Annotated in this window: 64 protein-coding genes and 1 riboswitch (1 of these 65 running past the window's edge); of the genes, 36 read left to right on the forward strand and 28 right to left on the reverse strand. The window is 65.0% G+C overall.

All coding sequences use genetic code 11. From position 1 onward, the window contains the following. Positions 1-123: 123 nt before the first annotated feature. The 3 genes from RAD04_RS34560 to RAD04_RS34570 all read right to left on the reverse strand — a co-directional run bounded on the left by RAD04_RS34560 (position 124) and on the right by RAD04_RS34570 (position 4,481). Positions 124-2,172, reverse strand: a complete 2,049-nt coding sequence (locus RAD04_RS34560; RefSeq protein ID WP_091958426.1) for an elongation factor G — start codon at positions 2,170-2,172, stop codon at positions 124-126. Between the two features lie 190 nt (positions 2,173-2,362). After that, positions 2,363-2,842, reverse strand: coding sequence for a DUF992 domain-containing protein (locus RAD04_RS34565; RefSeq protein WP_018318295.1), 480 nt, complete (start codon positions 2,840-2,842; stop codon positions 2,363-2,365). Between the two features lie 436 nt (positions 2,843-3,278). Continuing rightward, positions 3,279-4,481, reverse strand: a complete 1,203-nt coding sequence (locus RAD04_RS34570) for a pyridoxal phosphate-dependent aminotransferase (RefSeq protein ID WP_026201996.1) — start codon at positions 4,479-4,481, stop codon at positions 3,279-3,281. A 632-nt stretch (positions 4,482-5,113) separates the two neighbouring features. Between RAD04_RS34570 and RAD04_RS34575 the strand changes: the two genes are divergently transcribed. The 6 genes from RAD04_RS34575 to RAD04_RS34600 all read left to right on the forward strand — a co-directional run bounded on the left by RAD04_RS34575 (position 5,114) and on the right by RAD04_RS34600 (position 8,989). Further along, positions 5,114-5,764: a glutathione S-transferase family protein gene (locus tag RAD04_RS34575; RefSeq protein WP_461627360.1), complete on the forward strand. Its 651-nt coding sequence runs from the start codon at positions 5,114-5,116 to the stop codon at positions 5,762-5,764. A 157-nt stretch (positions 5,765-5,921) separates the two neighbouring features. Further along, a complete protein-coding gene (locus RAD04_RS34580; protein WP_212248370.1) occupies positions 5,922-6,098 on the forward strand; it encodes a hypothetical protein in 177 nt (58 codons plus the stop codon). 73 nt (positions 6,099-6,171) lie between these two features. Then, a complete protein-coding gene (locus RAD04_RS34585) occupies positions 6,172-6,327 on the forward strand; it encodes a hypothetical protein (protein WP_165637429.1) in 156 nt (51 codons plus the stop codon). Between the two features lie 128 nt (positions 6,328-6,455). Continuing rightward, positions 6,456-7,268, forward strand: a complete 813-nt coding sequence (locus RAD04_RS34590; RefSeq protein ID WP_461627361.1) for a PAS-domain containing protein — start codon at positions 6,456-6,458, stop codon at positions 7,266-7,268. 71 nt (positions 7,269-7,339) lie between these two features. Then, positions 7,340-7,795, forward strand: coding sequence for a GNAT family N-acetyltransferase (locus RAD04_RS34595; protein WP_461627362.1), 456 nt, complete (start codon positions 7,340-7,342; stop codon positions 7,793-7,795). Positions 7,796-8,047: 252 nt separating this feature from the next. Continuing rightward, positions 8,048-8,989, forward strand: coding sequence for an aldo/keto reductase (locus tag RAD04_RS34600; RefSeq protein WP_028140531.1), 942 nt, complete (start codon positions 8,048-8,050; stop codon positions 8,987-8,989). Positions 8,990-9,007: 18 nt separating this feature from the next. Here the strand turns inward: RAD04_RS34600 and RAD04_RS34605 are convergent, their stop codons facing one another. From RAD04_RS34605 to RAD04_RS34615, 3 genes are all read right to left on the reverse strand, one after another. Next, complete coding sequence (locus tag RAD04_RS34605) at positions 9,008-9,331, reverse strand: antibiotic biosynthesis monooxygenase family protein (RefSeq protein ID WP_461627363.1); 324 nt, start codon at positions 9,329-9,331, stop codon at positions 9,008-9,010. Between the two features lie 86 nt (positions 9,332-9,417). Then, a complete protein-coding gene (locus RAD04_RS34610; protein ID WP_461627364.1) occupies positions 9,418-10,632 on the reverse strand; it encodes a DUF1501 domain-containing protein in 1,215 nt (404 codons plus the stop codon). Between the two features lie 2 nt (positions 10,633-10,634). Continuing rightward, positions 10,635-12,206: a DUF1800 domain-containing protein gene (locus RAD04_RS34615; protein WP_461627365.1), complete on the reverse strand. Its 1,572-nt coding sequence runs from the start codon at positions 12,204-12,206 to the stop codon at positions 10,635-10,637. Between the two features lie 114 nt (positions 12,207-12,320). Here RAD04_RS34615 and RAD04_RS34620 point away from each other — a divergent pair, with 114 nt between their 5' ends. Beyond that, positions 12,321-12,527, forward strand: coding sequence for a cysteine-rich CWC family protein (locus RAD04_RS34620; RefSeq protein ID WP_461627366.1), 207 nt, complete (start codon positions 12,321-12,323; stop codon positions 12,525-12,527). Between the two features lie 172 nt (positions 12,528-12,699). On the opposite strand, the gene RAD04_RS34625 is transcribed toward RAD04_RS34620, so the two are convergent. The 3 genes from RAD04_RS34625 to RAD04_RS34635 form a co-directional block, all read right to left on the reverse strand. Further along, complete coding sequence (locus tag RAD04_RS34625; RefSeq protein WP_461627367.1) at positions 12,700-13,398, reverse strand: glutathione S-transferase family protein; 699 nt, start codon at positions 13,396-13,398, stop codon at positions 12,700-12,702. Between the two features lie 116 nt (positions 13,399-13,514). Further along, positions 13,515-13,745: a hypothetical protein gene (locus tag RAD04_RS34630; RefSeq protein WP_091958459.1), complete on the reverse strand. Its 231-nt coding sequence runs from the start codon at positions 13,743-13,745 to the stop codon at positions 13,515-13,517. Then, positions 13,742-14,521 carry a sulfite exporter TauE/SafE family protein gene (locus RAD04_RS34635; protein WP_038947451.1) on the reverse strand — a complete coding sequence of 260 codons (780 nt, stop codon included), beginning with the start codon at positions 14,519-14,521 and terminating at the stop codon, positions 13,742-13,744. The genes RAD04_RS34630 and RAD04_RS34635 overlap by 4 nt, the downstream gene beginning before the upstream one ends. A gap of 225 nt (positions 14,522-14,746) precedes the next feature. On the opposite strand from RAD04_RS34635, the gene RAD04_RS34640 reads away from it, so the two are divergent. From RAD04_RS34640 to uvrB, 4 genes are all read left to right on the forward strand, one after another. Continuing rightward, a complete protein-coding gene (locus RAD04_RS34640; protein ID WP_461627368.1) occupies positions 14,747-15,664 on the forward strand; it encodes a LysR substrate-binding domain-containing protein in 918 nt (305 codons plus the stop codon). 103 nt (positions 15,665-15,767) lie between these two features. After that, positions 15,768-15,992, forward strand: a complete 225-nt coding sequence (locus tag RAD04_RS34645) for a hypothetical protein (RefSeq protein ID WP_018318312.1) — start codon at positions 15,768-15,770, stop codon at positions 15,990-15,992. A 54-nt stretch (positions 15,993-16,046) separates the two neighbouring features. Further along, positions 16,047-16,277, forward strand: coding sequence for a hypothetical protein (locus RAD04_RS34650; RefSeq protein WP_461627369.1), 231 nt, complete (start codon positions 16,047-16,049; stop codon positions 16,275-16,277). Positions 16,278-16,369: 92 nt separating this feature from the next. After that, positions 16,370-19,345, forward strand: a complete 2,976-nt coding sequence (gene uvrB, locus RAD04_RS34655; protein WP_461627370.1) for an excinuclease ABC subunit UvrB — start codon at positions 16,370-16,372, stop codon at positions 19,343-19,345. A gap of 122 nt (positions 19,346-19,467) precedes the next feature. Here uvrB and RAD04_RS34660 read toward each other — a convergent pair whose 3' ends face one another. The 3 genes from RAD04_RS34660 to RAD04_RS34670 form a co-directional block, all read right to left on the reverse strand. Further along, positions 19,468-19,854, reverse strand: a complete 387-nt coding sequence (locus tag RAD04_RS34660; RefSeq protein ID WP_461627371.1) for a hypothetical protein — start codon at positions 19,852-19,854, stop codon at positions 19,468-19,470. A gap of 114 nt (positions 19,855-19,968) precedes the next feature. Next, complete coding sequence (locus RAD04_RS34665) at positions 19,969-20,148, reverse strand: hypothetical protein (protein ID WP_461627372.1); 180 nt, start codon at positions 20,146-20,148, stop codon at positions 19,969-19,971. Between the two features lie 96 nt (positions 20,149-20,244). Then, positions 20,245-20,481 carry a hypothetical protein gene (locus tag RAD04_RS34670; RefSeq protein WP_461627373.1) on the reverse strand — a complete coding sequence of 79 codons (237 nt, stop codon included), beginning with the start codon at positions 20,479-20,481 and terminating at the stop codon, positions 20,245-20,247. Positions 20,482-20,777: 296 nt separating this feature from the next. On the opposite strand from RAD04_RS34670, the gene RAD04_RS34675 reads away from it, so the two are divergent. From RAD04_RS34675 to RAD04_RS34695, 5 genes are all read left to right on the forward strand, one after another. After that, a complete protein-coding gene (locus RAD04_RS34675) occupies positions 20,778-21,224 on the forward strand; it encodes a nuclear transport factor 2 family protein (RefSeq protein WP_461627374.1) in 447 nt (148 codons plus the stop codon). Between the two features lie 232 nt (positions 21,225-21,456). Then, on the forward strand, positions 21,457-21,897 hold the full coding sequence (locus RAD04_RS34680; protein WP_461627375.1) for a nuclear transport factor 2 family protein: 441 nt from the start codon (positions 21,457-21,459) through the stop codon (positions 21,895-21,897). Positions 21,898-22,169: 272 nt separating this feature from the next. Beyond that, the gene (locus tag RAD04_RS34685) at positions 22,170-23,087 is read left to right on the forward strand and encodes a hypothetical protein (protein WP_461627376.1); all 918 of its coding nucleotides are present in this window, start codon (positions 22,170-22,172) and stop codon (positions 23,085-23,087) included. Positions 23,088-23,410: 323 nt separating this feature from the next. Continuing rightward, the gene (locus tag RAD04_RS34690) at positions 23,411-23,833 is read left to right on the forward strand and encodes a hypothetical protein (protein WP_091958487.1); all 423 of its coding nucleotides are present in this window, start codon (positions 23,411-23,413) and stop codon (positions 23,831-23,833) included. Between the two features lie 301 nt (positions 23,834-24,134). Beyond that, positions 24,135-24,272, forward strand: coding sequence for a hypothetical protein (locus RAD04_RS34695; protein ID WP_461627377.1), 138 nt, complete (start codon positions 24,135-24,137; stop codon positions 24,270-24,272). 39 nt (positions 24,273-24,311) lie between these two features. On the opposite strand, the gene RAD04_RS34700 is transcribed toward RAD04_RS34695, so the two are convergent. From RAD04_RS34700 to RAD04_RS34710, 3 genes are all read right to left on the reverse strand, one after another. Continuing rightward, on the reverse strand, positions 24,312-24,458 hold the full coding sequence (locus tag RAD04_RS34700; protein ID WP_018318322.1) for a hypothetical protein: 147 nt from the start codon (positions 24,456-24,458) through the stop codon (positions 24,312-24,314). Between the two features lie 195 nt (positions 24,459-24,653). Next, positions 24,654-25,133 carry a MaoC family dehydratase gene (locus RAD04_RS34705; protein WP_461627378.1) on the reverse strand — a complete coding sequence of 160 codons (480 nt, stop codon included), beginning with the start codon at positions 25,131-25,133 and terminating at the stop codon, positions 24,654-24,656. Continuing rightward, positions 25,133-25,585, reverse strand: a complete 453-nt coding sequence (locus RAD04_RS34710) for a MaoC family dehydratase (protein ID WP_461627379.1) — start codon at positions 25,583-25,585, stop codon at positions 25,133-25,135. The genes RAD04_RS34705 and RAD04_RS34710 overlap by 1 nt, the downstream gene beginning before the upstream one ends. A 167-nt stretch (positions 25,586-25,752) precedes the next feature. Between RAD04_RS34710 and RAD04_RS34715 the strand changes: the two genes are divergently transcribed. Further along, positions 25,753-26,049, forward strand: a complete 297-nt coding sequence (locus RAD04_RS34715) for a DUF4282 domain-containing protein (RefSeq protein WP_018318325.1) — start codon at positions 25,753-25,755, stop codon at positions 26,047-26,049. 141 nt (positions 26,050-26,190) lie between these two features. Here the strand turns inward: RAD04_RS34715 and ychF are convergent, their stop codons facing one another. From ychF to RAD04_RS34735, 4 genes are all read right to left on the reverse strand, one after another. Beyond that, positions 26,191-27,288, reverse strand: a complete 1,098-nt coding sequence (ychF, locus tag RAD04_RS34720; RefSeq protein WP_018318326.1) for a redox-regulated ATPase YchF — start codon at positions 27,286-27,288, stop codon at positions 26,191-26,193. A gap of 5 nt (positions 27,289-27,293) precedes the next feature. After that, positions 27,294-27,899, reverse strand: a complete 606-nt coding sequence (gene pth, locus RAD04_RS34725) for an aminoacyl-tRNA hydrolase (protein ID WP_461627380.1) — start codon at positions 27,897-27,899, stop codon at positions 27,294-27,296. Between the two features lie 58 nt (positions 27,900-27,957). Beyond that, on the reverse strand, positions 27,958-28,668 hold the full coding sequence (locus RAD04_RS34730) for a 50S ribosomal protein L25/general stress protein Ctc (RefSeq protein WP_461627381.1): 711 nt from the start codon (positions 28,666-28,668) through the stop codon (positions 27,958-27,960). A 315-nt stretch (positions 28,669-28,983) separates the two neighbouring features. Continuing rightward, the gene (locus RAD04_RS34735) at positions 28,984-29,235 is read right to left on the reverse strand and encodes an accessory factor UbiK family protein (protein ID WP_157328420.1); all 252 of its coding nucleotides are present in this window, start codon (positions 29,233-29,235) and stop codon (positions 28,984-28,986) included. 162 nt (positions 29,236-29,397) lie between these two features. Here RAD04_RS34735 and RAD04_RS34740 point away from each other — a divergent pair, with 162 nt between their 5' ends. From RAD04_RS34740 to RAD04_RS34775, 8 genes are all read left to right on the forward strand, one after another. Then, positions 29,398-30,135 (forward strand): dienelactone hydrolase family protein, encoded by a 738-nt coding sequence (locus RAD04_RS34740; protein WP_461627382.1) that lies wholly within the window; start codon positions 29,398-29,400, stop codon positions 30,133-30,135. Between the two features lie 8 nt (positions 30,136-30,143). Beyond that, positions 30,144-30,989: a prolipoprotein diacylglyceryl transferase gene (gene lgt, locus RAD04_RS34745; protein WP_461627383.1), complete on the forward strand. Its 846-nt coding sequence runs from the start codon at positions 30,144-30,146 to the stop codon at positions 30,987-30,989. A 20-nt stretch (positions 30,990-31,009) separates the two neighbouring features. Further along, entirely contained in the window at positions 31,010-32,128 is a 1,119-nt protein-coding gene (locus tag RAD04_RS34750) for a class I SAM-dependent methyltransferase (protein WP_461627384.1), read from the forward strand. Continuing rightward, positions 32,125-32,892 carry a peptidoglycan editing factor PgeF gene (pgeF, locus tag RAD04_RS34755; RefSeq protein WP_461627385.1) on the forward strand — a complete coding sequence of 256 codons (768 nt, stop codon included), beginning with the start codon at positions 32,125-32,127 and terminating at the stop codon, positions 32,890-32,892. Before RAD04_RS34750 ends, pgeF begins: the two co-directional genes overlap by 4 nt. A 113-nt stretch (positions 32,893-33,005) precedes the next feature. Next, entirely contained in the window at positions 33,006-33,620 is a 615-nt protein-coding gene (locus RAD04_RS34760) for a hypothetical protein (RefSeq protein WP_461627386.1), read from the forward strand. A gap of 191 nt (positions 33,621-33,811) precedes the next feature. Beyond that, positions 33,812-34,765: a ribose-phosphate pyrophosphokinase gene (locus tag RAD04_RS34765; RefSeq protein ID WP_026202002.1), complete on the forward strand. Its 954-nt coding sequence runs from the start codon at positions 33,812-33,814 to the stop codon at positions 34,763-34,765. 253 nt (positions 34,766-35,018) lie between these two features. Then, a complete protein-coding gene (locus RAD04_RS34770; protein ID WP_091958531.1) occupies positions 35,019-36,047 on the forward strand; it encodes a putative zinc-binding metallopeptidase in 1,029 nt (342 codons plus the stop codon). Then, a complete protein-coding gene (locus RAD04_RS34775) occupies positions 36,044-37,078 on the forward strand; it encodes a D-alanine--D-alanine ligase family protein (RefSeq protein WP_165637434.1) in 1,035 nt (344 codons plus the stop codon). Before RAD04_RS34770 ends, RAD04_RS34775 begins: the two co-directional genes overlap by 4 nt. A 91-nt stretch (positions 37,079-37,169) precedes the next feature. On the opposite strand, the gene RAD04_RS34780 is transcribed toward RAD04_RS34775, so the two are convergent. Further along, positions 37,170-38,270 carry a serine hydrolase domain-containing protein gene (locus RAD04_RS34780; protein WP_461627387.1) on the reverse strand — a complete coding sequence of 367 codons (1,101 nt, stop codon included), beginning with the start codon at positions 38,268-38,270 and terminating at the stop codon, positions 37,170-37,172. Between the two features lie 97 nt (positions 38,271-38,367). Here RAD04_RS34780 and RAD04_RS34785 point away from each other — a divergent pair, with 97 nt between their 5' ends. Both RAD04_RS34785 and RAD04_RS34790 read left to right on the forward strand, forming a co-directional pair. After that, the gene (locus RAD04_RS34785) at positions 38,368-38,697 is read left to right on the forward strand and encodes a PadR family transcriptional regulator (RefSeq protein ID WP_091958542.1); all 330 of its coding nucleotides are present in this window, start codon (positions 38,368-38,370) and stop codon (positions 38,695-38,697) included. Further along, entirely contained in the window at positions 38,694-39,266 is a 573-nt protein-coding gene (locus RAD04_RS34790; RefSeq protein WP_461627388.1) for a DUF1700 domain-containing protein, read from the forward strand. The genes RAD04_RS34785 and RAD04_RS34790 overlap by 4 nt, the downstream gene beginning before the upstream one ends. Positions 39,267-39,332: 66 nt before the next feature. Here RAD04_RS34790 and RAD04_RS34795 read toward each other — a convergent pair whose 3' ends face one another. Continuing rightward, a complete protein-coding gene (locus RAD04_RS34795; RefSeq protein WP_461627389.1) occupies positions 39,333-39,893 on the reverse strand; it encodes a 6,7-dimethyl-8-ribityllumazine synthase in 561 nt (186 codons plus the stop codon). Positions 39,894-39,968: 75 nt separating this feature from the next. Then, positions 39,969-40,143, reverse strand: a riboswitch (FMN riboswitch). Positions 40,144-40,580: 437 nt separating this feature from the next. Here RAD04_RS34795 and RAD04_RS34800 point away from each other — a divergent pair. Next, positions 40,581-41,081 carry a type III secretion system chaperone family protein gene (locus RAD04_RS34800; RefSeq protein WP_461616654.1) on the forward strand — a complete coding sequence of 167 codons (501 nt, stop codon included), beginning with the start codon at positions 40,581-40,583 and terminating at the stop codon, positions 41,079-41,081. A gap of 219 nt (positions 41,082-41,300) precedes the next feature. Continuing rightward, positions 41,301-42,128 (forward strand): pyrroline-5-carboxylate reductase, encoded by an 828-nt coding sequence (proC, locus tag RAD04_RS34805; RefSeq protein WP_461627390.1) that lies wholly within the window; start codon positions 41,301-41,303, stop codon positions 42,126-42,128. Positions 42,129-42,249: 121 nt separating this feature from the next. Here proC and RAD04_RS34810 read toward each other — a convergent pair whose 3' ends face one another. The 5 genes from RAD04_RS34810 to RAD04_RS34830 all read right to left on the reverse strand — a co-directional run bounded on the left by RAD04_RS34810 (position 42,250) and on the right by RAD04_RS34830 (position 46,558). Then, entirely contained in the window at positions 42,250-42,654 is a 405-nt protein-coding gene (locus RAD04_RS34810; protein ID WP_018318339.1) for a thioesterase family protein, read from the reverse strand. Between the two features lie 112 nt (positions 42,655-42,766). Next, entirely contained in the window at positions 42,767-43,033 is a 267-nt protein-coding gene (locus RAD04_RS34815; RefSeq protein WP_109866587.1) for a tautomerase family protein, read from the reverse strand. A 55-nt stretch (positions 43,034-43,088) separates the two neighbouring features. Continuing rightward, positions 43,089-44,609 carry a histidine--tRNA ligase gene (hisS, locus tag RAD04_RS34820; protein WP_461627391.1) on the reverse strand — a complete coding sequence of 507 codons (1,521 nt, stop codon included), beginning with the start codon at positions 44,607-44,609 and terminating at the stop codon, positions 43,089-43,091. Between the two features lie 206 nt (positions 44,610-44,815). After that, the gene (locus RAD04_RS34825; protein WP_461627392.1) at positions 44,816-45,340 is read right to left on the reverse strand and encodes a YegJ family protein; all 525 of its coding nucleotides are present in this window, start codon (positions 45,338-45,340) and stop codon (positions 44,816-44,818) included. Positions 45,341-45,475: 135 nt separating this feature from the next. Further along, a complete protein-coding gene (locus RAD04_RS34830) occupies positions 45,476-46,558 on the reverse strand; it encodes a branched-chain amino acid aminotransferase (RefSeq protein ID WP_461627393.1) in 1,083 nt (360 codons plus the stop codon). Positions 46,559-46,894: 336 nt separating this feature from the next. On the opposite strand from RAD04_RS34830, the gene RAD04_RS34835 reads away from it, so the two are divergent. The 3 genes from RAD04_RS34835 to RAD04_RS34845 are packed head-to-tail and all read left to right on the forward strand — an operon-like array spanning position 46,895 to position 49,572. Then, positions 46,895-47,437: a MarR family winged helix-turn-helix transcriptional regulator gene (locus RAD04_RS34835; RefSeq protein ID WP_028140157.1), complete on the forward strand. Its 543-nt coding sequence runs from the start codon at positions 46,895-46,897 to the stop codon at positions 47,435-47,437. Continuing rightward, the gene (locus tag RAD04_RS34840) at positions 47,434-48,165 is read left to right on the forward strand and encodes a response regulator (RefSeq protein WP_461627394.1); all 732 of its coding nucleotides are present in this window, start codon (positions 47,434-47,436) and stop codon (positions 48,163-48,165) included. Before RAD04_RS34835 ends, RAD04_RS34840 begins: the two co-directional genes overlap by 4 nt. An 18-nt stretch (positions 48,166-48,183) precedes the next feature. Then, entirely contained in the window at positions 48,184-49,572 is a 1,389-nt protein-coding gene (locus RAD04_RS34845) for an ATP-binding protein (protein ID WP_461627395.1), read from the forward strand. 49 nt (positions 49,573-49,621) lie between these two features. On the opposite strand, the gene RAD04_RS34850 is transcribed toward RAD04_RS34845, so the two are convergent. Both RAD04_RS34850 and RAD04_RS34855 read right to left on the reverse strand, forming a co-directional pair. Further along, positions 49,622-50,152, reverse strand: coding sequence for a DUF3617 domain-containing protein (locus RAD04_RS34850; RefSeq protein ID WP_461627396.1), 531 nt, complete (start codon positions 50,150-50,152; stop codon positions 49,622-49,624). Positions 50,153-50,196: 44 nt separating this feature from the next. Continuing rightward, on the reverse strand, positions 50,197-50,496 hold the full coding sequence (locus RAD04_RS34855) for a hypothetical protein (RefSeq protein ID WP_091958585.1): 300 nt from the start codon (positions 50,494-50,496) through the stop codon (positions 50,197-50,199). A gap of 185 nt (positions 50,497-50,681) precedes the next feature. Here RAD04_RS34855 and RAD04_RS34860 point away from each other — a divergent pair, with 185 nt between their 5' ends. From RAD04_RS34860 to RAD04_RS34875, 4 genes are all read left to right on the forward strand, one after another. Beyond that, complete coding sequence (locus tag RAD04_RS34860; RefSeq protein WP_091958589.1) at positions 50,682-51,143, forward strand: hypothetical protein; 462 nt, start codon at positions 50,682-50,684, stop codon at positions 51,141-51,143. Positions 51,144-51,274: 131 nt separating this feature from the next. Further along, on the forward strand, positions 51,275-51,967 hold the full coding sequence (locus RAD04_RS34865; protein ID WP_461627397.1) for a ribonuclease T2 family protein: 693 nt from the start codon (positions 51,275-51,277) through the stop codon (positions 51,965-51,967). 179 nt (positions 51,968-52,146) lie between these two features. Then, positions 52,147-53,007 (forward strand): 23S rRNA (adenine(2030)-N(6))-methyltransferase RlmJ, encoded by an 861-nt coding sequence (locus RAD04_RS34870; protein ID WP_461627398.1) that lies wholly within the window; start codon positions 52,147-52,149, stop codon positions 53,005-53,007. A gap of 264 nt (positions 53,008-53,271) precedes the next feature. Beyond that, a protein-coding gene (locus RAD04_RS34875; RefSeq protein WP_008544396.1) for a cold-shock protein crosses the window boundary here: on the forward strand, positions 53,272-53,450 show its 5' portion. It continues 37 nt past the right edge of the window; only the first 179 of its 216 coding nucleotides appear in the window; its start codon is at positions 53,272-53,274; its stop codon lies beyond the right edge, outside the window.

A 53,450-nucleotide genomic window follows, 5' to 3' on the forward strand; every position in this document is an offset into this window, starting at 1 on the left:
CCGCGCGCCGCCCTCTCACCCGACCAACCTCACTCAAGCCAGTCGACAGGCCTTGACTCACAAATCCCCATATGAGGATGGGGAGAGGGTGTGAGAGTGCCGTCCCTGACTAAGCCAGCTTGATCACGCCGCGTGTTGATGCGCGGCGATGATCTGGTCGGCGGCGCGGCCTGTGACTTCGGCCATGTGGTCGAACGTGCGGGTGAAGCTGCCGGCGCCGGCGGTGGCGGAGCGCAGCTCCACGATCAGTTCGCCGATCTCGGCTTCCGGCATCATGGCACGGACGCTGTCCCAGCCGCTCCAGCCGTCACGTGTGTCGAAGCCGAGGATCTGGCCGCGCCGCGCCGACAGGATCGCGTTGATCTTGGCGGTGGCGTCGGTCGGACAGACGATCTCGACCACGTGGATCGGCTCCAGCAACACTGACTGACAATGCGGCAGGCCCTCGTTGAGTCCGATCCGCGCCGCCGTGCGGAAGGCGAGATCGGAAGAGTCGACGCTGTGATAGGAGCCGTCGGTCAGCGTCACCTGCAAATCGGTGACGGGGAAACCGAGCGGGCCGCGCGTCAATCCGTCGACGACACCTTCTTCCACCGCGCCGATGTAGTTGCGCGGCACGGCGCCACCAACGACCTTCTCGGCGAACTTGAAGCCCTCGCCGCGCGGCAGCGGCCTGATGTCGAGCACGACGTCGCCGAACTGGCCGTGGCCGCCGGACTGCTTCTTGTGGCGGCCGCGCTGGACGATCGGCTTGCGGATGGTCTCCTGATAGCCGATGGCCGGTGGATGCGAGGTGATCTTGACGCCGAAGCGGTCGCGCAGCCGCTCGCTGGCGACGCGCAAGTGCATCTCGCCCTGTCCCCACAGCACGGTGTCGTGGGTCTGGGCGTTCATCACGATGACGAGCGAGGGATCCTCCTCGTGCAGCCGCGTCAGCGCCTGGCCGAGCTTGACGTCGTCCTTGCGATCGGTGGCCGCAACCGAGATCGCGAGCACCGGCGACGTCGGCTCCGAGACCGCGAGCGCCGCAGGCGGTGTCTTGCCGCTCGAGACCGTGTCGCCGGTCTTGATCGGATCGAGCTTGGCGAGCGCCACCGTGTCGCCGGCTTCGGCTGTGGCACGCTTGGTGTCGTAGGCGCCGTTGACGGCGAGGATGCCTGAGATGCGGCCCGCTCCTCCGGAAGCGGATTGCAGCGTGGCGCCGTCGTCGAGATGGCCGGCGAGCAGCCGCGTCAATGACAGTTTGCCGCCATGCTGCGAATGCAGCGTCTTGAACACGAAGCCGAGCGCGTCCCTGGTCTCGGTAACGCCGAGACGCTTTGCGGTCTCCGCTATTCCCGGCGCCTCGTGACGCAGCGCTTTCATCAGACGCAATACGCCGTTTTCGCGCGCGGCTGCCCCTAACAGCACAGGGCAGATCACCCCTTCGCGCAATTCGCGGGCGAGATCGTCGAACACGGCATCACGCGGCGGCTGGATGTCTTCGAGCAGCTGCTCCATCAGCGCGTCGTCGTGATCGGCGAGCTTCTCCAGCATCGAGAAGCGGGCCTCCTTCTCGCGATCGAGATTGCCGCCTTCGAGCGCGACCACCTCGGAAGCCTTGTGCTCGCGATAGATGAAGGCGCGTTCCAGCGCGAGATCGACGAAGCCCTCGATCAGTTCGTCCTTCCAGATCGGGATCTGGCGCAGCACCAGTGGCACGCGGGAGGCGGGCTGCAGCATTGCGAGCGACTCGCGGATGCGCTGGCTCGCGCGGTCGATCTTGTTGAGGAACAGGAAACGCGGGATCTTCAGCTCCTCCAGCTCGCGCAGGATGATCTGAAGCTGCGGCAGCTTCTTCTCGTCGGCCTCGCAGACCACGATCGCGGCATCGACCGCGGGCAACGCGGCGCGCATGTCGTGGGCAAACTCGACGGAACCGGGACAATCGAGGAAAGTGTAGCTGTCGCCCATGAAACTCGTGGTGGCGGCAGTGAGCCCGACGGTCATCTTGTGATGACGGGCCTCTGGCGCGGCGTCGCCGACGGAAGTTCCGGCGTCGACACTGCCGGCGCGCGGGATTGCGCCCGTTCGCGCCAAGATAGCTTCGAGAAGTGTGGTTTTACCGCTTTGGAAAGGGCCCACCAGCGCGATGCACCGTGGACCTCGGGGACTTCTGACGTCTTGTCCCATTCGCCGCCTCCTTGGTGTGGAGCTCGGCCCATGATTGGGTCGGCAATCGCCGATGCTCTGCCCGTCCCCGAGATTTGGCAAGCGTCAAACGTCGCTGCGGTGCGTCGTCGGTTAGATCAAGTCTTAACGGTGGTGTTCCACCTCTTCCCGCTGGGAAGAGGTGGAGCAGCACCACCCGCCCGGCGCGCGATCAACGGCCCGGACGAAGTTCCAGGCTCTCGAGGCCGGCGGCAATGTTGAGGCCAACCTGGCCCTGCACGCTGAGCGGTTGGAGCGCGATCGAATTGTTGGAGCCGCCGACCAGCACGTTACCCCCCAAGCCGACGCCGACCGAGGCGCTGCCCTGCGCACCGGCATAATTGCCCGAGAGGTCGCCGGGGCCGAGCCGGTCAACCGGCGCGAACACGCCCCACGCCAAAGCGGTCTCCTGGGTGATGCCGATGTCGAGACCGACTTTGCGGATGGTTGCGACGTAACGATCGTCGGGCAGACCGTCGGCGCGCAGCACGCAGCCGAGATGGGTCACCGATCCCACGATGAAGCCGACGCTGGCGCCGCCGCGGCATTCGAGCACGCCCACCCGCGCCATCCGCTGCTGCGCACTGCCGCCCACGCTGGAGGCAACGAGGCTGGCGGCGGCGAGCCCGGCAAAGATGAACGAACGGCGCATGAAATGTCTCCGGCGATGAAGTGATGCGAGCAGAGAAGGCGCACTGCACGCTGCGCGATGGTCTATGCCACAAGTGCGTTGTGGGTGCCAGATCGCAGGCGGTTGGAATCGAACTTGTGGGGAGAGCCCCTCACCCCACCCTCTCAGGGCGAGCTTTGCTCGTCCCGCCCCCGTAAGAACGGGGCGAGGGAGTGCAAGAGCAGTGCGCCCCTGACGCAGCAAACGAACAATGAGCACCGAGCTCTTCAACCTCTCCCCGCTCTTCAGCGGGGAGAGGTCGGATCGCCCCGGCGATGCGAAGCATCGTCCGGCGTGATCCGGGTGAGGGGCAAGGCACAATGCTGCCCCAAGCAATAGTCCATCCGACTCCACTTATCGAACACGCATAAAAAAGGCCCGCACGAAGCGGGCCTTTCCTAGTCTCGTTGCGACAGTCTCAGCGCAAATTACCGCAGAAGCGCTGGATGCGCTTGCAGGCGTCTTCGAGGTCCGAGGTCTTGGTGGCGTAGGAGATGCGGAACGCCGGGCCGAGGCCGAAGGCCGAACCCTGCACCACCGCGACGCCTTCGGTCTCAAGGAGCTCGGTGACGAAGGTCTCGTCATTGTCGATCACCTTGCCCGACGGCGCGGTCTTGCCGATCGTGCCCGCGCAGGACGGATAGACGTAGAAGGCGCCCTCGGGACGCGGGCATTCGATGCCCTTGGCCTGGTTGAGCATGGAGACGACGAGGTCGCGCCGCTCCTTGAACACCTTGTTGTTGGCGGGGATGAAGTCCTGCGGACCGTTCAGAGCTTCCACCGCGGCCCATTGCGCAATCGAGGACGGGTTCGAGGTCGACTGCGACTGGATGGTCGACATCGCCTTGATCAGCTGCGCGGGACCGCCGGCATAGCCGATGCGCCAGCCGGTCATGCAATAGGCCTTCGACACGCCGTTCACGGTGAGCGTGCGGTCGTAGAGTTTCGGTTCGACCTGCGCGACCGTGGTGAACTGGAAGTCGTCATAGACGAGATGCTCGTACATATCGTCGGTCATCACCCACACGTGGGGATGCTTCACCAGCACGTCGGTGAGCGCCTTCAGTTCCGAACGCGTGTAGGCGGCTCCCGTCGGGTTCGACGGCGAGCACAGGATCACCCATTTGGTCTTCGGCGTGATCGCGCGCTCGAGCGCCTCGGCCTGGAGCTTGAAGCCGGTCGCGGCGGTGCAGACCACCGGCACCGGCTCGCCGCCGGCGAGCGCCACCATCTCGGGGTAGCTGACCCAGTACGGCGCGGGAATGATCACCTCGTCGCCCGGATTGATGGTCGCCATCAGCGCGTTGTACAGCACCTGCTTGCCGCCGGTGCCGACGATGATCTGGTTCGGCTTGTAGGCAACGCCGTTCTCGCGCTGGAATTTGGCGATGATCGCGTCCTTCAGCTCGGGAATGCCGTCGACCGCGGTGTACTTGGTCTTGCCGGCCTCGATAGCGCGGATCGCCGCCAGCTTGATGTTGGCGGGCGTGTCGAAGTCGGGCTCGCCGGCACCGAGACCGATGACGTTGCGGCCCGCCGCTTTCAGCGCGCGTGCTTTATCCGTGACCGCGATGGTCGCGGACGGCTTCACACGGTCGAGCGCAGCGGCAAGGAAGGACATCGTCATCTCCTGACAAGCGTCGAAAAGCCCTGGGCCTCACGACTCTGATTGTGGGAATGAGATACCCTAAAACGTGTGCCGCTGCGCCGCAAGAAACTTCGGCCCGATCTCGGAAAAACTTACCGATCTGGAGCGGTTCAAGCAGCGATTTCCAGCAATTTTCCGCAACTTTACCGCGCGAATCGCTCATATCCCGGAAGGCTTGTCCTCGGAGCAATTTTGCGTGTGGCGTGCTGAAGCTCCGTCATGGCCGGGCATAGGCGTCCGAACGACGGCGTCGCTCTCCGCTCGCCTATGTCCCGGCCATCCACGCCTCGCCCGCGCGGCACGAAGAACGTGGACGCCCGGGGACAAGCCCGGGCATGACGGCGCACTGGATTGATGACAGCGCTCTTCCCCAATCGCTCACCCTGCGCACGATCGCGCGAGCCAAGCGCTCGCATGCTGACGCAAGCGTGATCTAATTTTGCATCGTCGCGCGGAAATGATCTTCCGCGGCGCTGCAGTGCGGTAGGGATTTCGAGTTTTTCTATTGGCCGGCCCTTGCGGCGGATTCGCATCGGCATCATTGTTTAGCCGCTTCGCGCGGCAACGAGCGACGCGCGTCCCCGTCTTCCGGAATCATTCTCAGAATGTACAAGCTCTATTCGATGCAACGCTCGGGCAACAGCTACAAGGTCCGCCTTGCGCTGGCGCTGCTCAACGTGCCTTACGAAGCGATCGAGGTGGACATTCTGCGCGGCGAGAGCCGCACGCCGGACTTTCTGACCAAGAACCCGTCGGGACAGGTGCCGCTGCTCGAGGTCGGCGACGACCGCTTTCTCGCCGAGTCCAACGCCATCCTCTGGTACGTCGCCGTCGGCACACCGCTCGCGCCCGAGAACCGCATCGACCGCGCCGAGGCGCTGCAATGGATGTTCTTCGAGCAGCACGCGCTGGAGCCGAACATCGGCGCCGCCTATTTCTGGCTATCATTGGTCAAGGGCGGCCGCGACCTCCAGACCCACTCGCTGGAAGATTGGATGGAGCGCGGCTATGGCGCGCTCCAGGTGATGGAGAACCACCTCAAGACCAACGCCTATTTCGCCGCGCGCCAGCTCACGGTCGCCGACATCGCGTTGTACGGCTACACCCACCTCGCCGACCGCTGCGACTTCGACCTCCAGGCCTTCCCGGCGATCCGCGACTGGCTGAAGCGGGTGGAAGCTGCGCCGGGCTTCGTGTCGATGGACTGGCGGCCGGCCGACGTCGAGGACCCCGCCAGCATTGCCGCCGGGGCCTGAGCGCGCGCCCTGCGCTCCGGCGAATAGCGGGTACAAAGGTAACATTCGCCGCAATCCCGCCATTTTCCGCGCGATAGCCGCCGCAATATTGCCGGTTGAAACTGGGAAATTGTGGAAAGTCGCGGGTGATTCGCTCGCGTGTTGAAGGATTTAGACCATGATACGGGCGTCCGGCACGGCAGGCTTTCAGGGCCATCCCGCTACCGTCGCGTCTTCCCGGCTGACCAACGCGGTCGTGGCCTCGCTCGCCGTCGCCGCGCTCTCGCTGTGCCTGATCGTCACCCTGACGGTGCTGTCGACCAAGGCGACCATGGCGATGGGCCTGCCGGTCTGATTCCCGTTTCATCCTGGTCCAGCCTTCAAGGCGCCGCGTGGCCCGTGCCTTCAGGCATCGCGACAGGACGTCGATGAAATCACCCGTGGTAGTCGTTGCAATCGCACTGACTGCGGCCATTTTGGTCGCGGCGTCGCTGTTGATTGTCGTCACGCGCAAGGGCCCGGGGATTTCGACGCTGAATGCGCCTGCGCTGCAACAGCCCCTCAAGCACGCCCACTTGGTCTAAAATCATCCGAAAACCTGAAGCTTGCACGCAAGCGGGCCTTAAACACACGGCGGGAAAACGTATCGCGGTGGCGCAACGATCAGTCAGTGTTGCGACGTTACCTCGTTCGGGAGGAGCGAGACGGGTCCATGCGGTTCGGATGGCGTGCGATCTCCGGTCCGGTGCTGACGGCAGCAACCCTGCTGCTGGCGATGCACTTCGATCGCTTCATCCCCACGGCCTCGCCCGCGCCGCTGCTCGTCGGCATCGTGGCGCTCGCCGGCGCACTGTCGGGTCTCGCCTCCGCCGTCACCAGCGCGGCCGTCGCGGTGATCGGCGCGGCGCTGCTCCTCCTCGGCCGCCACGGCGTTTCCGGCTTGACCACCACCGATCTGGTCCAGTTCGGCCTGCTGGCGATCACGACTGCCGCCACCGCCGGCATCACCGGCCTGATGCGCGAGCGGCTGCTCGGCACGGTCGCGGCCGAGCGCCGGAGCCACGCCACGGCGGCACGGCTGTCGGCCGCGCTCGACCAGGTCGATATCGGCATCGTGCTGCTCGATGCCGAGACGCGGGCCGAGTTCATCAACCGCGCCTTCCGCGATTATTTTGCGGTGCCGGACGAGATCGCCGACGGCAAGCCGCCCTTCATCGCCCTGATGTATCACGGCCGCGACACCGGCGCGTTCGAGCTGCCCGAAGACGAGCTCGGCACCTTCATCGCGCAGCGCATGGAGATGGTGCGCATCGGCGATGCCACGCCGATCAACATCGCCTTGCGCAACGGCGAGGTGCTGCGCTTCGTCTGCGCCGCGCTGCCCGACGGCGGACGCATGCTCAGCTACACGCCGGTGACCGACCTCGTCCGCCACACCGACGCGCCCTCGCGCGCCGACTACTACCGCTCGCTGCGCGATCCCACGGGCCGCAGGCTGATCCGGCATCTGCGCGCCGCGGAGTGATGCGACTGGCGATTGATCGGCACGCCCGTCATCACGTATGAAGGACGTCCCATCGATCGCAGGAATTCCACATGTCGCTCACCATTCGCGCCGTCACCAGGCAGGACTACGATCAATGGCTGCCGCTGTGGGACGGCTATAACGCCTTCTACGGCCGCTCCGGCCCGACCGCGCTGGCGGGCGAGATCACTGCGATGACGTGGCAGCGTTTCTTCGATGCCTATGAGCCGGTACATGGGTTGGTCGCCGAGAGCGGCGGCAAGCTGCTCGGCATGACGAACTACCTGTTTCATCGCAGCACCACCGCGATCGAGCCGTCCTGCTATTTGCAGGATCTGTTCACGCTGGAGGCCGCGCGCGGCAAGGGTGTCGCCTCGGCGCTGATCCACGGCGTGTATGAGCGAGCGAAACTGGCGGGATCGCCGCGCGTCTATTGGCAGACGCACGAGACCAATCTCACGGCACAGCGCCTGTATGACAAGGTCGCGGAGCGGTCCGGTTTCATCGTCTATCGCAAGCTGTTCTGATCCCCGCCCGCACCCTGTGGATAACTCCCGCTGTCACCGGCGCGTAACATAGCGGGACTACGCTGCACCTGCGTCTGATCAGGCCCCCCGTCACCGATCAAGCGCCCCAAGCGGTCCCCGTCAGTCGCCGCGTCTGACAGGGGCCGCATTTTTTTGTCCGCCTTGTCAGCATGGCAGCAGCGCGGCGCGCGCCTTGCTGCTGCGGCGCACGATGGTCACAATGAGTGGCCGCTCTCTCTGACAGGATCTCCCATGGAAATTCGCAATCTCGGCGCCTCCGGTCTTCGCGTGTCCGCGGTCGGGCTCGGCTGCAACAATTTCGGCCAGCGCACGGATCTGGAGACCTCGCGCAAGGTGATCCATCGCGCGCTCGATCTCGGCATCACGCTGTTCGACACGGCCGACATCTATTCGAACATGGGCGGCTCGGAGAACGTGCTTGGCGCCGTGCTGGGCGACCGCCGCAAGGACATCGTGCTGGCGACGAAATATTCCAAGCCGATGGCGGAGGACGGAACCAAGCAGGGCGCCTCGCGCCGCTATATCATGGACGCGGTCGAAGCGAGCCTGAAGCGGCTCAAGACCGACTACATCGATCTCTACCAGCAACATGACTATGACCCGCTGACGCCGATCGAGGAGAGCCTGCGCGCGCTCGACGATCTCGTCCGCCAGGGCAAGGTCCGCTACATCGGCAATTCGAACTTTCCGGCCTGGCGCGTCGCTGAAGCCGAGTACGTCGCGCGCGCGATGAATGTCAGCCGTTTCGTGTCGTGCCAGGACGAATACAGCCTCCTGGTGCGCGACATCGAAAAGGACCTGCTGCCGGCGGCGCAGGAGTACAAGCTCGGCCTTCTGCCGTTCTTCCCGCTCGCCAGCGGACTTCTGACCGGCAAGTACCGGAAGGGCGAGGCCGCGCCCGATGATACCCGCTTCGGCAAGGTTGAGCGGCTGCGCGACCGCTACGTCACGCCGCGCAACGAGGACATCGTCGAAAAGCTCCAGGCCTTCGCCAAGGCCCGTGGTCACAGCATGCTCGAGCTCGCCTTCTCCTGGCTCGCCGCCCGCCCGCAGGTGTCCAGCGTGATCGCCGGCGCCACCCGTGTCGAGCAGATCGAGCAGAACGTCAAGGCGATCGCCTGGAAGCTCAGCGCGGATGAGATGGCGGAGATCGACAAGATCACGCTGGGCTGACGTTCGAGGCGCGGCGTGTTATTTCGTGCCGCGTCCCACGGTCTGCATCACCTCAAAGCCTTCGAACTGGGGATGGCCGAGATAAAGCGGCTTGTTGTCGCCTGCCTTGTGGTGCGCGGCCCGAAACGCTTCGGACTTGGTCCAGGCGTCGAACGCGGCATGGTTCGCCCATACGGTGTGCGAGGCATAGAGCGTGTGGTCCTCGAGCTCGGGTCCACGCAGCAGATGGAATTCGACGAAGCCCGGCACCTTGTCCAGATGCGTATCGCGGCCGAGCCAGACCTGCTCGAAAGCGGCCTCGGAGCCCTTGGCGACACGGAAGCGGTTCATGGCGATGTACATGGGGATGGTTCTCCTGATGCTGCACCATTATCTCGTCATTCCGGGATGCGCCGCAAGGCGCAGGCCCGGAATGACGGCGCGTGGGGTTAGGCGACCAATCCCTTCATCGGCCGTACTCCCGCACTATCCGGGAACACCGTCTCGGCCAGCACGCGATCGGACAGGCCGAACTGGCCCTGCAGCACGCCCTTGATCACGGAGCGCAGATCGGTGGTCGGCTTGAGATCGCGAGCTTCATACAAGTTCGCGAGCTTGAGCCCCGGCCAGTCGGAGATGACGCGGCCGCCTTTCACGGCGCCGCCGGCGAGCAGCGCGATCGTGCCGGTGCCGTGATCGGTGCCGTCGGTGCCATTGATGCGCGCGGTGCGGCCGAATTCAGTGGCGACGACGACGACGGTGTCGCGCCAGCGCTCCCCCAAACCGCTTTGGAATTCGGCGAGTGCGCCATCGAGCCCGCCGAGCAAGAAGGCGAGACGACCGACCGGGCCGCCTTCATTGGCATGCGTGTCCCAGCCATCGAAGGCGAGCGCGGCGATGCGCGGGCCGTCGTCCGCCGCCATCAGCTTGGCCGCGCCGCGCGCGACCTGGCGCATCTGCGCCACCGCATTGCCCGGTTTCGGCTTCATGTCGTCCCCGCTCGCGGCCTTGTCGAGCTGAAGGCCTTGCGACAAGGCCATCGCCAGCGCGGGATCGCGATGACGGTAGAGATCGACGAGGCGCATCGCAGTGTCGTCATCGGCCTGCGGCAGCGCCACCGGGGCCCAGCCGACGGTCGGCGCGTTGCCGCGCAGCACCAGCGGCGTGGTGGGCCCGACTGCAAGAGCGCTCGATACGCGCTCGCCGCGCGGCAGCGCTTCGAGGGCGCGGTTGAGCCAGCCGGACTGCACGCGGCCCGGTCCGGCATAGCCGCTTTCGAGCACGTCCTGGCCGTCGAAATGCGAGCGGTCGCGATAGGGCGTCGCCACTGCGTGAATCACCGAGGCATGCTTGTCGCGATACATGCGCGCAAACTCCGGCATTGCGGGATGCAGCGCGAAGAAGGAATCCAGCATGATCGCGGGATGCGCGCCGTCAGAACTGAGCGCGATCGAGCCGTGCAGGCCGGCATAATCGGGATCGCCGATCGGCGCAACGGTCGAGAGACCGTCGAGCGCGCCGCGCAGGATCACCACGATCAGCCTGGGATCGCGCCCATCGGCGGCGCGCGCGAATTTCGGCAGGTAGGCCCAGGCTGCGAACGAGGCGCCGCCAAGCAGGAGACCGCGGCGCGAGGTGAGCAGCCGGTTCTCGGTGCAGTCCATCGTCACCTCCTCTGCATTTCCGGCGACATCAGCAGCAGCGCCAGCGCCTGCTGGCGCGACTCCGCGCGCTCGATGGTCCGGCGCGTTTCGATCGAGGCCGCATCCGCCGCTGCGAACTCCAGCAGATCCAGCGGATCGATGTTGGGCCCGAGCCGTGCGCCCATCTGCGCGGCGATATCGAGCCTCAGCTTCATGCCCTCGGGCGCGGCCCACGCGGCGCTGGTATCGGGGAAACCATTGGGGCCGGCCGGCGACCACAGCGGCTGTCCCAGCAAATTGAGATTGTTCAGATAGGCGCCGGGATCCTCCGGCACGCGCGCAAGCAGCCGGCCGCTCGCCACCAGGAAATCATAGGGCGAGCGCATCTTGGTCAGCGGCGCCTTCCACGCCTCGTCGGAATCGACCAGTGCCGCGGCAAGCGCCTTGAGGTCGCCGTCGGTCTTGGCGAAGATTTCGCGCAGCCGCGCCACCAATCCCGGCGGTGGATCGTCGGCGACGAAATGGCGGACGAACTTGGTGGCGATGAAATTCGCGGTCGACGGATGGCGCGCGATGTCAGCGAGCGCGGCTTCGCCTTGCGCCAGGCCCGTCGCCTCGTAGCTCTTGCCGAGCAGCATCTGTGCGCCAGGCTGGTGCGCATTGGTGTTGAACACGAAGGAGCCGGGTGTGCCGAGCTGCCCCTGCCTTCCGGCAAAGGTCCAGCCGGTGATGATGCGCGCGAGCGAAGTGACGTCTTCCTGCGTGTAGCCGCCACCGACGCCGAGCGTGTGCAGCTCCATGATCTCGCGCGCGAGATTTTCGTTGAGCCCGCGCTTGCGATTCTGGCCTGCGCGCGAATCCGGCCCGAGCGATTGCTGATTGTCGAGGAAGAACAGCATCGCCGGATGCTGCTCGACCGCTTTCAGCATGTCGGCAAAATGCCCGAGCACATGCGGCCTGATCGCCTCGCGCTCGAACGCGCCGGCCCAGATCCGCGCCAGCTCGCCCTTCGTCGCGGAAATGCAGAAATGGTTGGACCAGAACGCGACGAGGCGCTCGGTGAAGCCGCAGGTGGCCAGCGTCGCGCGCTGCAGGCGCGCCAGCGCCTCGGAGCGGAAGGTCTTTTGAATCACGTTGAGCGGCTGAGGTGCCGGCTTTGCGGCCGGCGGCGCGGCGGCGTTGGGCTGCATCGCGTCCGGCCTTGCCGCATTGTCCGCCGGCTTGTTGTCCGCCGGCTTGGCCTCCGTCATCTGGCCGGCGACCTCCGTTGCTGCCGCATTCAGCGAGAGATTGCGGCGGAGCCCGGGCTTCTGTTCGGTCGGCGCAGGCGGCGGGGTCTCGGCGGGCGCGGCGGCCTTCGCCGCTTCGCGCGCCTGCCTGACCTGATCCTGATAGGCGAAGACGGCCTGCCCGAGTTGCTGGGTCGATTGCAGACCGGGCGCCTCCAGCAGCACCCCGCTCGCACGGACCAGCTCTGCCTTCACGAAACCGCGCGGATCGGAGGCTGCGTTGATGAGATCGCCCGAGGCGCCGCCGCGGGCGCCGAAGCCAAAACGGTTGAGCGCGACGAGCGCGGCTTGCGAATCGCGGGCCATCGATTTGTCCTTCGCGTGCCGGGAGCCGCTTTCGGAGTCCGCGCGCGACGCCTAATATACCGCAGCGACCGATGAACCCGACATGAAAATCACGGCGAAGCTTCGACGTAAATCATGACAAATCCGAAAGAATCCTCACCGCCGGAACCGCGCCGCCTCGCCTGCGCGCGCTGCGGCACCGAGTTCGGCTGCGACCTCTCGGGCACCTGCTGGTGCGCGGAGGAAACCGCGAAGCTGCCGATGCCGGTCGAGGGCGAAGACTGCCTGTGCCGGGAGTGCTTGCGCAAGGCGGCGGCGGAAGCGAGCGCGGCGGCTCGTTAACCGCGAGAGGATCACCGCACCCTCCCTGTCGTCCCTGCGAACGCAGGGACCCATAATCACAGGGAGAGGTTTGGCGAAGACTGGTCGTCCGGTACTTCGACCATCCGCGCTCGAATAAATCACGCGGTATGGATCCCCGCGTTCGCGGGGACGACGTCGGAAAGACCGTGCCTTACACCTCATGCCCCAGCGATTTCCGCGCCATGCCGTCGAACGCATCGAGCAGCTTTTCGCGCCAGGCATGAACGTGATCGTCCGCCTCAAGCAGCTTGAACGGGCTCACCACGCGCGCCCACTGGAAACCGCCGAACACGATGTAGTCGGCGTAGTTCGGCGCCTCGCCGCCGAGATAGGGCTGCTTCTTCAACGCCTGGCGCATCACCTCGAGCGACTTGCGGAAGGCGACCACGGCAGTATCGCGGCTCGCCATGACCTCCTCCAGGCTCTTGCCGCCGAAGCGCGCCTCGCGCGACTTGCGAAAATAGGCAGCGTCGATCTCGGCGAGATTCTTCGGGATGTCGGCAACGATCAGCGGAAAGATGCCGCCGACGATGGCGATGTCGCCGAAGGCGTTGATCATGCGCGCCATGGCGCGGCCGCCCTCGCCGCCGAACAGCGACGGACGGTCCGGGAAATTGTCCTCGAGATAGGTCGCGATCGTCCAGGAGTCGACCACGGGCTCGTCATCGTGCAGCAGCACCGGAACCTTCTCCGACCCGTGCGGCGCGAGCGCGCTCTTCTCGGTGAAGCGCCAGGGCAGCGATTCCGCCGCAAGGCCCTTGTGCGCCAGCGCCATCCGTGTGCGCCAGCAATACGGGCTGAAGGGACGCGAGGCGTCGGTGCCGACGAGTTCGAAGAGTTTGAGTGACAAAGGCGCCTCCACTGGCTCCGTCATTGCGAGGAGCTGTTGCGACGAAGCAACAGCCTGCCGCCGCGGCGACATTCTGGATTGCTTCGCTGACGCTCGCAATGACGATGTGGCGAGAGTTAGCGCCCGTTGGTTCGCAGCAATTTCTCGCCGCCCTCCGTCACCGCGATCACCAGCCCGAGACCGGGCAGCGTCTCGCGCGCGACGTAGCCGCGCTCAGTGGCGTCTTCCCAGATGGTGAGGCGCGGGCACGAGGTTTTCCAGGTCGCGATCACCTCGGCATAGGCGCGCGGCTCGCGCGCGACCCATTCGACGAAGTCCAGCACCAGCGGATCGGCGCTACAGCTCATTGCAAACCTCCCTTGTCGAAGGCGGCCAGCACTGGCGTGCGAACCATGAGCCAGCCGCCATAGGCGATGTAGTAGCAGGCAATGGTGGTGATCAGCTTGTTCGACCAGGCCACGAATTGCTGGTCGGTCATGGCTTCGAGGATGCGGCGCGCCAGCGTGGTGCCGAGCATCGAGGCAAGGATGGCGACGCCGGCGAGCACGGGATCGAGGCTCGCGGCCTGGTCGATGATGCCGCCGAAATAGACCAGCTTGGTGAAATGGCTGACGAGCTGGCACATCGCCTTGGTCGCGACCTTCTCGCGCCGGCCGAAATCGCCGCCGAGGAAGAAGGTGTCGAGCAGCGGGCCCGAGACGCCGGTCATCAGCATCAAGCCCATGCAGATCGTGCCATAGACGGTGCCCTGCCAGAGACGGTCGGGATCCGGCTTGATGTTCGACGGCAACAGCCGCGCCATGAACGGGGTGATGCCGAGCAGCAGCAGCGCCATCGGCTTATCCGGCACGTAGCGCGTGATCGACCAGGCCGCCAGCGCGACGGCAGCGCCGACCATATAGTTCGCGACCGGCCGCCAGCGGATATGCGCGCGCCACAGGAACGCGCGCCAGCCGTTCGAGGCCATCTGCGTGATCGCGTGCAGCACCATCGCGGTCGGCAGCGGCATCAGCGCCAGCAGCACGCCGATCAGGATCAGCCCGCCCGCCATGCCGAACAGTCCCGACAGAAACGCGGTGGCGACCATCAGCAATCCGAGGGCAGCGATCATGATGGGCGTCACGTGGGGAATCTCCGGTGGTGGGGCCGTTGAGTAAGGGACGCAGGCTGATTCACTCCCTCGTCCGGCCTCTCCCCGTACGCGGGGAGAGGCGAAGAAGCCCCGGCGCTCCCAACAAATCATTCCGAACTACGCTGCAAAATCTGCCTCGCTTGCTCCTTCCGCGCAAACTGAGTTATCTTGGCCTGGCATCAGCTTTCCTGAGGGTCTTGTATAAGGGTCTTGCCTTTGCGGCGTCTGCTGTTTCTCAACGGCATCAAGGCATTCGAGGCGGCGGCGCGGACCGGCAGCTTTGCTGCGGCCGGGCTCGAGCTGAGCGTGTCGGCGGCCGCGGTCAGCCGCATGGTGCATCTCCTGGAAGAGCGCCTCGGCGTCGCGCTGTTCGAGCGCAAGGCCAATCGCCTGGTGCTGACGCAGGCCGGCCGCGCCTATCAGAGCGGGCTGACGCCGATCTTCGACGCGCTGGCCAGCCTCACCGCGCAGGTGACGGCGCCGGCAAGCGTCCGCGTGCTCACCATCGGCGTCGGCCACACCTTTGCGATGCGCTGGCTGATCCCGCGCCTGTCGGAGTTTCGCAGCGAAGAGCCCGACATCGAGGTGCGCTTTACCACCGGCGGCGCGTCGGTGCCGTTCGGCGAGGACTGGAGCTGCGGCATCAAGCTCGGCACCGGCGACTGGCCTGGTCTCGTCGCCGAGCCTCTGTTCGCCGGCGATCTCACGCCGGTCTGCGTGCCCCGGCTCGCGAGCGGCCTGAAGCGGCCGGCCGACCTCAAGGGCCCCAGCCTGATCCGCGTCGAACATTCGCCGGAGGACTGGCCGATCTGGCTGAAAACCGCGAACCTCACCCGCATCAATCCGCGCGGGCCGGAGTTCCAGTTTTACGGCCAGGCACTGCAGGCCGCCGCCGACGGGCTCGGCATCGCCATGGGCATCCGCCCCTATATCGACGACGATCTTGCCGCCGGCCGGCTGGTCGCCCCGTTCGACCTCTCGGTGCCCAAGGGCATGCGCTGGTACCTGCTCTATCGCAGCTTTCAAACCGAGCACCGCGACTTTGCCGCGTTCCGCCGCTGGATCATGCGCGCGGCCTCGGAACCCGCCGCCCGCCCGGTCAGGCGGACGGGCCGTGTCGCCGCGCGGAACTGACGCCGAAAGGCAAAAAAGCCTGCCGCTTGTGAACGGCTTCACATTCCGGAATCCGCAAACGTGGTCCCCTGACCCTCCGAAAAGAAACGTGGGACCGACAAGAATGACGACCCTCTACGACGGCTTTGACATTGAATCCTTCGAGGCTGGCAAAGGCCTCTGGCACGCCCGCATCCGCCGCGCCGATCTCAGCCCCGTCGCCATCGACGGCGTGCTGTTTCCGGCGATGGAAGTCGGTTTCGCCTGGCCCGATCAGAACGCCGCGATTGCCGACGCCAAGCACCACATCGACCGCTTCCGCCGCCGGGCCGACAGCGACGACGAATAAGCGAGCCGGACGGCAAGCGAACCAGGGCAGCGGCATAAAGGGGGGAACCGGGTCATGTCAGTCATCGACATCGAAGACACGCCGCGGCCGAGAATTTACGCCCGCAATGTGCTGTCCAACTGCCCGGAATGCGATGGCGATCTCTCGGTGCTCCGCGTGATCGGCGGCCGCGCGGGGTGCGAGTACTGGACCATGCGCTGCACCGATTGCGGCGGCATCCACCTCGACATCCTCAAGCCATATCAGGCGAGCGAGGACGATGACGGGCCGCTGCCGGCGGCGTAGGCCCCGGCCTGCTGCCAACCTGCTGTCAGCAGGCTGCATGAGGACGGTCATTCGCCCTTTATCGGGAGGCGGACTCATCCCATATTCGGCTCATGGCGAAGAAAGCTGCATCCTCCGAAAAATCCGGTAAATCCCCCAAGACCAAGACCCCGAACTCGAAGGCACATCGCCCCGATGTGCAGCCGATCGGGCCGGCGCTGGCCGAGCTGCTCAATCCCGCGATCAATCGCGGCGACGCCGGACTTGGCTCGGGCACCGGGCTGCAGCCGCCGCCGGACAATTCGCGCGACCGCCGCTCCGGCGGCGAAGCCGCGGCGCATCGCGCGCGGGCCTCGACGCCGAAGGAGTTTCCGCAGGACAGTGCGCGGCCGATGCCGCTGCGGCCCAATCCGCAGCCGCCGGGCGCCCGGCAATCCAGCGAGGCCGGCGGGCTGGAAGAAGCGCCGCAGGCCAATTACGGAACCGCGGCCACGATCCCGACGCTCGATCCGGAACTGGCGCGGCAGCTCGGCTTGCCCACCGAGGAGGACGATGCCGAAGCGCTGGCGCGTCCGCCGCGCAGTAAGATGGAGGCGCTCGGCGTCAAGGCGACCGCGGATGCGCTGGAGGCGCTGATCCGCGAGGGCCGGCCGGAGTTCCGCAAGAACGACGGCTCAACCAAGGTGTGGACGCCGCACCGGCCGCCGCGGCCGGAAAAGTCCGAAGGCGGTGTGCGCTTCGAGATCAAATCAGAATACCAGCCCAAGGGTGACCAGCCGACCGCGATCGCCGAGCTGGTCGAAGGCGTCCAGCGTAACGACCGCACCCAAGTGCTGCTCGGCGTCACCGGCTCGGGCAAGACCTACACGATGGCGCAGGTGATCGAGAAGACGCAGCGCCCCGCGCTGATCCTGGCGCCGAACAAGACGCTCGCCGCCCAGCTCTATGGCGAGTTCAAGAACTTCTTCCCTGATAACGCGGTGGAGTATTTCGTCTCGTATTACGACTACTACCAGCCGGAAGCCTACGTCCCGCGTACCGACACCTATATCGAGAAGGACTCCTCGATCAACGAGCAGATCGACCGCATGCGCCACTCGGCGACGCGCGCGCTGCTAGAGCGCGACGACGTCATCATCGTCGCCTCGGTGTCCTGCATTTACGGTATCGGCTCGGTCGAAACCTACACCGCGATGACCTTCGCGCTGAAGAAGGGCGAGCGCATCGACCAGCGCCAGCTGATCGCCGATCTCGTCGCGCTCCAGTACAAGCGCACCCAGGCCGATTTCACCCGCGGCACGTTTCGCGTGCGCGGCGACGTCATCGACATTTTCCCGGCGCACTATGAGGACCGTGCCTGGCGCGTGAATTTGTTCGGCGACACCATCGAGAATATCGAGGAGTTCGATCCGCTCACCGGCCACAAGCAGGACGAGCTCGAATTCATCAAGATGTACGCCAACTCGCACTATGTGACACCGCGCCCGACGCTGGTGCAGGCGATCAAGTCGATCAAGTTCGAATTGAAACAGCGGCTCGACCAGTTGAACGACCAGGGGCGCCTCTTGGAAGCGCAGCGGCTGGAGCAGCGCACCACCTTCGATTTGGAGATGATGGAGGCGACGGGAAGCTGCGCCGGCATCGAGAACTATTCGCGCTACCTCACGGGACGCCGCCCCGGCGAGCCGCCGCCGACGTTGTTCGAATACGTCCCCGACAACGCGCTGATCTTCGCCGACGAAAGCCACGTCACCATCCCGCAGATAGGCGCCATGTTCCGCGGCGACTTCCGCCGCAAGGCGACGCTGGCGGAATATGGCTTTCGCCTGCCCTCCTGCATGGACAACCGCCCGCTGCGCTTCGAGGAATGGGACATGATGCGGCCGCAGACCGTTGCGGTGTCGGCAACGCCGAGCGGCTGGGAGCTGAACGAGAGCGGCGGCGTGTTCGTCGAGCAGGTCATTCGCCCCACTGGCCTGATCGATCCTCCCGTTGACATTCGCCCGGCCCGCACCCAGGTCGACGATCTCGTCGGCGAGGTCCGCGCCACCGCGCAGGCCGGCTATCGCTCGCTGGTCACGGTTCTCACAAAACGCATGGCGGAGGACCTCACCGAATATCTGCATGAACAGGGGATTCGGGTCCGCTACATGCACTCCGACATCGACACCATCGAGCGCATCGAGATCATCCGCGACCTCCGTCTCGGCGCGTTCGACGCGCTGGTCGGCATCAACCTGTTGCGCGAAGGCCTCGACATTCCCGAATGCGCGCTGGTCGCGATCCTGGATGCCGACAAGGAAGGCTTTTTGCGCAGCGAGACCTCGCTGATCCAGACCATCGGCCGCGCCGCGCGCAACGTCGACGGCAAGGTGATCCTCTATGCCGACCAGATGACGGGCTCGATGGAGCGCGCCATCGCCGAGACCAACCGCCGCCGCGAAAAGCAGGTCGAGTACAACACCGCCAACGGCATCACGCCGGAGAGCGTGAAGAAGCAGATCGGCGACATCCTCAACTCCGTCTACGAGCGCGACCACGTGCTGATCGAGGTCGGCGGCCACGACATGACCGACGACGTCATCTCGATCGGCCACAACTTCGAAGCCGTGCTCGGCGACCTGGAAACGCGGATGCGCGAGGCCGCCGCCGATCTGAACTTCGAGGAAGCCGCGCGCCTGCGCGACGAGGTCAAGCGCCTGCGCGCCACCGAGCTCGCCGTGGTCGACGATCCCACCGCCAAGCAGCGCACCGTGCAGGGCAAGGCCGGCGCCTACGCCGGCAGCAAGAAGTACGGCGACGCCGCGAATTTGCCGGTCAGCGCCATGAAGAAGAAGACCGTGGACTCGGCGCTGAAAGCCAGTGGCGGCGGAGGCGGCTCGAAGGTCCACAAGCCGCATCTCGACGAGATGCACGGGCCGGAATCCCTGCCCTACCGCGAAAACCGCGCACTACCGGCAAAGCCGTTCGGCGGCGAGAGCCGGATCATCCAGCCGACGGATTCGAGGCAGTCGGGTCCGGAGTTCGGGCCTGCGCCAAAGTCAACGGGCGGACAGCCGGGACGGCGGGGCGGGTGGAAGAAGAGGTAGGGCGGCGCATCCGTACGGGCCATGGCTTTGGATTCGGGACTCGCCGCTTCCGGCTTCGCTCTTCGAGCTTCGGCTGACAAATTGCGGCGCCCCGGAATGACGAGCGGAGAGATCTTTCCCTCTCACCCCACGCTCGCCGTCACCACCGCCATCACCGACAGCAGCAGCACGATGGTCACGAGTTGGAGCGAGGCGACGGGCTGGGTGCGCCAGGCCGTGATCTTGTCGGACAGCGACAGATGGGCCTCGAAGAACTTTGGCTCGTAGACGGTCTTGAAGAAGGCCGGGAAGCTCGGGCCGAGGGTCACGGCGAGCATGGCGTGGGCGAGCGAAGCGATGGCGACGAAGATCGCGACGCCGGGGTCGCCGACGAGATCGTGGTAGCCGCAGAGCTTGAGCAGAAAGGCGGCGGCGGCGAAGGTCGGGAAGCTCTGGAAGATCGCGGTCAGCGCGAGGCCTTCGAGCGCGTTGTGCAGGCGGGACTTTCTGGCGGTGGCGATAGCGGCCATGGCACGTCTCCCTGTTGACATGCGGATGACGTTAGTCGCGTCGGGAGCGGAGTGATGTGAAGTGGGTCACGCAATGCGGCGGCCCGCCCAAAGCAGCGGGCGGGGCGAAGGACCTCAGAGCTGGTGGAAAAATACCAGGTAGATAGCGAGGCCGATCGTCGAGAACGACAGTAACACGCCGAGCCAATTGTATTTGACGCCCCGCGAGCGGAACACGCTTCTAATGAAAGCAACGAGGAGGCACAGGAACAGGATTGTGAGGACGACGCCCCAAAAGAACTTCCCGGCGTCCATCGTCCCCTCGCCCGACTCAACCTTAGCGGTAGCGATTGGAACTTACCATCGGGGCATGCCGGACAGAAGACGGTGGGCGCGAAGTTTTCCGTGCCTCTACAGCTTCCCCTGTCCGTTCATCTGGCTCTGCTGCTGCCGCTGCCTTTCCTGCTCCTTCGCATGATGGCGGCCGTAGAGGCAGCCGGCGGCTGCGCCGAGCACGCCGTGATGGCCGGCATAGTGGCCGGCGACGCCGCCGACGACGGCGCCCTTGATGCAGCCCTTGGCGTTGGCGGCGGAGGTCGCGCCGCAGATCAGGAGCGCGGCGGCGACGGCGAGAAGCGGGGCTTTCATGGATTGATATCTCCGGATGCGATGTCAGCATCTCAACGAGTGCGGATAGCCGCGGGTTCCCCGCGCGCGGCGCATGGCAAGCCGCGCCCGCTGATGTGCACACGGCGTCATCGCGGAACGCGAAAACCCGCCCGAATTCTTGCATGTGCAGACGCGCACAACCCGTAATTGCACTCCCATGAACCGGGCATTGCGCTCGCGCGTCATAACGACAATCACCCTGTGTTCGTGGATTGGATGGGCGAGCGTGTCGCGCGACAGCGTCGCAATCCGCGGGTGGTGAAGGCAGGTGCTGCATGACGGTCGAATCGCTGAACAGGCAACGCGTGCTGCATTTGCTCGACGCCTTCGCGCGCGGCGACATCGAGGCCGCGCTGGCATGCTGCACCGAGGACGTGGACTTCCTCACCCATGCGCCGATCGACCTCCTGCCGCACATGGTGCCGCGCCACGGCAAGGCCGACCTGCGCGAGCTCTGGCAGACGGTCTGGTCGCGCTACTCAGAGATCCGCTACAAGGCGCCGCATATCGTTGCCGAAGGCGAGGCGGTCGCGACCTACATGCAGGCCTATTTCAGGAAGCGTAGCAACGACCGCATCGTTCAGTTCGACATGGCGGTGTTCTACAGCTTCCGCGGCGGGCTGGTGGCGGAGATCCGCGAGATCATCGATTCCTACGACCTGGTGCAGCAGGTGCTGGAGCGCGAGATCGGGCCGCTGATTGTGGGTGCACGGGTGGACTGAGCCTCTCCCTCCCCCGGAGCCCGCACGCGAGCCGCCGGGAACCGGGAGATTACGGGTTTCTATTGCAAATCTCACATATCGCCATCAATTGTGCATTGCGAAAACGTGAATTGCGTTTTGGCCGAAATCGGGTATTTTATTCGCATACAAATGAGTTGAGCCCCGCCGCCTGACTGCGCCTGGGGTCGTTTTCCGTTTTTCTTTCGCAAAGCCAGCTTCAGGACTGCCCAAAATGACAGAGCACAGCCTCTGGCGTTTCTCGCGCGCGTTGCACCGCGCGATCAACGACCGGCATTTCGAGGACATTGAGGCCCTGATCGACGAGGACGTCGAATGGGCGCTCTACGGCCCGATCGACATGTTTCCGTTCCTCGGCGCGCGCCAGGGCAAGGATGCCGTGCTCGATGTCATCCACCAGCTCGCCGACAATTTCCAGGTCCGCCGCTTCGACCGCGAGAGCATCATGCTGGGCGTCGATTCCGCCGCCTCGATGCTGCGCTATTCGCTGACGGCACTGGATTCCAACAAGCCGATCAGCTTGCGGGTCGCGCAGTTCGCCCAGTTCAGGGCGGGCAAGCTCACCAGCATGCGCGTCCTGATCGACACCTTCGACCTGGTCGAGCAGGCACTCGGCCGCGCCATTCATCTGCCGAAGATGACCAGCGTCGGCTGAGGGGGACGCCAACGGGCCCCGCTGTTCGGGACCGATGACAATGCCTGACGCGACGTCCTGGCCTCCAGCCCCGCCGGATGCCGTCGTGCCGGAAGCTCGTCGTCGGGCGCGCGCCTTTCGCGCGGCCCGTTGGTTCGCGTCCCCCACGCGAGTTGCCACAATTCCGCAACGATAAATCCGCATTGATGCAGGCGGACCGAATGGCGCATGGTCATCACCAAGGACCGCCTTATATTGGCGGACTACATGCGCTGGGGTTGGCGGGCAGGACGATGGAATTCTCGACAGGTTGTGGCTGGACCAGGCTGCCGATGCTGGCGGCCGCATTCATCTTGGGCTCCGTGCTGACGGTTTCGGCGCAGATCATTCCGCCCTTCTCCCCACCCGCGGCCGCGCCCGACGAAGCCGAGACCGAGACGGCAGAGGCCCCCGACGTCAACGATCCCGACGTTCTCACGGGCATCGACGTCGACAAGCTCGACTGGAGCCAGCTCGCGGTCGATGCCGGCACCGGCATTGACCCGATCGCCGCCAAGAAGCGCGCCCAGGCCGCCGCCAAGGAGGGGTTGGATTGGTCGTCGAACGCCAATGCGAACGGCTCCTCGGCGGTGACGGTGAAGCAATCCGTGTTCTCGTTCTGGGATACCCGAGTCGGCGCCGACATGACGGTGACCAGCGAGCCGCGGACGATGTCCGAACTGCTGGCGCAAAAGGCCACCAATGGCGGCAACCTGCCGCAATCCTCTGGCAGCGCCTGGGCGACGGCAACCGCGCCCGGCGCTGGAGTGATCTGGGACAAGACCGCCGTGGAAGCCCGCGTCGATCCCGGCTCGGAACAGAGCAAGCTGGGGGCCTCGCTGACCAAATCGGTGCCGCTGTCCGGCGACACCTCGCTGACGCTGCAGAACGGCTACAGCGTCAACCAGCAGGGCACGAGTGCGGTCCCCGGCATCGGCGGCCACATCACGCGCAATTACGAGACCGACCAGTCGGCCAAGGTCACCCTCACCGACACCGGCACCAGCGTTACCGCCGGCCAGACGCTGTCGACCACCGACGACAAATGGCTGCGCAAGGTCGGCGCCGAGCAAAAGCTGTTCGACAACGTCACCGTCTCCGGCTCGGTTGGCGAGACCTCGCAAGGCGCGATCAACAAGAGCCTGACCGCGGGTTTCAAGAAGAGCTGGTAGGCCGACGCGCCACTCGCTCCTCATCCTGAGGGGCGCTCGGAAGGAGCGCGTCTCGAAGGATCGAGGTCCCCGTTGCGGCAGCGGGGCCTGCATGGTTCGAGACGCGCTTCGCGCTCCTCACCATGAGGAGCTGGAACGGTGGCTGCCGCAGCGACGTTCACACTCTCCTAACCATACGCCACGGCAAAACCCCCGAATGGTCCGCCCTTGCCGCATCTCGGCCCATTTGCGGCCCAATTCCGGCGCCCTGATGCGGGCTGCCTCACAGACGTCGTCGTGCGGGGGACACTCGCGCTGCGCTCAACGCGAACAGGGGAATAACGATGAACGCCATGCGTCCGGAAAAGACCGAAGCCGCCGAGACCGAGACGGTCGACACCAACCTCGCTGCAGTCACGGAAGTCGAAGCCGGCATCCGCGACTTCGTCCGCAACGATATCGCCTATCTGCGCCGTCCGGCGGCGACGACCACCGACGCGGCCCCGCTCGATCCGAGCGCAGAGGCCACCGTCACCAACGTCAACTCGCTGATCCAGCGCGTCGCCGGCACCTCGCTCGCCGAGATCGAGAATCTGATCTCGGAACTCGAGAGCCTGCGCGACCTGCTGCATGCCGAGGGCCAGCGCGTCCAGCGCGAGATCTCCGGCTATGCCCAGCTCAGCCAGGCCGCGATGAAGTCGACCCGCATGATCGCCGACAACGTCTCGCAATGGAAGCGCGCCGCCGACGGCCTGCGCAATAGCTGATCGCTGTACGCATCACCGGCCGCCGCGTTCCGCAGGGAGCGCGGCGGTTTTGATTCTGGGAGTGATGGGGACGCACACGTTCCCAACGAATGGTGTCATCGCCCGGCTTGACCAATGGCCGACCTGTGAGTGATGTGTCCGAACAGGTGTCAGCTATGTCTCCGGACTAAACATCAAGCCGGGGCATGACAGCGGAAAGCTTGGCTAGCCGCAACGCCACCACGCCTTTGAACCCTCCGCCATTTCCCGACGACCAATGCCAAGCGCCCGCTTCTCTTGCGGCCGGGCCGGGGGACATCTCATGGAAAGCATTCGGCCCGACGACACGGACCCTATATCGCTGCGGCCCGCGCCCAATCAGCTCGGCACGATCATGCTGCGCTTTGTCGGATTGCTGGTGGTTGCGGTCGCGGTGCTGGCGTTCGTCTACAGCCGCTGAGGCGGGGCCGTTTTCGGGCCCCAAAAACTTAACAGATTCTTACCGGCTCGCGTCGACAGCCGAGGCTTCCAAGGTGTAGGCGCCATCGGCGTAGCCCTTCACCACCATGCCGGCGACCAGCATCACGGCCAGCGTCGCGGTAGCGAAGATAAATCCAACAAACTTGAGTGCGCCGCGATCAGCCATGGTCCTCGTCCCCTGTCTCTGCCCAATTCGTTTCAATTAGACAGCGACAGGTTCATAATTAGTTAGCAACTCACTGGTTCCGCCAAACTGCTTCGCGGTAACCATGTTGCGCAGGCTTATGGCAGCCGCCCGGAATCGCGTCCATAGCCCGCGGGCAACACTCGCACTGATTTGCCCGTTCATCTTGGAACAGATCTAACCGCTCTTCCGCATCGGCACGAAGGCGCTGGCGGTGATGGAATAGACCTCCTCGCCGCGCTGGTTGGTGCCGGTGGTGCGGGCGGTCAGGATGCCCCAGCCGGGACGCGAGGCCGAGGTGCGCTTGTCGGTGACGACGTTGACGTAAGCGACGGTGTCGCCGGCAAGCACCGGCCTGATCCAGCGCAGGTCGCGAAAGCCCGGCGAGGGACCCCACACCGCAACCTCCTCGCCGCGCGACGCGGCTTCGCGCGCCAGGCGCTGGCCGTCAGCGACAAGAAGGCTCATGCAGGCCGAGCCGACATGCCAGCCCGAGGCGGCGAGCCCGCCGAACAGCGAGTTCTTGCCCTCCTCTTCGTCGAGATGAAAACGCTGCGGATCGAACTTCGCGGCGAAATTCTTGATGGCCTCGGCCGTGAACGTATAGGTGCCGATCTCGCGGCGCTGGCCGATCTCGATGTCGTCGAAAAACCGCATCAGACCGCCCCCTCGCGCCGCTTGATCAGGATCGGCGAGGTCATTTCGCCCAGCGCCTCACCCTTGCCGTTGCGCACGGTGCATTTGAACTTGACGATGCCGAGCTCGGGCCGGCTCTTCGAGATGCGGGCTTCCAAGACGTCGACGTCGAGCATGAGATCGTCGCCGGGCCGGAGCGGCGAGAGCCAACGCACCTCGTCGACGCCGGGAGACCCCAGCGACGCGGCGCGGGTAATAAAACCGTCGGCCATCATCCGCATCATCAGCGAGCAGAGGTGCCAGCCTGAGCCGGACAGACCACGCAGCATGCTCTTGGCTGCGGCCTCCTCGTCCAGATGCATCGGCTGCGGATCGAACTCGGCCGCGAAGGCCAGAATCTCGTCGCGGGTGACGTGGCGCGGGCCGAATGTTCCGAACCGGCCGGGCGGGAAATCTTCGAAGGTCAGGGTCATCTTGGGATTGGCTAGCGGAAATGACAGATTGTGGCCGCACTTTGCGGCAATCTCAACCCGCCGGCCCGCATGGCTCGTGCTACATACGGGGTGGCGGCGTTGGTCTTGAGTCGGATCAATCGAGGGCCAAGATCCATTTACCAAGGCCCGATGCCCTGGGGAGAGCAATGTTTTCATTCAGCGATCTGTTTCAGTGGGACCGCTTCATCACGCCGACGATCATCAAGACCTTCTACTGGCTGGTGATCGCGCTGATCTGCCTGTTCGGCCTCTCCGGCATCTTCTCAGGGCTGGCCGCGATGGCGATCAGTCCGTTCGGCGGCTTCCTGGTGCTGCTGTCGTCGATCGCCAGCGTCGTCGTTGGAATCGTGTTCTCGCGCATCGCCGCGGAGCTGATCCTGATCGTTTTCCGCATCAACGAGCATCTGGGCGCCATCCGCGACCAGGGCAGCGGAATGCGGTGAGACCGGTTTGTAGGGTGGGTTAGCCGCAGGCGTAACCCACCACTGTCTATCTCCGCGGAAGCAGAAGAGGTGGGTTACGCTGCGCAAATGCGCTTCGCGCATCTGCGGGGCTAACCCACCCTACGGCACCGATGTCGCGGCTTACGTATTGAACCTGAAATGCATCACGTCGCCGTCGGCGACGACGTATTCCTTGCCTTCGAGGCGGAGCTTGCCGGCATCGCGCGCGCCGGCTTCGCCGCCGAGCCCGACGTAGTCCTCATACGCAATCGTCTCGGCGCGGATGAAACCCTTCTCGAAGTCGGTATGGATCACGCCCGCCGCGCCCGGCGCCTTGGTGCCGCGGTAGATGGTCCAGGCGCGCGCTTCCTTCGGGCCCACCGTGAAGTAGGTGATGAGGTCGAGCAGGGTGTAGCCGGCGCGGATCAGGCGATCGAGGCCGGCCTCTTCGAGACCCAGCGTTTCCAGGAAGTCGGCACGTTCCTCACGCGAAATGGTGGCGATCTCGGATTCGATCTTGGCGGAGATGACGACGGCAACCGCGCCTTCCTTGGCCGCCTGCTCCTGCACCGCTTGGGAGAACGAATTGCCCGTTGCGGCCGAGCCTTCCTCGACGTTGCAGACATAGAGCACGGGCTTGGACGACAGCAGGCCGAGCATGCCGAAAGCGCGCTCCTCCTCGGCCTTGCGCTCGACGAGGCGAGCGGGCTTGCCCTCGCGCAGCAGCACCAGGGTGCGGTTGACGAGGTCGAGCTGCTCCTTGGCGTCCTTGTCGTTGCCCTTGGCCTTCTTGGTGAGGTTGTCGACGCGCTTCTCGAGGCTGTCGAGGTCGGCGAGCATCAGCTCGGTCTCGATGGTCTCGATGTCGGCGAGCGGGGCGATCTTGCCCTCGACATGGGTGATGTCGGAATCTTCAAAGCAGCGCACAACATGCGCGATGGCGTCGACCTCGCGGATGTTGGCGAGGAACTGGTTGCCGAGGCCCTCGCCCTTGGAGGCGCCGCGGACGAGGCCAGCGATGTCGACGAAGGTCAGCCGGGTCGGGATGATCTGGCCGGACTTGGCGATCGCCGCGAGCTTGTCGAGCCGCGGATCGGGCACGGCGACCTCGCCGACATTCGGCTCGATGGTGCAGAACGGATAGTTCGCGGCTTGCGCCGCGGCCGTCTCGGTCAGCGCATTGAACAAGGTCGACTTGCCGACATTGGGCAATCCGACGATTCCGCATTTAAATCCCACGAGCGTTATTCCTTGCCGTTCTCGTCCTTGGTCAAAAATCCCTTCGCCTGCATGGCGAGATGCACCCTGTTGGCGAAGGTCGCATCCGTGCCCTTGGCGACCAGGCCTGCGTGCTCGGCCACCGCCTCGCACAGCGTCGCCACCCAGTCGTTGTCGGCCTTGGCGAAGTCCGACAGCACGTGGCCGTGCACCATTTCCTTGACGCCGGGATGACCGATGCCGAGTCGCACCCGGCGATAGTCGTTGCCGATATGCGCCGAGATCGAGCGCAGGCCGTTATGGCCGGCGATACCACCGCCGATCTTCACCCGCACCTTGCCCGGCGGCAGCTCGAGCTCGTCGTGGAACGCGGTGACGTCGCCGGGAGCGATCTTGAAGAAGCTTGCGGCTTCCTGCACGGCGCGGCCGGAATCGTTCATGTAGGTCGTGGGCTTGAGCAGGATCACACGCTCGGTGCCGAGCGTGCCTTCCGACGTCTCGCCCTGAAAACGACGGCGCCATGGTGCGAAACCATGACGCCGCGCGATCTCGTCGACGGCCATGAAGCCGATATTGTGCCGGTTACGTGCGTATTTCGCGCCGGGATTGCCGAGCCCAACAAAGAGTCGCATGACGCGGCGCGCCCCTCGCTCGGCGCGCGATCAGGGACCGCGCGCCAGCTTTGAGAGATTACTTCTTCTTGTCGCCGCCGGCGGGAGCCTTGGCAGCCGCGGCAGGTGCAGCAGCAGCCGGAGCCGCAGCGCCAGCCGCCGGAGCAGCCGCAGCAGCGCCCGGAGCTGCAGCCGCAGCGGCGGCCTTCTGCTCTTCGGCGTAGCCGGACGGCGGCACGATGGTGACGAGGGTCGCGTCCTCGCGGGTCAGCGCCTTCACGCCGTTCGGCAGCTTGACGTCCGACAGATGCAAGGAGTGACCGATTTCCAGCGAGCCGACATCGGCCTCGATGTACTGCGGAATGCTCTCGACGCCGCATTCGAGCTCGATCGCGTGGGCGACGATGTTGACGGTGCCGCCGCGCTTCACGCCCGGGGAGGCTTCCGACTTCACCACGTGCAAGGGCACGCTGATGCGGATGGTGGCGCCTTCGCCGAGCCGCATGAAGTCGACATGGATCGGGAAGTCCTTGACCGGATCGAGGTGGTAGTCGCGCGGAATCACGCGGTGCTTCTTGCCCTCGAGATCGATGTCGACCAGCGTGGTCAGGAACCGGCCGGCGAGGATGCGCTGGCGCAGTTCGCGATCTTCGATCGAGATCGTGACGGGGGGCTGATTGTTGCCATAGATCACTCCGGGCACTCGCCCGGCGCGACGCTCAGCCCGGGCGGCCCCCTTGCCGCTCTGCGGACGTGCGGTCGCCTTCAATTCCTTGACGGTCGTCGCCATGTCGTTAAGTCCTTGTTTTTGCAAAAGTTAATGGGCCGCAGCGCGGCCCATGGCATCATTCGCAGCAAGCCTCCAGGGGTGCGGGGGCCACGAACTGGCGGGCTTTTACCCGGAAGATGCGGAAATGACAAGGAGAATGGGCTGCCACCCTCCCCTGGAGGGGGAGGATCGGCTCACATTGAGCGCAGCGAAATGTGAGCCGGGGTGGGGTGATCTCTCCCCACGGGCACTTTCGACGCGGCGAGACCGTCACCCCGCCCCGCTCGCGCTACGCGCGATCGACCCTCCCCCTCCAGGGGAGGGTAAGAAGGGCGCCTACCCGCCGAGCTTGGCCTCCAGCGCTGCAACCCGCGCCTTCAGCGCCTCGTTCTCCTCGCGGGCCAGGCGGGCCATGTCCTTGACCGCCTCGAACTCCTCGCGCTTGACCAGGTCCATGTCACGCAGGAATTTTTCGGCCTGGGTGCGCATCACCGTGTCGAACTCGCGCTTGACGCCCTGGGCGGCACCGGCGGCATCGTTCATCAGGCGGCCGATCTCGTCGAAAAACCGGTTGTTGGTCTGGGTCATTTCGGTCTCCTGGCGGCCTCAACTTTGCGCGAACTCTCGAAAAGACAATGGCAATCCGAGCGGAACGGTTCAAGGCCCGATCGGCGGTATCCTTGTCATGCCCCGGTTTCCTTGCAATCGTATTCATCGTCCCTGCATAAGAAGAATCACAAGGCGCCTGAGATGATCGACCAGCAGATCGCGATCCCCACCAGGGACGGCCACACCGCAACCTTCATCAGCCATCCCGAACGCGGCGGGCCGTTTCCGGTCATCCTGTTCTACATGGACGCGCCGGCGATCCGCGAAGAGCTGCGCGACATGGCTCGCCGGCTCGCGACATCGGGCTATTACGTGATGCTGCCGAACCTCTATTACCGCTCCGGCGTGATGGAGCTCGGCGCGCTGCCGGCCGACCCGAACGCGCCGGAGCGTAAGCGCATGTTCCAGCTGATGGGCTCGCTCACCATCCCCATGATCATGGACGACACCAGAGCGCTGCTCACCTATGCCGAGGGCCAGGCGGCCGCGAACACCAAGCTGGTCGGCACCGTCGGCTATTGCATGAGCGGCCGCTACGCCATCAACGCCGCCACGCATTTTCCTGACAGCGTCAAGGCAGCCGCCTCGATCTACGGCGTGCAGCTGGCAACGGATCAGGGCGACAGCCCTCATCTGGCCGCGGCTAAGACCAAGGCCGAGCTCTATTTCGGCTGCGCCGAGACCGATGTCTATGCGCCGCCGGAGATTATCGAGAGGGTCAAAGAGGGCATGAAAGCTGCGAAAGCCGAGGTCGAGATCTATCCCGGCACGCATCACGGCTTCGCCTTCCCCAAGCGCCCGGTCTATGACCGCGACGCCGCCGAGCGGCATTGGGAGCGCCTCTTGGCGCTCTATCGCCGCAATCTCGTCCAGATATAGAAGGCGAGATGCAACTTCTTCTCATCGACTTCCCCGCCTTCAAGCCGATCGCGCTCGAGATCGGCCCGTTCGCGATCCGCTGGTATGCGCTGGCCTACATCTGCGGCATCGTGTTCGGCTGGCTCTATGCGCGCTCGCTGCTGAAGAAGGAGCGCCTGTGGGGCGGCCCCGCGCCGATGTCGCTGCTGCAGATCGACGACTTCATCCTCTGGGTCACGCTCGGCATCATTCTCGGCGGCCGCACCGGCTACGTGCTGTTCTACAATCTGCCGTTCTTCATCAATCACCCTGCCGCGATCTTCCGGTTGTGGGAAGGCGGCATGTCGTTCCATGGCGGCTTCCTCGGCTGCGTCGTCGCGGTGATGTGGTTCGCCTTTCGCAATGGCATCTCGATCCTGTCGCTCGGCGACATCACCACCGCGGTGGCGCCGGTCGGGCTGCTGCTCGGGCGCATCGCCAACTTCATCAACGGCGAATTGTGGGGCCGCGCCACCGATGCGAGCCTGCCCTGGGCGATGATCTTCCCCAACGATCCGACGAAGCTGCCGCGTCATCCGAGCCAGCTCTACGAGGCCGGCATGGAAGGCATCCTGCTGTTCACGGTGCTCGCGATCATGATCCGGCTCGGCGCGCTGAAGCGGCCGGGCATGATCCTCGGCGCCTTTATCCTGATCTACGGCCTGTCCCGCATCGCCGGCGAGCACTTCCGCGAGCCGGACGCGCAGCTCGGTTTCCTCTGGGGCGGATTAACCATGGGCATGCTGCTGTCGATCCCGATGCTTATCGTCGGCGGCATACTTATTGTATTGGCAGTCAGGCGCGGGGCGCCGAAGCCCGTCGAGGCCATTCGTTAATTCATTTCGAGAAGATAGCCGTGACCGAACAGCCGCTACTCAACGAGATCAAGGCGCTGATCAAATCCTCAGGTCCCATGCCGGTCTGGCGGTACATGGAACTGTGCCTGATGCATCCGCGCCATGGCTATTACGTCTCGCGCGATCCGCTCGGGCGCGAAGGCGACTTCACCACCGCGCCCGAAGTCAGCCAGATGTTCGGCGAGCTGCTCGGACTGTGGACCGCCTCGGTGTGGAAGCAGATGGGCTCGCCGCAATTCCTGCGGCTGATCGAGCTCGGCCCCGGCCGCGGCACCATGATGGCGGACGCGCTGCGCGCCCTTCGCGTGCTGCCACCGCTGTACCAGGCGCTTCATGTCCACATGGTCGAGGTCAATCCCGTCTTGCGCGAGCGGCAGAATGCAACGCTGTCGGGCGTGCGCAACATTGCCTGGCACGACAGCATCGACGACGTGCCCGAGGGACCGAGTATCATCCTCGCCAACGAATATTTCGACGTGCTGCCGGTCCACCAGATGGTCCGCCACGAGAACGGCTGGCACGAGCGCGTGATCGAGCTCGACGGCAATGGCAAGCTCCAATTCGGCGCGGCGCCGGAGCCGACGCCGCGCTTCGACGTGCTGCTGCCGCCCTTGGTACGCGCTGCGCCCGTCGGCGCCGTGTTCGAATGGCGCCCCGACGGCGAGATCATGAAGCTCGCCACGCGCGTGCGCGACCAGGACGGCGCAGCGCTGATCATCGATTATGGCCATTTGCGCAGCGACGCCGGCGACACCTTCCAGGCGATTGCGCGCCACACCTTCGCCGATCCCTTGAAGGCGCCGGGCCAGGCCGACGTCACCGCTCATGTCGACTTCCAGGCGCTGGCGCGCGCGGCCGAAGATGTCGGCGCGCGCGTGCACGGGCCGGTGACGCAATGCGACTTCCTCAAGCGGATCGGCATCGACACAAGGGCGGCCGCCTTGATGCAGAAGGCAACGCCGGAGGTCGCCACCGACATTTCGATCGCCCTCAAGCGGCTGACGGACACCGGGCGCAGCGGCATGGGCTCGATGTTCAAGGTGCTCGGCATCTCCGAGCCGCGGCTGACAGGCATTGCCGGCCTCAGCGATCTCGAACAGGCCGGAGAAGCCTCATGACGCTCGCTTCGTCGCTGCTGTCGGCCGTGCCCGGCCTGCGCCACTCGTTCTTCACCCGCCAAGGCGGCGTCTCCAGTGGCATCTACGCCGCGCTGAACGGCGGCCTCGGCTCCAATGACGATCAGGCCCTTGTCGCGGAGAACCGCCGCCGCATGGCCGAGCATGTCGGCGTCGCGCCGGAACGCTTCCTCAGCCTGCACCAGATCCATTCGCCCGACGTGCTCGTCGCCGAGACGCCGTGGCCGAACGGACCGCGGCCGAAGGGCGATGCGCTGGTGACGAACACGCCCGGCATTGCACTCGGCGTCTCCACCGCCGATTGCGGGCCGGTGCTGTTCGTCGATCCCAACGCGCGCGTGATCGGTGGCGCCCATGCGGGGTGGAAGGGCGCGCTGACCGGCGTGCTGGAAGCGACGATTCTAGCGATGGAAAAACTCGGCGCGACGCGCAGCGGCATCATCGCCGCGATCGGCCCGCTGATCCGCCAGGACAGCTACGAGGTCGGCAACGAGTTCGTGGCGCGCTTCATCGAGGCCGATGCAGACAACGCTGTGTTCTTCATCCCGTCGGTGCGGGAGGGCCACGCGATGTTCGACCTCGCCGGCTTCATCCGCAACCGGCTGGACGCCGCCGGCATCCTGATGATCGACGATCTCGGCGTCGACACCTATGCCGACGAGCGCTTCTTCAGCTATCGCCGCTCGGTGCATCGCAAGGAGCCGGATTACGGCCGCCACGTTCACGCAATCGCGCTCGAAGCGTGAACACAGCGGCAACCCCGTCTCATTCCGGGGCGATGCCCTGTTGCGATGACAGTGGCCTGTGTCGCTCCCGCCCTAGACCTTAACCGATTTTAACGATATCGCTGCCCTCCATAATGAGGGACGCGTCATTCATCTTGGGCCGTGCGGGTTCGCGCGTGCTGGCGGTCATGCTGCTCGCGGCAACGACCGCGCTTGGCGGCTGCGCCGGCGGCGGTGGGGCCGCCAATTCCTATGCGATGGCGCCGAGCGCCGGCTCCGGGGCGACGGTCGCCTTCGAATCGATCGACGGGCCGCCGCCGCAGGTGTTCGACCGCATGGTCGGCGTGCTCGACAGCGAATCCAAGCTGCGCAGCCTGTCCGTCATCTCCCGCGAAGGGACCGCCGCCTACCGCGTGCGCAGCTATCTCTCCGCCCAGGTGGTGCGTGGCAAGACGGTGATCGCCTGGGTCTGGGACGTCTACGACGCCAACCAGCAGCGGGCGCTGCGCCTCTCCGGCGAGGAACCGACCGCGGCCAAAGGCGGCCGCGACCCGTGGGCAGCAGCCGACGACCTCGTGCTGCGGAAGATCGCCCAGGCCGGATTCAGCGGACTTTCCAACATGATCAACGGAACGCCGGATGCGCCCGGCGCAGCTCCGGCGTTGCGGGGACCGGCGGTGGCGACCGTGATCCCGCAGGGCCCAGTGGCGGAGATGCCGGCCTCGGCACTCGGCTACGCCGAGCGATAACCCCCGCTAAACCACGGCCTCAAGTTGCGGCCAAGCCGTTGGCCCGACTCAGGATTTCGAAGGGAAAACGTAGCATCCCGGGTTGCCATTGCAGCCTCCGGCCTGATATTTCCTCGCCCGTCGTAACCGTGCTTCCAGTGGGATCTGAGATGTTGAACGTCGTATCCAGCAAAGCGCGGGAGGAAGCGTCTATGTCGGCCAAAAACGGCTCCATCAAGCTCGTCGCCGGCAACTCCAATCCGGCCCTCGCGCAGGCGATCGCGCAGGGCCTGGACCTGCCGCTGACCAAGGCGGTGGTGCGGCGCTTCGCCGACATGGAGATCTTCGTCGAAATCCAGGAGAACGTCCGCGGCTCGGATGCCTTCATCATCCAGTCGACCTCGTTCCCGGCGAACGACCATCTGATGGAATTGCTGATCATCACCGACGCGCTGCGCCGCTCCTCGGCGCGCCGCATCACGGCGGTGCTGCCCTATTTCGGCTACGCCCGGCAGGACCGTAAATCGGGCTCGCGCACGCCGATCTCGGCCAAGCTGGTCGCCAACCTGATCACGCAGGCCGGCGTCGACCGCGTCATGACGCTCGATCTGCACGCCGGCCAGATCCAGGGCTTCTTCGACATCCCGACCGACAACCTTTACGCGGCGCCACTGATGGTGCGCGACATCAAGGAGAGGTTCGACCTCTCCAAGACCATGGTGATCTCGCCCGACGTCGGCGGCGTGGCCCGCGCGCGCGGCCTCGCCAAGCGCATCAACACCCCGCTCGCGATCGTCGACAAGCGCCGCGAACGGGCGGGCGAATCCGAGGTCATGAACGTGATCGGCGACGTCGCCGGCTACACCTGCATCCTGATCGACGACATCGTGGACTCCGGCGGCACGCTGGTGAACGCGGCCGACGCGCTGATCGCCAAGGGTGCCAAGGACGTCTACGCCTACATCACCCACGGCGTGCTCTCCGGCGGCGCGGCCGCCCGCATCGCAGGCTCGAGGCTGAAGGAGCTCGTGATCACCGACTCGATCCTGCCGACGGACGCGGTGACCAAGGCGCCGAACATCCGCACGCTGCCGATCGCCAGCCTGATCTCCGACGCGATCGCACGCACGGCGGCGGAAGAATCGGTGTCGAGCCTGTTCGACTGACTTTCTCTCACCTCACCCCGCTTGCAGGCAGAGGTCGATCGCGAGGCATCGGGGTGAGGGAGACACTCCGCGGGTCTCGCTCTCACCGTCCCCGTGGAGGCTCCCCCTCTCCCCGCAAACGGGGCGAGGGAGCGCGCGGTCCTTCCGTCCCTCACGATGGGCCGCAGCACGCCTCGCAGCCCCACGGGTTGTTGCCGGCCGCCGCCCATGACATCATCAAGACAGCGAGTCATTTCTGCTTTCTGGGTGCCTGATGCCACGCCCGAAATTTGCTTGGGAAAAGCTGTCCGATGACGAGTTGCTCAAGCAGCGCCTCTCCAGCCTGAGGGTTACGGTCGAAGGCACCTGGCTCGAGGATTGTGTTGCCATGCTCCACGAGGAGATGGAAGAGCGCGGCATCCGGCTGCGGCCGCACACATGGATCTCGAGCGAGTGGTTCAGCCCGGGCGGTGTGCCCGGCATCGCCATTCCCTTCTATCTCGCTCATCCCCGCCTGATGAAGCTCGAGAAGAAGATGATGTTCGACGTCGAGGGCGGAACCTGGCGGGAGTGCATGGCCATCCTCCGTCACGAGGCGGGCCACGCCATGCAGCACGGCTACCAGCTGCAGCGCCGCCGGCGCTGGCAGCAATTGTTCGGCCCGTCGTCGAAACACTACCCGCGCTACTACCGGCCCAATCCGGCCAGCAGGCGTTACGTTCAGCATCTTCGGCTCTGGTACGCTCAGAGCCATCCGGATGAAGATTTCGCGGAAACCTTTGCAGTGTGGCTGCGACCGCGCTCGAACTGGCGCACGCGATATGCCGGCTGGCCAGCACTGAAGAAGCTCGAATATGTCGACGAGCTGATGGGCGAGATCGCCGGAAAGCGGCCGCCGATCACGACGCGCGAGCGTGTCGACCCGCTGGGCCGGCTCGGCCAGACACTCGAAGAGCACTACAAGAAGAAGCAGGCGTTCTACGCCTTCACACCCCCGAAGACGTACGACCGGGATCTATCCCGGCTGTTTTCAGCCGATCCGCGGCATCACCGTTCAACGCCGGCCTCGACCCTGATCAGGCGGCACCGCGCCCAGATCAGGCAATTGGTCGCACGATGGACGGGCGAGAACCAGCTCACGCTCGATGCCGTGCTCGACGACATGATCTCCCGCTGCCGCGAGCTCGATCTGCGTGCCGTCGGCCGCGAACAGAAACTCGTTCTCGATTTCACCGTTCTCGTGACCGCCAAGACGATGCACGCGCTGTTTGGCCCGTCTCGGCGCAAATGGATCGCGCTATGAGACGTCAACGCATTCTCGTGCTGATGCATCCGGACTTCCTGCCTCCGGACTCCTCCGAGGGATACACACCGCAGGAAATCAACAACTGGAAAACGGAATACGACGTCGTGAGCACCTTGCGCGCCGCCGGCCATGAGGTTCGCGTGCTCGGTGCGCAAGAGGAAATCAAGCCGGTTCGCGAAGCGATCGAGCAGTTCAAGCCGCATGTGGTTTTCACGCTGCTGGAGGAATTCCACAACAACGTCGCCTACGACCAGCACATCGCCAGCTATCTCGAACTGATGAAGGTCCCCTACACCGGCTGCAACCCGCGCGGCCTGATCCTGGCGCGCGGCAAGGACCTGTCCAAGACGCTGGTACATCACCGACGCATCGCAGTCCCTGCCTTCGCCGTTTTCCCGATGCGACGCAAGGTCAAGCGGCCGAAGCATCTTGCGCTGCCGCTGATCGTGAAGAGCCTGAACATGGATGGATCCGCCGGCATTTCTCAGGCCTCCATCGTCGATACCGACGAAAAGCTCGCGGAGCGCGTCGCCTTCATCCACGATCGGAGCGAAACCGCAGCCATCGCCGAGCAGTTCATCGAGGGGCGCGAACTCTATGTCGGCGTGCTCGGCAACAACCGCGTGCGGGTGCTGCCGGTCTGGGAATTGAAATTCGGCAGCATGGGCGGGCGCAGGTCTCGCCACATCGCCACTGAAAAAGCCAAGCATGACACCGATTATCAGGAGCGCCTCGGCATCGTCGACGGACCGGCGAAGGACCTCGCGCCCGAAGTCACTGCGCGCATTCAGCGTGCCGCGAAGCGCATCTACCGGGCGCTCGGCCTCGATGGCTACGCGCGCATCGATTTTCGTCTCGCCGCCGACGGCACACCGTATTTCATCGAAGCAAACCCAAATCCCGAAATCGCGAAGAGCCAGGAGTTCGCCACGGCGGCCCAACATGACGGGCTCAAATATCCGGATCTCCTGCGCCGCATACTGACGCTTGGGATCAGTCGGGCCAAGGCGGGTGTATCGTTGGGGTGAGCGGGTTCGGCTTGCACCGTTATCGTAAGTAAGATGGGCGCAGGCGCAAAGCGCCGCGTGCACCTTCTTCCCTTTGCGGTACCAGCAGCTCTCATGCCGCAAAGCCCGGCAACACAACGTCGTTCAAGAGCGCAATCAATACGGCGGCCTGCTCCTGACCTGATCGACCGTAATTTCCACAGTGGATCACGAAGGCGAGATCACGCGTTGGAATCACGTACAGATACTGGCCGCCCCAGCCGACACCGCCGAACCAGTGCAGCGGTTGCGCAGTGGCGAAATCGCCCATGTACCATTGATAGCCGTAGTCGCGGCCAACCATGGTTTGGACAACGGGCGTGGTCACACGCTTCACCCAGTCGGCCGGAACGACGGGCTTTCCATTCCAGTTGCCGTTCGCCAGCATCAGCTGCCCGATCTTGACGAGGTCAGGCGGCAATAGGCGCGCACCTGAGGCAGCGCGCGGTTCACTATCACGGCCGACGCTCCAGTCGGACGGACCGAAGCCGAGGGGATCGAACAGCATACGACGGCAATAGGCCGGCAGGGCTTCGCCAGTGCCTTTGGCTATGAGCCGGCCGAGCAGCGCCGTGGCACCACCGCAATAGGTCCACTTCACGCCGGGCTCGCCGACGATCGGGCGCTCAAGGATGAAGCGGTAACGATCGGGCGCAGCCTCCATCGCAATCTCGCTGTTGCGGGGATCGCCATAGGGAATGGTGAGCTCGTCCCATTCGAAGCCGAGCGTCATCGACAGCACATGATGGATCGTGATCTTGTCGCGGCCCGGCTGCACGGCGAGATCGGCATACTCTGGGAACTGCGCATAGAGCTTTGCGTCCGGTGACGGCACCTTGCCTTCTGCGAGCGCGATGCCATAGGCGAGGCCGACGATGCTCTTGGAGACAGAGCGCAGATCGTGCAGCACGTCAGGGCCAAACACGACATGGCCGAGCTGCCGGTCCCAGCCCTGGTCCTCGCCCTGCCCGTAATGCTCGAACACCAGCTTGCCGCGCTGACTCACCAGCAACGCGTGAAGACCGGGCAGCTTTCCGGCGCGCTCCAGTGCAGCGAGGCGCTCGGCGACGTCCGATGATGCCGCGGAGGCCGGCTCGGCCCAGGGGAAGGTCGATGGCAGGGCCACGCTCGCGCCAAGGCCCGCCAGCAGATGACGACGATTGAGATCGACCATGGGTCCATTCCTCCAGAATTGGGTATATACAGGTACCTTGTTATACATGGTACCTTGCTATATAAGGTCCCTCGAAAGCGGTGTAGTCAAGGAGGAAATGGCCGACTCGACGAATCAGGTTCAGCTCAAGAAAGGCGCGCTGGAGCTCTGCGTGCTAGCCCTGCTCGCGCGCGGCGAGAGCTATGCCTATGAGATCGCGAGCACGCTGTCGGCCGGCGTCGGCATGGGTGAAGGAACGATCTATCCGCTGATGCGGCGGATGCAGGATGACGGTCTGGTCGACACCCGCCTGGAGGAATCCAGCAGCGGCCCGCCGCGCAAATACTACCGCCTGACGGCCGCCGGCCGCGCCGCCTTCGCCGCGCAGAAGCGCGACTGGCGAAGCTTTACCGACGCGGTCGACCGCCTCCTCGGAGACGCCAGATGACCCGCGACGACTTCCTTCACATCCTTGCCGATGGGCTCACGGGACTGCCCGCAGTCGAGATCAACGACATCCTCGCCGACTACGCTGCGCATTTCGAAGAGGCTCGCGCCTCGGGACGGAGCGAGCAAGAGGTAGCTTCCGCGCTCGGCGATCCCAGGCGACTGGCGCGCGAGCTGCGCGCCGAGACAGGACTACGCCGGTGGGAGAACCATCACTCATTCCGCAACTCCACGTCCGCGCTGTTCGCACTCAGTGGCCTCGCCGTGGTCGACGTCGTCCTGCTGCTGCCATTACTGCTTGCCGTTCTACTCATCCTGCTCGTGATCGCTTTCGTCATGTGCGTGCTGGGGATCGTCGGCGTCGGATGGCTGATCAGTGTCTACAAGCATTTTGGCGACGGACACGTCGTTAATCTGATCTTGCGCGGGCTCGCAGGCGTCGCGCTGGTAACCACGGGGGCGGGCTTCGCTGCGCTATTGGCGCTTGGACTCAACGCCGCCGTCAGATGGCTCGGCAATTATGCACGGCTGCATTATCGGCTGCTCAAGCCGGATCGGCCGGTCGCTTAAGTCAGACAAAGATGCATTGTCATCCGGGGCGGCGCAGCCGCCGCCCCGGGAACAATCGTGTTGTGCCTACCCCACGATCCCCGCGGCGACCTGGCCGCGCAGGCGTTCGAGGCCGAGCAGCGTCTCCGCGCAGGCCGCCGCCACCTCCACGCCCTTGATCGCAAAGTGCTTGCGGAAGAAGTCGTAGTGCACCTCGGTCTCGTGGAATTGCTGCGGCGTCAGCACCGCCGAGAACACGGGCACTTCGGTGCGCAGCTGCACGTCCATCAAGGCCTTGATCACAGTGTCGGCGACGAACTCGTGGCGATAGATGCCGCCATCGACGACGAGGCCGGCCGCGACGATGGCGGTGTAGCGCCGCGTCTTGGCGAGGACCTGCGCGTGCAGCGGGATCTCGAACGAGCCCGGCACCTCGAACACGTCGACATGAGTGAGATGGCGCGCCTCGGCCTCCTTGATGAAGGCGATGCGGGCCTCTTCGACCACGTCGCGATGCCAGCAGGCCTGCACGAAGGCCACCCGCTGCGGCTTGGCAAAGCGCGGGTGGTCAGGCGCCGGGCCTTGCGGAACCGGCGGTTGGGCGGCGTCAGAAGTTTCGGTTTTGGGGTCTTGCAGCATCTGATTCATGGCTTTCCTTCTTAAGGACCAGAATCAGGGCACACGGAACGACAAACAGCCGCATCTTGCGATGCGTCTGCCTCCGACCGTTCTCTTTCATCCGGACTTTAACCGTCGGCTTCGGAGTTGCACCGAATCTGCTGACCCCTCCCCCTCGGCAAAATCCTTTTCAGGAAGATCCTGGGGGAAGGCGCTCGCGGGCTTAGGCCTCTCGGCCCTTACCGCCGGTGGGGACTTTCACCCCGCCCTGAGAACATCGGCCGTCCGGGATGAACGACCTGACCGGAAATATGACGCCAGCCGGCGGCCGCAGCAAGCGTGTTCCGTATGGGCGGATCGCATGGTCCCATGTCATTCCCGCGGGAGCGGCCCTCGCGGGACGGAATTAACGAATGGCGCCCTCCCCCGCGAATCCGATTCCGGTTTGTTCTCATCCATCCGGATCGAGGACTTCCCTCCGTTAAGAATTGTGGCGGAGATGAGCTGTGGACGAACGAGTCCTGGCTTGTGGACGGACTCGGGACCCCGTTGCGCAGATTCCGCAAATCACATCACTTGATCCGCGACAGGCCCGCGCCGATCCGAGGGGATCGCAAGAGCGACCCCGAGGGGAATCGCGACAGCGACATTGAGGGAGCGTACCGGGCCGACCGCGTGCGTATCAAAGACAACAAAAAGGCAAGAGGTCGAGACGGAATGTCCCTGCTCGAAGGCACCATCGATTCCAAAAGCCATCCGCTCGCGGTGGTCGAGGATATCGCTGCCAGCAACAACTGGCCGTTTGAACGCTCCGGCGAAGACGAACTCACCATTGTCTCCAAGGGACAATGGACCGACTACCAGATCTCGTTCACCTGGATGGGCGAGATCGAGGCGCTGCATCTGGCCTGCGCATTTGACATGAAGATTCCGGTTGCGCGCCGCGGCGAGGTGCAGCGGCTCGTCGCCGCTGTCAACGAGCAGCTGTGGGTCGGGCACTTCGATCTCTGGACCAACACCGGCATGATCATGCACCGCCAAGCCCTGGTGCTGCCGGGCGGGCTCACCGCCTCGACCGCGCAATGCGAGGCCATGCTCGCCGGCGCCATCCACGCCTGCGAGCGCTATTTCCCGGCGTTCCAGTTCGTGGTGTGGGCAGGCAAGACCACCGCGCAGGCCATGGACGCGGCAATGTTCGACACGGTGGGAGAGGCGTAACCTCAAGAAGTGAGGGAGCCGCAGCTCCCTCCCCACCGTCGTCCCGGACAAGCGAAGCGAAGATCCGGGACCCAGACCGCGTGATGCCGCTTGTGGCACGCGGCTTGTTGCCAACATCCCCATCCATTAGAACCGCCTGTGGTGACGCGACGAGCGCAAGCGCTCGCGCGGGGGGTCCCCGCGTTCGCAGGGACGACACCTTTTGCTTGGGTGATCACAGTGGCTAACAACAGCACTCTTCAAAACATCACCGGCACCATCCTCCTCGCCGGCGCCGGCAAGATGGGCGGCGCGATGCTGACCGGATGGTTGGCGGGCGGACTCGATCCGCGCCGCGTCGCGGTGGTCGATCCGCACATCTCGCCCGAGATTACCGCGCTCGCGGCCAAGGGCATTGCGCTCAATCCCGATGCGAAGACTGCCGGGACGGTCGAGACGATGGTCGTCGCGGTGAAGCCGCAGATGTTCCGCGAGGCCGGCGCGAAGCTGAAATCGTTTGTCTCGGACAAGACTTCGGTGGTCTCGATCATGGCGGGAACCACGATCGCATCGCTCCAGGAGGTCTGCGGCGGCGCCGCGGTGCGCGCGATGCCGAACACGCCGGCCGCGATCGGCCGCGGCATCACCGTTGCGGTCGCAGCCAAGAACGTCAGCGCCGCGCAGCGCGCGGTGGCCGATGCGCTGCTGCGTGCCACCGGCTCGGTCGAATGGGTCGATGACGAGAGCCTGATGGACGCGGTCACGGCCGTCTCCGGGTCAGGCCCAGCCTATGTGTTTCTGCTCGCCGAAGAGCTCGCCCGCGCCGGCGTCGAGGCCGGATTGCCCGAGTCGCTGGCAATTAAGCTCGCACGCGAGACCGTCGCCGGCTCCGGCGAACTGCTGCACCAGTCGGAGCTGCCGTCGAGCACGCTGCGCCAGAACGTCACCTCGCCCGGCGGCACCACGGCCGCCGCGCTCGGCGTGCTGATGGGCGAGCCGGGTCTGCGCGACCTGATGATCCGCGCGATCGCGGCGGCGACGAAGCGGTCGAAGGAATTGGCGAAGTAAGCAGGTGCCGTAGGGTGGGTTAGGCGAAGCCGTAACCCACCTCTTCTATTTCCGAGGACGCAGACGTGGTGGATTACGCCAAGCGGTCTACGCTTCGCGTAGTCCGCAGGGCTAATCGACCCTACGGTGTCGTGCCCGCAGCTAACCGCCTGTTGAACATCTCGACATTGACGAGGCCGCGCGCGTGGCGGCCTTCGCCGAGCTTGCGAGTGCCCTCGAACGCCTCGACCTCGAAGCGGATGACGCGGCGCTCGACTGCGACGACCTTCGCGGTGGTCCGCACCGTCGCGCCGACGAGCGCGGCTGCGAGATGGCGGATGTCGACCTCGGTGCCGACAGTGACCCAGCCGGGCTGAAGCGCAGCGCGGATTGCATCGCCTGCGGTCATCTCCATTTCCAGGATCATCATCGGCGTCGCGTAGACAAACGGCATGCCCGGCACGAAATGCCCGACCGTGCGCTCCGCCGGGACCACCAGCGTGCGCTCGGCATTCATGCCGACCTTGATGAAATCGCGTGCGTCCATGGGTCTTGCTCGTCATTCCGGGGCGGCGCCTAGCGCCGAACCCGGAATCCAGAAGTTTGCGGCACGAGATTCCGGATTCGCGCTTCGCGCGCCCCGGAATGACGCTAACGCGTCACTTCTTCGCCGCCGCCGCGCGCTCCACGAACGTCTTGCCGCCCTTCATCTTGTGACGGAGCGGGGCTTCGTTGATCTGGATGACGACGGCATCGGCATCGACGCCGAGATTCTTCACCAACGCCTGGGTGATGTCGCGCATCATACCGGCCTTCTGCTCGTCGGTGCGGCCTTCGGCCATGCTGACAGTGATCTCAGGCATTGTTTTCTCCCTGTTGCTGTCGTCATGGCCGGGCTTGTCCCGGCCATTCACGTGCTTATCCATCAAACAAGACGTGGATGCCCGGGACAAGCCCGGGCATGACGGCTTGGCGGAATAGCTATCCCCACTTTACGTCATGGCGGGCCAGGACCTCGCGCACCTTGGCGACGAGATCGGCTTCGCTGCACGAGAACTGCGCCGGGCGACTCTCGCGCCATTCCTGGTTGGAGGCGATCGCCGCGGCGGCCTTGGCGCCTTCGATCAGATCCTTGATCTGCAGCTCGCCGCGCGCCTTTTCATCCGAGCCCTGGATGATCACGCACGGTGAATTGCGGCGGTCGGCATATTTGAGCTGATTGCCCATGTTCTTGGGATTGCCGAGATAGAGTTCGGCGCGGATGCCGGCAGTGCGCAAGCTTGCCACCATCTTCTGATAGTCGGCGACGCGGTCGCGTTCGAACACGGTGACGACGACGGGGCCGAATTCCGGCTTGGTGTCGAGCTTGCCGAGGAGCGTCAGCGCTGCCTGAAGCCGCGAGACGCCGATCGAGAAACCGGTCGCCGGCACCGCCTCGCCGCGGAAGCGCGAGACGAGGCCGTCGTAGCGGCCGCCGCCACCGACCGAGCCGAAGCGCACCGGGCGGCCCTTCTCGTCCTTGGTCTCCAGCAGCAGTTCGACCTCGTAGACGGGGCCAGTGTAATATTCGAGGCCGCGCACGACGGACGGATCGATCTTGATGCGGTCCGCACCGTAGCCCGACGCCGTGACCAGCTTGGCAATCTCATCCAGCTCGCTCACGCCGGCCTGACCGACTTCGCTCTTGGCGAGGTACGTTTCGGCCGCGGCAATGGCCTCTTTCCAATCCTCGCGCGGCTTGGTGATGGCGAGCACGACATCAGCCTCCGCCTCGCTCAAATTGGCGCCCTTCGTGAAGTCGCCCTTGCCTTCCTCGCCGCCGTCCCATCGTCCGGGACCGAGCAATTTACGCACTTCGTCGGCGGAAAACTTGTCGAGCTTATCGATGGCGCGCAGGACGGTCAGCCTGCGGCCTGCGTTCTCGTCGCCACCTAGCCCGATGGCTTCGAGCACGCCGTCGAGCACCTTGCGGTTGTTGACCTTCACGACATAGGAGCCGCGCGCAATGCCGAGCGCTTCCATCGTGTCCGCGGCCATCATACATATCTCGGCATCCGCCGCCGGCGTCGCCGAGCCGACCGTGTCGGCATCGAACTGCATGAACTGGCGGAAGCGGCCGGGGCCGGGCTTTTCGTTGCGGAAGACGTAGCCGACTCGGTAGCTGCGGTAGGGCAAGACCAGAGCGTCGGTGCCGTAGCGCTCGCCGACATAGCGGGCGAGCGGCGCGGTCAAATCGTAGCGCAGGCTGATCCACTGCTCGTCGTCGTCCTGGAACGAGAACACGCCCTCGTTGGGACGGTCCTGGTCGGGCAGGAACTTGCCGAGCGCATCGGTGTATTCCATCGCCGGCGTTTCCACGGGCTCGAAGCCGTAGAGCTCATAGACGGCGCGGATCTTCTCGACCATCTCGCGCCTCGCGCGGATCGCCGAGGGATCGCGATCCTCGAGCCCGCGCGGCAGGCGCGCCTTCAGTTTCTGGGGTTTTTTGGATTTCTCGGCCATGCGCGGCATTTACCAGCCGGGGCGCGGGGCGGCAACCGGTGCCTTTCCCCTCTCCCCTTGTGGGAGAGGGTGGATCGCCGCGAAGCGGCGAGACGGGCGAGGGGTCTCAATCCGCGAATGCGCCTCTCATGATTGAGATCGCGGAGAGAACCCCGCATCCGGCGCTTCGCGCCACCTTCTCCCACAGGGGGAGAAGGAAGAAGCCCCTACGGCTGCTCCATCCGCGCCCTCAGGGCATCCGCGTCCGCCTTCGGCAGCGACTTCAGCGTCGGCTTGATGGTTTCGCCGCCGACGATCTTGCCGTTGCGCATGAACATCCAGTCCGAAATGTCGGTCTCGGTGAACTTGACCTCGTCGCCGGCCCGCTTGCCGGGCAGGTCACGCGGTTCGTTGGCGAAGAGACCAGAATAGGTCCCGTCTGGCCGCTTCTTCACCTCGCCGATCCAGATGTGCTCACCGCCCTTGCGGGTCGAGAAGCGCACCTTCAGGGCGTGCCCGGCCTCCGACGGCTTTGGCGATTGATAGGAGGCCCAGAAGGTCGACAACGTGCCGCGGGCGCGCGCGATCGCGGCATTCATCTCGGGATCGCTGGTGCGCACATCGACGATCGGCGAGCGGTCTTGCGCGACCACCTCATGCATCGGGCCGATGGTCAGGATGCCGAAAACGGAAACGCCGGTGATTGCGGCGAGAACGACCCATTTCATGGGTTGGGAGAGTTTCGTTGCCATGGTCGCGATGTCCTGATGTCCAGATGTGTCCAGACTTTGTCGCATGTCGGCAACGGCACGTTCAGTGCACGAAAAACCACAAACGATGCGCGTTTCTCCTCTCCTCATGAGAGGGGAAACGCGCATCGCCGCATCTCAGAACACCTTGCGGATCCAGTTGTGGGGATCGTTGGTGCGGCCGTACTGGATGTCGACCAGCTGCTTGCGCAAGCCCATGGCGACGGGGCCGGCAGCGCCGCCGCCGATCTCGAAATCACCGCTCACCGAACGCACCTTGCCGATCGGCGAGATCACGGCCGCGGTGCCGCAGGCAAACGCTTCCTTCAGCTTGCCGGAGCTTGCATCCTTGCGCCACTGGTCGAGCGAATACGGCTCCTCGCGCACGGTCTTGCCGGCATCCTTTGCGAGCGCGATGATGGAGTCGCGGGTGATGCCAGGCAGGATGGTGCCGAGCGGCGGCGTCGAGAGCGAGCCGTCGTCGAACACGAAGAAAACGTTCATGCCGCCGAGCTCCTCGATATAGCGGCGCTCGACCGCGTCGAGGAAGACCACCTGATCGCAGCCATGCTGGATCGCTTCGGCCTGGGCACGCAGGCTCGCAGCGTAATTGCCGCCGCATTTGACGGCACCGGTGCCGCCGACGGCCGCGCGCGTGTAATTCTCCGAGACCCAGATCGACACCGGCGCAGGCCCGCCCTTGAAGTAAGAGCCGACCGGCGAAGCGATCACTGCAAAAATGTATTCGGACGACGGCTTGACGCCGAGGAAGGTCTCGCTCGCGATCATGAAGGGCCGCAGGTAGAGGCTGCCCTCGCCGCCCGGCATCCAGGCGCGGTCGATGCGCACGACCTGCTCGACCGCCTCGATGAAGACGTCCTCGGGCAGCTGCGCCATCGCCATGCGGTCCGCCGAGTCCTTGAAGCGCCGCGCATTGGCGTCGGGACGGAACAGGTTCACGCCGCCATCGTCGCGCTTGTAGGCCTTGAGGCCCTCGAAGATTTCCTGGGCGTAGTGCAGCACCGCGCCGGCCGGATCCATCTGGAAGTTGGCGCGTGCCTCGACACGCGCCTCGAACCAGCCGCCCTTGGCCTGGTTGTAGCGCACGATCGCCATGTGATCGGTGAAGACCCGTCCGAAGCCGGGGTCCACCAGCTTGGCCACGCGGTCCTTCTCGGGCGTCGGATTGGATGCGGGCTGGATGTCGAATTTCATGCTCATGTCCTTGCCTCCCGCTGCCGGTGGCGGCGCCGTTCTGGCGCCGGCCTGCCCCTTTCGGGCCCGGCTGGCTTGATTGGTTTTAGGCCGGACCACCGCCAGCCTTGTTACGGCCGGTTTCCGTGGCCAGCATATCGCCGAGGACATGCTTTTGCGGAAGGCGGAAGTCCAGTATGTTTTGTCGAAACGCCGCTCGACAATCGCACGGTAGATCTGATCCGGCCGTCGTCGCCTGTCCGGCTCTCTCCAGCCGCCCTGCTTCGATGCCACCCGCGCGAAACGATCTAAAATTTCGTGCTGGTCAATCGTTTTGTAACATTGAACCCAAGATACGTCAATATGCCTGACATAAATTTCGCGACTTCCTCTCACGACGCTGCCGAGCCCAAGCCGGCCGCAGACGACGGAGGCAATTTGCGCTGGGATATCATCGAGCTACTGTTCTTCGCCTACCGCGACTTCGTCGGCGACCCCGACCAGGAGCTGGAGGCTTTCGGCTTCGGCCGAGCCCATCACCGGGTCATGCACTTCGTCTACCGCTATCCCGGCCTCAAGGTCGCCGATCTGCTCGACGTCCTGCGCATCACCAAGCAATCGCTCGGCCGCGTGCTCAAGCAGCTGCTGGACGAGGGCTACATCGTGCAGAAGACCGGCGACAATGACCGCCGCCAGCGCCTGCTCTACGCGACGCCGAAGGGCGAGGCGCTGGTGCAGAAGCTCGCCGGTCTGCAGACCACGCGGATCACCAAGGCGCTCGCCGAAATGGGTCCGCAGGATGCCGAGACGGTCAAGCGCTTCCTGCGCGCGATGATCGATCGCGACGATCCGGACAAGGTGCTCGAGACGATCTTCGCTTCCGTCAACCACGACGCCAAGGAGTGACCGTGACGCTCGCTGCCACTCTCGCCCGCCCGCCGGCACGCCCGGCCGATGATGCGCCGCATCTGCTGCTGGTCGACGACGACCGCCGCATCCGCGATCTGCTCTCGCGCTTCCTCGCCGCCGAGGGCTACCGCGTCACCACCGCCGCGAGTGCCGGCGATGCGCGCTCGAAACTGCAGGGCCTGCATTTCGACCTCTTGATCCTCGACGTCATGATGCCCGGCGAGACCGGCTTCGATCTCGCTCGCTTCATCCGGACATCCTCCTCGGTGCCGATCGTGATGCTGACGGCACGACACGAGGCGGAAGCGCGTATCGAGGGCCTGCAGATCGGCGCCGACGACTACGTGGCGAAACCGTTCGAGCCGCGCGAGCTGGCGCTGCGCATCAACAATATCCTCAAGCGCGCCGCTCCGCCGCCGCAGGCCACGGCGGTGGAGAAGATCGCGTTCGGCCCCTACGTCTACCATCTCGATCGCGGCGAGCTGCGCCAGGGCGAGGAGGTCATCCACCTCACCGACCGCGAGCGCGAGATGCTGCGCGTTCTCTCGGAGACGCCGGGCGAGACCGTGCCGCGCAGTGCGCTGACCGGCAACGGCAGCGTCAACGAGCGCGCCGTCGACGTGCAGATCAACCGCCTCAGGCGCAAGATCGAGACCGATCCCGCCAATCCGCTGTTCCTCCAGGCGGTGCGCGGCATCGGCTACCGGCTGGTAGCCTCGCCATAAATCAGTGAAGCGCGACCGATGAGCACGATCGATACCGGCCTGACGCTGCTCCGAAGCGCCGCCGGCCGCGTCTCCGCCGTCAACGGCTGGATGGGCAACGCGTTCAAGGGCTGGATGCCGACCGGCCTCTACGCCCGCGCGCTCCTCATCATGATCGTGCCGATGGTGGTGCTGCAATCGGTCGTGGCCTTCGTGTTCATGGAGAGGCACTGGAATACGGTGACGCGCCGACTGTCGGCCGCCGTGGTGCAGGACATCGCCGCGCTGATCGACGTCTACAAGGGTTATCCGCAAGATAAGGATCGCGACCAGATCCGCCGTATCGCGCAGCAGCGCCTCGGCCTCGTCGTCGATTTCCTGCCCGCCGGCGACATGCCGCCGCCGGGACCAAAGCCGTTCTTCTCGCTGCTCGACCAGACGCTGTCGGTGCAGCTCGGCCGCCAGATCGGGCGCTCGTTCTGGATCGACACGGTCGGCCGCTCCAACCTCGTCGAGATCCGCATCCAGCTCGACGATGCCGTGATGCGCGTGTTCGCGCAGCGCAGCGCCGCCTATGCCTCCAACTCGGAGATATTCCTGTTCTGGATGGTCGGCACGTCCTCGATCCTGCTGATCGTCGCCGTGCTGTTCCTGCGCAACCAGATCAAGCCGATCCTGCGTCTTGCGGACGCCGCCGAAAGCTTCGGCAAGGGCCGCGAAGCGCCGAACTTCCGCCCCAGGGGCGCGCGCGAGGTGCGGCGCGCGGCGGTCGCCTTCCTCGAGATGAAGTCGCGCATCGAGCGCACCATGGAGCAGCGCACCGCGATGCTCGCCGGCGTCAGTCACGATCTGCGCACCATCCTGACCCGCTTCAAGCTGGAGCTGGCGCTGATCGGCGACAGCCCCGAGCTCGAGGGCATGCGCAAGGACGTCGACGAAATGTCGATGATGCTGGAAGATTACCTCGCCTTTGCGCGCGGCGATTCCGGCGAGCAGTCGCAGCCGACCGACATGGCGCAGGCGCTCGAGGAGCTGCGCGGCGACGCCGAGCGCCACGGTCATACCGCGACCGTCGCCTTCCACGGCCTGCCCGTCGTGACGGTGAAGCCGGCCTCGTTCAAGCGCTGCCTCGCCAATCTCGTCACCAACTCGGCGCGCTACGGCAAGGCCATCGCCATCACCGGCCAGCGCGATCACCGTTATTTGACCGTGACGATCGACGACGACGGACCCGGCATTCCCGCACATTTGCGCGAAGAAGTGTTCAAGCCGTTCCTGCGGCTCGACAACGCCCGCAACCAGGATGAAGGCGGCACCGGCCTTGGCCTTGCCATCGCCCGCGACATCGCCCGCTCGCATGGCGGCGACATCACCCTCGGCGACAGTCCGATGGGGGGACTGCGGGCGAGCGTCAGGATACCGGTGTAGCCGCCGTAGCCCGGATTTCGCTGCGCTCCATCCGGGCTACGATCTCGCCCTACTTCGGCAGCAGCGCCTTCAGCTTATCCATGTCGCGCACGTTCATCTTGAAGCCGCCGGGCATCACGATGTCGCCGGGCTTCTGGTCGGGCTTGCAGGCCCCAAGCCATTTGGCTTGCAGCGTCATGGTGGTATCGCGTCCCGCAGCGCCGGCGACGCCGCCTTGTGCGTGCGAGGCGGTCTTCACCGTATAGGCCGAGTTGAAATCGCCCGTGATCTCGGCATGCGAGGTCGTGCTGACGCCGGCGACGCTGCACTCGGAATCGCTGACATAGCCGGCCGCGGTCTTCTTGATCTCCTGCTTGGCGCAGATCTGCTTGGCCATCGGGGAGACGTTGTTGCTCATCTCCTTGTCGACGGTCTCGTCGGTGCAGTGCTGCATGGTCATCTCGGGCACGGGCGAGCCTGATGTGACCAGCTTCATCTCCCAAAGACCGGCCTTGCGCACCGGCAGGTCGTCGGCAAAAGCACCGCCTGCCGAAACCACGAGGCAAAGGGCCGAGCCGAGCAAAGCGAGTTTGCGCGTCATGTGAAAGGCTCCCGGCTGAGAGAGTGCGGCGTTACGACAGCGCCTCAGTAGAGCGTGCGGATCGGCTGGTCGGCGGCGCCATAAGGCACCCAGCGGCAGGAGAACGAGATGTAGCCGCCCTCATAGGCCTGAACCGCCAGGAATTTCACGACCTTGCCGTAGCGCGCGCAGTGATCGACCGCGGCCTGCCGGGCATCGACCTGGGTGGCCATCGAATAGGCGATGATGCCGCCGGTGTCATTGCCCTTGAACGGCGGCACATAGTCGGCGCGCGCCGACTGGCTCGCCGTCATACCCGAGACAACCAGGCTGGCGAGAAGACCCGCGGCCGCAATGATTCGCATTCCCGTCACTCCAATTGGCTGGCGGCCAGTTTACGGTGCCGGGAGGGAAGTGAAAAGAACGGAAGCCCTGCCAACCACGAAGTTGTGGTCAACTCCTGGCGAAGTGTTGCCGCGCTGCACTTGACCTCCCCCGGCCTTCGCGGCACCGTCCAACCTTCGCAAGACTTTAGCTGTCCGGATTGACCATGCGCGCCCCCTTCCTGAAATTGCTCCGCTATGCCGCCGTGCTTGGCCTCATGTTCGGAGCGATGTCGCTCGGTGAGGCCAGGGCCGCCAATCCGCTGGAGCTGAACTTCTGGCTGAGCGGACCGCGCTATGACGGCGCCGTCGCCGATTGCGACAGGGCGCTGCCGACCATCGCCACCCAGTTCTGGGAGAAGGAAAGCACGTTCTGGAATTCCTCGTTGAGGATCACCGGCTTCTCCGCCGTTCGCGAGACCGCATTCCGGCCCTGGCAGTCCGACAATATTCCGCGCCGCTATTGCACCGGCGAGGCCATGCTCACTGATGGCAAGGTGCGCAAGGTGCACTTCTCGATCATCGAGGATGGCGGCTTCGCCGGCTACGGCAACGGCGTCGAATGGTGCGTGGTCGGGCTCGACCGCAACTGGGCCTACAATCCGGCCTGCCGCGCCGCCAAGCCCTGATTGGGAAGCCCTGATCAGGAAGCCCTGATTGGTCGCGCGAAGCGCCGAACGGCGGCCGCCCGAATTTTGTTCTTGAAATGTTCCCATCGCCTGCTAGGCTTCCTCGCACAGTCTAGTTGAGGGGCGTCGCCATGTTTCATTCCAGATTGCATTTGTTTTCCCGTTTCGTGATCTCCCTGACCCTTGCCGCCGGACTGGCCTTGCTCGCCGGCAGCGCAAACGCCCAGGACAAGCGGCAGAACGCGCCCGGCGAATTCGACTTCTATGTGCTGTCGCTGTCGTGGTCGCCCTCATTCTGCGAGGAGGCGGCCGAGCGTGGCGGCCGCTCGCAGATCCAGTGCAGCGGTCGGCCCTACGCCTTCGTGGTGCATGGGCTGTGGCCGCAATATGAGAACGGCTTCCCGGAATATTGCCAGCGACCCGCACCGCGGCTGAACCGCAGCATCGTCTCCTCGATGCTCGATTTGATGCCGGCGCCGGGCCTGATCTTCAACGAATGGGACAAGCACGGCACCTGCTCCGGCCTCGAGGGCCGCAGCTATTTCGAGACGATCCGCAAGGCGCGCGCTGCGATCAAGATCCCGGCCGAATATCTCGATTTGTCGCAGGCCAAGACCGTGGCGCCGGCGGAGGTCGAAGAGGCCTTCATCAAGGCCAATCCGGGACTGAGCAATGCCGCCGTCTCGGTCACCTGCAACCGGACGCGGCTGTCCGAGGTCCGTATCTGCCTCAGCAAGGACCTGCAATTCCGCGCCTGCGACGAGATCGAACGCCGCACCTGCCGCCGCGATCAGGTCACCATGCCGCCGATCAGGGGTGGTTGAGCTCGACTTCTCAGACCGTCATTCCGGGGCGCGCGAAGCGCGAACTATGATGCGCAGTTGCGCATCTGAGAATCCATCGACCCGCGGCCCGGTGGCGGAATGGATTCCGGGCTCGGTGCTGCGCACCGCCCCGGAATGACGGGAGTTACTTTCATCGCGCGATGTCGTAACTCTCCGCCATGAACTATCGCCACGCCTTCCACGCCGGCAACTTCGCCGATGTCATCAAGCACATCGTGCTGGCGCGCATCATCACCTATCTGCAGGACAAGCCGGGGGCGTTCCGCGTCATCGACACCCATGCCGGCGCCGGCCTCTACGATCTCGACAGCGACGAGGCGCGCCGGGGCGGCGAATGGCTGACCGGTATCGCGCGGCTGATGCAGGCACGCCTGTCGAACGAGACCCTGACGCTGGTACAACCCTATCTCGACATCGTCCGGGCCTTCAATCCGAAGGGTGAGCTCAAGGCCTATCCGGGCTCGCCGTTGATCGCGCGCGGCCTGCTCCGGCCGCAAGACCGGCTCGTCGCCTGCGAGCTCGAGCCGAAGGCGCGGAAAGCGCTGATCGCCGTGCTGCGCCGCGACGAACAGGCCCGCGTGGTCGACCTCGACGGCTGGGTGGCGCTGCCGGCCTTCGTGCCGCCGAAGGAGCGGCGCGGCCTCGTGTTGATCGATCCGCCCTTCGAGGCCAAGGACGAGTTCGAGCGGCTGGGCGAAGCATTCTCCACCGCCTTCGCGAAATGGCCGACCGGCATCTATGTCATTTGGTATCCCGCCAAGAACCGGCGCGCCACCGACACGCTGGTCCAAACGGTGGCGCGGCTCGCAGCTGCAGCAAAGCCGCCGGGAAATTGTCTGCGCCTCGAGTTCAGCGTCGCGCCTCAGCTCGATGGCGGGGCGCTCGCCTCCACCGGGCTCCTGATCGTCAATCCGCCCTACACGCTGCAGGGCGAACTCAAGACGATCCTGCCCGAGCTGGAAATGCCGCTCGGCCAAGGTGGTGCTGCCAGATTCCGATTGGAGGTGCCCAAGCCTTAAAGGCAGCCCGTAACACTCCGGCATTCTTGGGAAAAATATGCAGGAGCGGTAGTCAATCTGCAGAGAACCGTATTATGCTGTTTCCGTGACTGGCTTTACGTTCCGCTTCCGCGAATGGTTGCGGCGGAGTGAAGGCCTAAGAAAGATCCGGCCGGACCGTTGAAGTCCGCCCAAGGATGGCCAGCTCCCGGGCTCCGTAGTGCCCCGTCATGTCGTGACGTGAGTCTGCGTCGCGGCGGAGGAGCAATGAGGGGGAGTTTCCCGATGGCCATGACGGGAACGGTCAAGTTTTTCAACGGCGAACGCGGCTACGGATTCATCAAGCCTGACGACGGCGGCCGCGACGTCTTCGTACATATTACTGCTGTGGAGCGGGCCGGACTGAAGGACCTTGCGGAAGGACAGCGTATTACTTTCGAAGTCGAACCCGACAAGAAGGGGAA

It is taken from the genome of Bradyrhizobium sp. 25ACV, from assembly GCF_054863005.1.

Bases quoted from the DNA above. Each gene is read 5' to 3' on its own strand.
- RAD04_RS34560 (WP_091958426.1), bottom strand. From the start codon at position 2,172: ATGGGACAAGACGTCAGAAGTCCCCGAGGTCCACGGTGCATCGCGCTG.
- RAD04_RS34565 (WP_018318295.1), bottom strand. From the start codon at position 2,842: ATGCGCCGTTCGTTCATCTTTGCCGGGCTCGCCGCCGCCAGCCTCGTT.
- RAD04_RS34570 (WP_026201996.1), bottom strand. From the start codon at position 4,481: ATGTCCTTCCTTGCCGCTGCGCTCGACCGTGTGAAGCCGTCCGCGACC.
- RAD04_RS34575 (WP_461627360.1), top strand. From the start codon at position 5,114: ATGTACAAGCTCTATTCGATGCAACGCTCGGGCAACAGCTACAAGGTC.
- RAD04_RS34580 (WP_212248370.1), top strand. From the start codon at position 5,922: ATGATACGGGCGTCCGGCACGGCAGGCTTTCAGGGCCATCCCGCTACC.
- RAD04_RS34585 (WP_165637429.1), top strand. From the start codon at position 6,172: ATGAAATCACCCGTGGTAGTCGTTGCAATCGCACTGACTGCGGCCATT.
- RAD04_RS34590 (WP_461627361.1), top strand. From the start codon at position 6,456: ATGCGGTTCGGATGGCGTGCGATCTCCGGTCCGGTGCTGACGGCAGCA.
- RAD04_RS34595 (WP_461627362.1), top strand. From the start codon at position 7,340: ATGTCGCTCACCATTCGCGCCGTCACCAGGCAGGACTACGATCAATGG.
- RAD04_RS34600 (WP_028140531.1), top strand. From the start codon at position 8,048: ATGGAAATTCGCAATCTCGGCGCCTCCGGTCTTCGCGTGTCCGCGGTC.
- RAD04_RS34605 (WP_461627363.1), bottom strand. From the start codon at position 9,331: ATGTACATCGCCATGAACCGCTTCCGTGTCGCCAAGGGCTCCGAGGCC.
- RAD04_RS34610 (WP_461627364.1), bottom strand. From the start codon at position 10,632: ATGGACTGCACCGAGAACCGGCTGCTCACCTCGCGCCGCGGTCTCCTG.
- RAD04_RS34615 (WP_461627365.1), bottom strand. From the start codon at position 12,206: ATGGCCCGCGATTCGCAAGCCGCGCTCGTCGCGCTCAACCGTTTTGGC.
- RAD04_RS34620 (WP_461627366.1), top strand. From the start codon at position 12,321: ATGACAAATCCGAAAGAATCCTCACCGCCGGAACCGCGCCGCCTCGCC.
- RAD04_RS34630 (WP_091958459.1), bottom strand. From the start codon at position 13,745: ATGAGCTGTAGCGCCGATCCGCTGGTGCTGGACTTCGTCGAATGGGTC.
- RAD04_RS34645 (WP_018318312.1), top strand. From the start codon at position 15,768: ATGACGACCCTCTACGACGGCTTTGACATTGAATCCTTCGAGGCTGGC.
- RAD04_RS34650 (WP_461627369.1), top strand. From the start codon at position 16,047: ATGTCAGTCATCGACATCGAAGACACGCCGCGGCCGAGAATTTACGCC.
- uvrB (WP_461627370.1), top strand. From the start codon at position 16,370: ATGGCGAAGAAAGCTGCATCCTCCGAAAAATCCGGTAAATCCCCCAAG.
- RAD04_RS34660 (WP_461627371.1), bottom strand. From the start codon at position 19,854: ATGGCCGCTATCGCCACCGCCAGAAAGTCCCGCCTGCACAACGCGCTC.
- RAD04_RS34665 (WP_461627372.1), bottom strand. From the start codon at position 20,148: ATGGACGCCGGGAAGTTCTTTTGGGGCGTCGTCCTCACAATCCTGTTC.
- RAD04_RS34670 (WP_461627373.1), bottom strand. From the start codon at position 20,481: ATGAAAGCCCCGCTTCTCGCCGTCGCCGCCGCGCTCCTGATCTGCGGC.
- RAD04_RS34675 (WP_461627374.1), top strand. From the start codon at position 20,778: ATGACGGTCGAATCGCTGAACAGGCAACGCGTGCTGCATTTGCTCGAC.
- RAD04_RS34680 (WP_461627375.1), top strand. From the start codon at position 21,457: ATGACAGAGCACAGCCTCTGGCGTTTCTCGCGCGCGTTGCACCGCGCG.
- RAD04_RS34685 (WP_461627376.1), top strand. From the start codon at position 22,170: ATGGAATTCTCGACAGGTTGTGGCTGGACCAGGCTGCCGATGCTGGCG.
- RAD04_RS34690 (WP_091958487.1), top strand. From the start codon at position 23,411: ATGAACGCCATGCGTCCGGAAAAGACCGAAGCCGCCGAGACCGAGACG.
- RAD04_RS34695 (WP_461627377.1), top strand. From the start codon at position 24,135: ATGGAAAGCATTCGGCCCGACGACACGGACCCTATATCGCTGCGGCCC.
- RAD04_RS34700 (WP_018318322.1), bottom strand. From the start codon at position 24,458: ATGGCTGATCGCGGCGCACTCAAGTTTGTTGGATTTATCTTCGCTACC.
- RAD04_RS34705 (WP_461627378.1), bottom strand. From the start codon at position 25,133: ATGCGGTTTTTCGACGACATCGAGATCGGCCAGCGCCGCGAGATCGGC.
- RAD04_RS34710 (WP_461627379.1), bottom strand. From the start codon at position 25,585: ATGACCCTGACCTTCGAAGATTTCCCGCCCGGCCGGTTCGGAACATTC.
- RAD04_RS34715 (WP_018318325.1), top strand. From the start codon at position 25,753: ATGTTTTCATTCAGCGATCTGTTTCAGTGGGACCGCTTCATCACGCCG.
- pth (WP_461627380.1), bottom strand. From the start codon at position 27,899: ATGCGACTCTTTGTTGGGCTCGGCAATCCCGGCGCGAAATACGCACGT.
- RAD04_RS34730 (WP_461627381.1), bottom strand. From the start codon at position 28,668: ATGGCGACGACCGTCAAGGAATTGAAGGCGACCGCACGTCCGCAGAGC.
- RAD04_RS34735 (WP_157328420.1), bottom strand. From the start codon at position 29,235: ATGACCCAGACCAACAACCGGTTTTTCGACGAGATCGGCCGCCTGATG.
- RAD04_RS34740 (WP_461627382.1), top strand. From the start codon at position 29,398: ATGATCGACCAGCAGATCGCGATCCCCACCAGGGACGGCCACACCGCA.
- lgt (WP_461627383.1), top strand. From the start codon at position 30,144: ATGCAACTTCTTCTCATCGACTTCCCCGCCTTCAAGCCGATCGCGCTC.
- pgeF (WP_461627385.1), top strand. From the start codon at position 32,125: ATGACGCTCGCTTCGTCGCTGCTGTCGGCCGTGCCCGGCCTGCGCCAC.
- RAD04_RS34760 (WP_461627386.1), top strand. From the start codon at position 33,006: ATGAGGGACGCGTCATTCATCTTGGGCCGTGCGGGTTCGCGCGTGCTG.
- RAD04_RS34765 (WP_026202002.1), top strand. From the start codon at position 33,812: ATGTCGGCCAAAAACGGCTCCATCAAGCTCGTCGCCGGCAACTCCAAT.
- RAD04_RS34770 (WP_091958531.1), top strand. From the start codon at position 35,019: ATGCCACGCCCGAAATTTGCTTGGGAAAAGCTGTCCGATGACGAGTTG.
- RAD04_RS34775 (WP_165637434.1), top strand. From the start codon at position 36,044: ATGAGACGTCAACGCATTCTCGTGCTGATGCATCCGGACTTCCTGCCT.
- RAD04_RS34780 (WP_461627387.1), bottom strand. From the start codon at position 38,270: ATGGTCGATCTCAATCGTCGTCATCTGCTGGCGGGCCTTGGCGCGAGC.
- RAD04_RS34785 (WP_091958542.1), top strand. From the start codon at position 38,368: ATGGCCGACTCGACGAATCAGGTTCAGCTCAAGAAAGGCGCGCTGGAG.
- RAD04_RS34790 (WP_461627388.1), top strand. From the start codon at position 38,694: ATGACCCGCGACGACTTCCTTCACATCCTTGCCGATGGGCTCACGGGA.
- RAD04_RS34795 (WP_461627389.1), bottom strand. From the start codon at position 39,893: ATGAATCAGATGCTGCAAGACCCCAAAACCGAAACTTCTGACGCCGCC.
- RAD04_RS34800 (WP_461616654.1), top strand. From the start codon at position 40,581: ATGTCCCTGCTCGAAGGCACCATCGATTCCAAAAGCCATCCGCTCGCG.
- RAD04_RS34810 (WP_018318339.1), bottom strand. From the start codon at position 42,654: ATGGACGCACGCGATTTCATCAAGGTCGGCATGAATGCCGAGCGCACG.
- RAD04_RS34815 (WP_109866587.1), bottom strand. From the start codon at position 43,033: ATGGATAAGCACGTGAATGGCCGGGACAAGCCCGGCCATGACGACAGC.
- hisS (WP_461627391.1), bottom strand. From the start codon at position 44,609: ATGGCCGAGAAATCCAAAAAACCCCAGAAACTGAAGGCGCGCCTGCCG.
- RAD04_RS34825 (WP_461627392.1), bottom strand. From the start codon at position 45,340: ATGGCAACGAAACTCTCCCAACCCATGAAATGGGTCGTTCTCGCCGCA.
- RAD04_RS34830 (WP_461627393.1), bottom strand. From the start codon at position 46,558: ATGAGCATGAAATTCGACATCCAGCCCGCATCCAATCCGACGCCCGAG.
- RAD04_RS34835 (WP_028140157.1), top strand. From the start codon at position 46,895: ATGCCTGACATAAATTTCGCGACTTCCTCTCACGACGCTGCCGAGCCC.
- RAD04_RS34845 (WP_461627395.1), top strand. From the start codon at position 48,184: ATGAGCACGATCGATACCGGCCTGACGCTGCTCCGAAGCGCCGCCGGC.
- RAD04_RS34850 (WP_461627396.1), bottom strand. From the start codon at position 50,152: ATGACGCGCAAACTCGCTTTGCTCGGCTCGGCCCTTTGCCTCGTGGTT.
- RAD04_RS34855 (WP_091958585.1), bottom strand. From the start codon at position 50,496: ATGCGAATCATTGCGGCCGCGGGTCTTCTCGCCAGCCTGGTTGTCTCG.
- RAD04_RS34860 (WP_091958589.1), top strand. From the start codon at position 50,682: ATGCGCGCCCCCTTCCTGAAATTGCTCCGCTATGCCGCCGTGCTTGGC.
- RAD04_RS34865 (WP_461627397.1), top strand. From the start codon at position 51,275: ATGTTTCATTCCAGATTGCATTTGTTTTCCCGTTTCGTGATCTCCCTG.
- RAD04_RS34870 (WP_461627398.1), top strand. From the start codon at position 52,147: ATGAACTATCGCCACGCCTTCCACGCCGGCAACTTCGCCGATGTCATC.